The sequence below is a fragment of the Sorangium sp. So ce145 genome (genome assembly GCF_051525985.1).
In the GTDB taxonomy this organism is placed as follows: domain Bacteria; phylum Myxococcota_A; class Polyangia; order Polyangiales; family Polyangiaceae; genus Sorangium; species Sorangium cellulosum_B.
On sequence record NZ_CP150315.1, the window covers coordinates 11,035,179 to 11,092,849 of the forward strand.

The window sequence follows — 57,671 nt, forward strand, 5'->3', positions numbered from 1 at the left end:
GGCCGGCCGTCCCTGCCGAGCAGCGGCGACAGCGTGCGCTCGACGACATGCGACGTGATCTCCCGCGGCGTGTAGTACGAGCCCGCGCGCCGCCGGAGCTGCCCGGGCTGGAGGTAGAGCACGCCCCGCGCGATCCGGTCTGGCTGCCGCGGGGACGCGCGGCGCGCGAGCGCCTGCGACAGCTCGTCCACGCTGCCGGCCGCGGCGACGCGCGCGGCAGGCCGCGCGCCGAGCTTCAGGTCCGCCACCTCCTCGAGCCGCGCGAGCCGGTCACGGCCGGGGAGGGCGAGGAGCGCCTCCAGATTCACGACGACGTGCGACGGCAAGAGCGCCATCGACTCGCCCTCGGCGACCTCGAGGTCGAACGCGAGGAGGCCCTCGTAAAGCGTGCCGAGGTGCTCGACCTCGAGTTCGCCGTAGCGCAACGGCACGCCGTCGTGCACGAGGAGCGCCGAGAGCACCCGGTGGAGCGCGCCGTCGCTGAGCCACGGTCTCCCCTCGAGGAAGGGATGGGCGTCCGGATCGCAGAGGCCGCCGCGCGCGCCCCCGGGGCCGCGATCGCGGAGCGCGCAGAAGAGCGCCGCGATCCTCGCCCACGCGCCGTGGCGGCGCTCGAGGTCGCCTCCATGCCGTCGCCGTTCTTCCTGGAGATCCTCGAAGAGCCGTGCGAGCGGCGCGCCGCCGCCTTCCATGCCGGCGAGCAGGCCGCGCGCCTCGGCGTAGAGGAGGAAGATGAGCCGCATCAACGCGGACACGAGGCCGGCGCGGAGGCGCCGCCGCCCTTCGACGGAGCCGGCGCACGCGACGTCGCCGCCCTGCGGATCCGCCGCCTGGAAGCCGCGGAGGACCTCGCCGAGCGCGCCCTGCGCCTGATCGCGGAGCTGCCGCGCCACGCCGTCGGCGGACGGCGCGGATCCATCGAGGGGCGCGCCCGCTCGCTTCGCGGCGCCGCGCGGGGCGAAGGCGCCGCCCCGTTCACGGTCACGGCCCAGGGCGGCGCTGAGCTGAGGGCATTCCGAGGGCACGCAGGTTCCGCAACAGCATTGCGGATGGGACCGGGTGCAGGCAAGCGCCCTGGCGCGGCGTCGCGCCCGGCCCGCGCCGACCCGCGGCCGGGCGCGCCGCCGCGCGGACCGCCGCGCCGGGAAGAACGCCGAGAGAAGACCTCCATGTCCCGACCCCTTCCGGCGGTCTCGGCGCTTGCCGGTGTCGCTCCACGGCGCCGCGCGGCGCCGTGGAGAGGAGTCCTTCCTCGCCTGGAGGTCCTCCCCCAGCACGGTTTACCGAGATCCTCGTGAAAGCATCTCTCCCACGCGGCCCCATCGAGGTACGGTTCGTGCCGCACGCTCGAGAATGAATCCTGAGCTGTTCGAACGATACGCACTCGCTCATTCACGCAATTCACGCTCTGGCTCGGTCGCGCGGCGCGGCGCCCTGCTCGCCGCGCTCCTGCTCGGGATCTCGGCGTGCCACGACGCCGGCGAGACGCCGGTGCAGGAGCCCACCGGCGCGCTCACCGGCGGGATTGACCTCTATTCCGGCATTCCCCAGGACGGCATCGTCCTCGGGGACCCGAGCGCGCCGATAACGCTTGTCGAGTTCTCGGATCTGCGCTGCTCGCACTGCCGGGATTACGGGCTCGAGATCTTGCCGGTGATCCTCGAACGCCATGTGAGGACGAAGCAGGTGAAGCTCGTATTCCGGAATCTCGCGTTCCTCGGTCCGAGCTCCGTGCAGGCCGCGCGCATGGCGGCCGCGGTCGGGATGCAGGATCGGCTCTTTGATTTCGTCGACCGCTTCTTCCGGCTCCAGGCGCGCGAGCGCCCGGCGATCACGGACGAGCTCCTGTTGCGCGTCGCCTCCGAGGTGCCGGGCGTGGACGCGGACCAGGCGATGGCGCAGCGCGACAGCCCGGAGGTCCTGCAGCAGCTCGAGGCCGCGCGGGCCGAGGCGGCGGCTCTCCAGGTCCGTGGCGTGCCGGCGCTGTTCCTGATCCGGGAGGGCCAGGAGCCCCTCCGGCTCCGCCTCACCTCGATGTCGCCGGAGCCGATCTCCCGCGCGATAGAGCAGCTCATGCTCGAGCCGCGGCCGCCCGGGTGAACCGCCGCGACCGCCGCGATGCCGCAGGTGCACCGCCGCGACCGCCGCGACCGCCGCGCCGAGCGCCTCGCGCGCTTTTTGGTACGCTCGCGCGGGGATGACCGCATCGCCGCTCGTGTTCCCTCCCCGCCCCCCCTCGCTGCGCGGCCGTCGCCGCGAGCTCGCGACGCTCTTGGCGACGGTCCGCGCGTCGCGCCCGACCCGCGTCGCGCTCGTCGGCACCGGCGGCAGCGGCAAGTCGACGCTCGCGTGCGCGCTCGGGCATAAGCTCGCGCGCGAGCTCCCCGGCGGGATTCACTGGTTCCGGGTCGGCGCGTGGGACGCGCGCACGCTGCGCGGCATGCTGTCGCTCCGCTTCGGGGCAGGGCCGTCGCCGTCGTTGCCCGCGCTGCGGAGCCGCCTGCGGGCGCTCGGCGAGATGCTGATCGTGCTCGACAACCACGAGCACGACCGCGCCGTCGCCGAGCTGCTCGACGACCTCCGCGACGAGGCGGTGACCTGGGTCATCACGGCGCGGCGCTGCCTCGTCGCCGGCGTCTCCATCTTTCCGGTCATCGCGCCGCTCGTGACCTCGGGGCGGAGCCCCTTCCCTGCGGTCGCCTCGCTGACCCGCCTGCTCCGCTGGAACCCGGTCTCCCTGGAGCTCGCCGACGCGATCGTCGGGAGCGGCGCGGCCGACGTCGCCGAGCTCCACCGGTGGCTCGTGGCGGGCGGCGTCGACCGCGTGCGGGTCATCGATCACGAGGACGACCTCCCCGAGGTCGGCCTGCTCGTCGCGTGGGCTTTCCGCGGGCTCTCGCCGCCGGCGCGGCGGATGCTCGCGGTGCTGGCGCACTCGAATGGCGACCACATCGACGAGGGCTCCCTCGCCGAGCTCGCGCGGGCCGGGCGGCGCGCCGGCGACGCGCTGGCCTCGCTGCGGCGCTTCCGGCTGGTGCAGGAGCCGTTCGCAGGCCGCTTCGCGCTGCACGCGACGGTGCGCCACGCCGTGCTGAAGCGCACGCAGATGGATCAGCGCCGCTTCTTCGAGCACTACATGGCGCTCCTCGAGCGCTCTCCGGAGCGGCTCGACCTCGAGCAGACCCACCTGTTCGCGGCCATGGACTTCGCGCACGACGCCGGGAGCGTCGCGGCCGCGCTCCGCGTGAACGATCTGCTGTCGCGGCTCTCGCTCTGACACGCGCGCCGGCTCCGGGAGCCCGGCGCGAGCGCGAGCGTGGATGGGCGATGGGCGATGGGCGATGGGCGATGGGCGATGGGCGATGGGCGATGGGCGATGGGCGATGGGCGATGGGCGATGGGCGATGGGCGATGGGCGCGCGCTCGCCGCTCCTCCCTGCTCGCCCCCGCACGACGTCAGGTCACCGCGGCGCTCCCGGGCCCCCCACGTGCTGGCGGCAGAGCTCGACGAGGCGCTTCAGCATCCACTGCCCCGCGGGCCCCTGCACGAGGCCCGGCCTGTGGACCACGGCGAGCGGCAGGACGTGCTCGTCGTCCCCCCACGCCGCCGGCCAGATCCGCACCAGGCGCCCGGCGTTGAGGTCGTCGCGGATCATGTGCTCTGGCAGGTTCCCCCAGCCGAGCCCCGCGCACAGGAGCTCTCGCTTGGTCTCCAGATCCACGACGCGCCAGGTGCGGGGGGACAGGACGGCCTGCTCCGGCGAGCGCGCTCCGCCGCGCTCGCTCAGCACGATCTGCACGTGCTCCCGCAGCTGCTCGGTCGCGACGCGCGCGCCGCGCGCGCCGCGCGGCGCCGCGGCGGCGAGCGGGTGAGCCTCGCCGACGACAGCGACCATGCGCACCGAGGTGAGGTGCTGGCGTTCGAGCCCCTGGGCCGTCGCCGCCGGCCCCACGACCCCGAGCTGGCATGTCCCGTCGAGGACGCGATCGGCGACGGCGGCCATGGTCTCGGTGTGGACGACGAGCTCCACGGTGGGGTAGGCGCGCGCGAACTCGACGCAGAGATCGACGAGCGCGGACAGCGGAAAGATGGCGTCGACGCACAGCGAGACGAGCGGGTCGAGGCCGCCGGCGAGCCGCTGCGCCGCGCTGCTGAGGGCGTCCGCGTCGGCGCACACCCGCCGCGCGGCGCCGAGCAGGACGCGGCCGTGCTCCGTGAGCGCCGGGATCCTCGTCGACCGGTCCCAGAGAGCGATCCCGAGCTGGCTCTCCAGGTTGGCCATCGCGTGGCTCACGGCCGACTGGACGCGCCGAAGCTTCCTGGCCGCGGCCGAGAAGCTGCCCTCGTCGGCGACCGTGATGAACGTGCGCAGCTGTTCGAGCGTGATGGAGTCGTGCACCGCGCTTCACCATGCCACGGCGCGGCGCGGCGCGGTCCGGTCGTAGGGGTGCGTGCGCGCGCGTGTGCACGCGCCACAGATCGCGGGTCCTCTGCGCTGCTGATGTCCCTGAAAGCGGCGCGGCGGCCAGGACAGGCGAGGAGCGTTTTCCCAAGGGGTCTACCTTCCAGCGGGCCCGCGTCGTCCGCGGGAAGGTAGACCCCTTTTTCTCACGCTCCTCGCCTGCCCCGGCCGCCGGCCGCGCGCTCAGCCGAGCGCGCTCGTCACAGCTTGAAGCAGACCGACCCGCCCGTCAAAGCGCCGGGTTGGCGTTCTTCACGCACTCCACGAAGTACTCGTGGAACCACTGCCCCGCCTGCGGCGCGCGCGTGTCCGCGTTCTCCTTGCCGCAGAACAGGTCGTAGCGCGGCTGACCCTCCTGGCCCACGCCGTCGGAGTCACCCGGCGGCTTGACCCACACGAAGGCGTCGAGGTTCGTCGCGCCGCCCGGGTTGGCCTTCGGCCGCTGGCCCATGCCCGCGCCCTTGTTGTTGCACCAGTAGCCCCAGTCCTCCCGGATGTTGCCGACGCCGTTGCGGCTCGTGTCGATGATGAAGTGCTTGTCGCCGAGGCCCTCGGCCGAGAGCGCCGAGGCCATGGCATCGACGTAGTCGAACTCGCCGAAGCAGGGATTGTCCTGCTGATCGTAGCTCTCCGAGCTGTAGCTGAGCTGCGTGTAGTTCGCGACGTTGGTCGCGAAGCCGCGGACGTTGGCCGGGCTGCCGGCGGCCTTGATGACCTCGGCGAAGATCTTGGCGCCCTTCTTCTGGTTGTCGGGCCACCCGAGCCAGCCCGAGTGCGCCGCGTCGATGTACTGGTACACGTGCGGCATGTTGAGCTCCTTGAGCGTGTGCGCGACGTTGTCCCGGTAGGACTGCGCCGTCGTCTCGTCGCATCGCTTCCCGCCCAGGTTCGTCGCGATGTTGGGGAGCGAGTCGGGCTCGATGACCGCGGCGATGCGCTGACCCGAGTGAGCGGCGAGGATCTGCTTGATCGGGGCGATGTACTCTTCCCGGTACCGCTGGGTGCCGTTTTGATCGAGGTGGAGCTCGCCGTTCGACGCCTCGGCGAAGCAATCGCGGTTCGGAAGGTCGTAGACGACGATGAGCGCAGTGACCGGCTCGCAGAGCTCGTTCTGGAGCTTGAGCGCCGCGTCGAGGTAGGCCGGGAGCTCCTTGATCGCCTCGATCCGGTCGAGCCAGAACGCCGTCTGGATCTGCTTGACCTTCTCCATCTTCGCCTTCAGGGCCGTATCGGTCACCTGCGCGATCGACGAGTCGACCTTCTTGACGTAACCGGGGTCCACGAACAGGTGCGCGTCCGCGAACGGGTTGCCGCTCGGCGCCGTGATGTCGACCGCGGGGGAGCAGTTGCCGCCGCCCGAAGCCGCGCTGGTCGTCGGGTCGACGTTGCCGCTGCTCGTCGTCGTCGGGTCGACGTTGCCGCTGCTCGTCGTCGTCGGGTCGACGTTGCCGCTGCTCGTCGTCGTCGGGTCGACGTTGCCGCTGCTCGTCGGGGTGCCCGCGCCCACGCCGCTGCTCGTCGGGTTGCCCGCGCCCACGCCGCTGCTGCCCCCGCCCGTCCCGCTGGTGTCACCGCCCCCGCCGTCCCCGCACGCCGCGAGCGCGAGGATGACCGCAACCGACGTTGCCAACCCCAGCTGATGCGCATTCCTTCTCAGCATATTAAGCCTTTCATTACTTCAATGAAGAAACCAGGCCAATTCAACGCGTCAAATAGCGGGCCGAATTTAGACCGAAGGCCTCTCTGGAGCAAGGACAAACGACGGCTATCCCACGCCAGAGCCGCTACATCGTAGTACGTTGTACAGGTATTTTTTCACGTGAGCTAGAACGCCACACACCTCTCGACGCGCGTCACGCGTGCGTTTGGCTACCCTTCCCCTGCCGTTCCCGCAACCGCGCGCGATCGCGATCGCGCGCGGTTGTGGCGGTTCTGCAAGGGGAGAACGCACCGGCCACGGGTTACGGGGCGTACGCCGTCCATCCAACGCAACGCGCAATCACCACGACTCCACAGCTCGGGTTGGGAGAACGGCTGGGTCCGGATGTGACACGGCAGACGAATAGAAGGGTTTCAGTTCTATTTCCAAGCTTGTCAGTGGCGACAAACTCCGCCTCTCCGAGCGATGACACACACCAGGGCTTCTGCTCGGAGCGCTGCGCCTGGCGTCATGCGAGGTGGCGACGCGCAGCGCCATGGCGCGCCCGATGTCGAGGTGCGGAGTGCGCCGCTCGCCGGCGTCTCGCGCCCGGACCTTCCCCCGGCCGAGACGCACGACGTGACAGCGGGTGAGATCGCAAGCCGCGTCCGGCGCGTGTCGCGGGGCGCCGTCGCGGCGCGTTGCCGCCATCGGGCCGTCACGGAGGGCTTTCTGGCCGACCGTCGCCGATCGGTTAGGCTTCCGTCCCCCTTCGTGCAGAGCTGCCCATGCGCTTCGCGGTCTTCTCGCTGATCCTCTCCATCGTCCTCGGCGTCCTGGGCCTGTACGTTCACCGGCGCGCCTCCAGGCTGCTCGGCCTGGGTGTGCGCGCCCGGCGCGCGCTGGCGTGCCTGCTGGCCGCCGGCATCATCGCCATGATCTCCGCGCGGTTCGGGCGCGGCGCGCTGCCCGACGGCGTGCTCCGCGGGATGGGGCTCGGCGGGAGCACGCTCTCGCTGGGCGTCTTGATCTCCGCGGTCCTGCTCGCCGTCGTGGACCTCGGCCGGCTGATCGCGCGGCTCGGGCGCGCCGCGCTCGGGCGCGCGACGGCGACCGCGCTCGCGGACGGCGGGACCGCCCGCGCCGCCGGCTCGGCGCCCAGCCCCGCGGAGCGAGGGGCGCAGGAGGACGGCGGCCCCGCGGCCCTGCGGCTCCCGCCGCCGGTCGAGCGGCCGACGCTCGCCCGCCGCGACTTCCTCGCGACCGGGGCCGCTGGCTCCGCCTTCCTCATCGGCGGCGGCAGCGCGGTGTATGGCGCGCTGCTCGGGCGACACGACTACACCATCGAAGAGGTCGCCATCCCGATACCGGGCCTGCCGCGGAGCCTGGACGGGTTCGCCATCGTGCAGCTGTCCGACATCCACCTCGGGCTGTTCGTCGGCGAGCCGGAGATGCGCGCCGCCGAGGATCTCGTGCGCGAGGCCCGCGGCGATCTCGTCGTGATGACGGGTGATCTCGTCGATTTCGATCCGAGGTACGCCGAGCACCTCGGGCGCCTCACGCGGAGGCTCGGCCCGCTCGCCCGGCATGGCGTCGCGGCGATCCCGGGCAACCACGACCACTTCGCCGGCATCGACGCGGCGCTGGGCGCGCTGGAGCGCGGCGGCGCCCGGGTGCTGAGCAACCGCGGGTGCGTCGTGGGTGGGCCCGGCGGCGCCTTCGCGCTGCTCGGCGTCGACGATGTGTGGGCGCGAGGGCGGGTCCCCGGCGGCGGTCCGGACCTCGGCCGGGCGATCGCGGACGTGCCGCGCGATCTGCCGCGCGTGCTGCTCTGCCACAACCCCGTGTTCTTCCCGGACGCGGCCGGCGAGGTGGCCCTGCAGCTCAGCGGCCACACCCACGGAGGCCAGATCAACCTCGTCGTGCGGCCCGCCGATCTGGTGCTCCCCCACGGCTACGTCGCCGGGCTCTACCAGCGTGGCGGTTCGCATCTCTACATCAACCGCGGCTTCGGCACCGCCGGGCCGCCCGCCCGCGTCGGCGCGCCGCCCGAGGTGAGCCGCATCGTCCTCGTCGCCGCCTGACGTCACGCCCGACGCCGTCCCCGTCGAGCTCGCATGGCGCTGGCGAGCGGACGGCCGAGCCCGGCGTCGATCCGCGGAGAGCCGCCGCGATCTGCCAGGCGCTCGAGGGTCTCCGGGAGTGGCGTGTTCTCCGGTTCTTGATTCCCGTGCTGAGGGTGTTCACCCTCCGATGTGCGATGAGCGCAACACGTGCGGCCCGTACGACACGCGCGAACCGTGAGGCACGCGCGCCACGCGCGGCACGTGCGGCACGTGCGGCACGTGCGGCACGTCGACACGCGCTGACCGCCCCGCGCCCCCGGCGGGCGCTCCTCCTCGGGATCGCGCTCGCGATCGGCGCCGAGGGGTGCGCGCGAGCGCCGCTCGCCGCGCCTCTCGGCCGCGTCGGCCGCAGCGATCCGCCCGCCGCCGAGCAGGAGCGCGGGCGCGGGTTGGAGAGCGCGCCTCCGCCTGCGCCGGAGCCTCCGCCGGCCACGGACGAGCCCGAGCTCATCGCGCTCGAGGTCCCGGACTTCGGCCCCGCGGTGGTCGTGACGCCCCGAGGCAACGGGCCGCGGCCCCTGCTCGTCGTCGCGCACGGCGCGGGAGATCGGCCCGAATGGCACTGCGACATCTGGCGCGGGATCGTGAGGGGGGCCGGCTTCGTGCTCTGCCCGCGCGGCAAGCCGATCGACGTCCGGGCGCCGGACGCCGGGCGGATCTTCTACTACCCGGACCATCACGCGCTGAGCCGCGAGGTCGCCGCGGCGGTCTCGGCGCTGTCGGCGCGCTTCGGGGATCGGGTGGATCTCCGCGACCCGATCTATGCGGGGTACTCGCAGGGGGCGATCATGGGCGCGCTGCTCCTGCCCGGGCATCCCGCCCGCTTCGCGCGGGCGGCGCTGATCGAGGGTGGATACGGCAGCTTCGACGAGTGGACGCCCGGCGCCGCCCGGCGCTTTCGCGGCGGCGGCGGGGCGCGGGTGCTGCTCGCGTGCGGGCGGGCCGACTGCGCGGCGCAGGCGCGCAAGACGCGGGAGGTGCTCGAGCGCGGCGGCGTCACCGCACGCGTCGTCCACGCCGTGGGCGCCGGCCACAGCTACGGCGGCCTGATGGAGCGCGCGCTCCACGAGGCGTACCCGTGGGTCGTCGAGGGCGATCCCCGCTGGCTCGACGGCAGCGCCGCGCCGACCGGCGAGGCCCCGCCGCCCGCGGACGCTGCCGCGCCGCCCGCGGACGCTGCCGCGCCGCCCGCGGACGCTGCCGCGCCGACCGGCGGGGCCGGCGCCCGCTCATCAGGACGCGGCGGCGATGCTGCGCGCGCGCTCGGCCAGCCCCTGGACGACGGAGTGGAAGCTCCGCAGCTGCCTCACCTTGCCCTCGCCGAAGCGCCGCTCGATGCCGCGCCGGAGCGCCGGCACCCTCGCGGTCCCGCCCGTGCAGCACACGACGTCGATGCCGTCGAACGACAGGCCCGCGTCCGCCACCGTCCGGTCGAGCGCGCCGAGGACGGCGTCGATCTGCCGCTCGCTCCCGGCCTCGAACTCCTCCCGGGCGATGCGCTCGCGGATGTGCATCGACGGGTAATCGAAGCGGAACTCCGTGGCCGCCTCGCCGGACAGCGCGCACTTGGCGCGCTCGATCTCCTCGAAGAGCCGGAACGCCAGCGAGTCCTCCACGAGGCAGAGCAGGTGGTCCATGCGCTGCCGATCCTCGGGCCCGAGGGACCACGCCTTCACGTCGCGGAGGAAGGCGAGGACGTCGCGGTGCTGGAGCACCGTCATGTCGGCCGGTGAGCAGAGCTTCTCGGCGATGGATCGCGGCATGGTCAGCTGGTTCGAGCCGAGCGGGACGCGGTAGGTGACCTCCGCGCCGAAGTGGCGGGCGATCTTGTGGCGCATGAGGCTGCCGTCGAGCGCGTCCCCCGCGACCGAGACGCCGCCGAGCGACAGCACGTCGGACGGGGAGAACCCCTCCGGCCGCATCCGGACGATCGTGTAATCGGACGTCCCGCCGCCGAAATCGGCGACGAGGACGACGGCCCCGCGGTCGAGCTCCAGGTGGAAGTCGTGCGCGGCGGCGACCGGCTCGGGGCAGAACGAGACCTCGCGGAAGCCCGCGATGCGCGCCGCCCGCTCGAGGCGCTCCTCGGCGAGGCGATCGTCGGCCGGTTCGGTCGAGAACTTCGCCGGCCTGCCCAGCACGACGCGCGCGACGTCGGCGTCGAAGTGGCGGTTCGCCTGCTCGCGCATCTCCCGGAGGAAGCGGCCGATCAGGTCCTCGATGGTCACGACCCGGTGCCCGATCTGCGTGCCGGAGAAGCTGCGATCGGGGAGGTATTTCTTGATCGAGCGGATGAAGCGGCCCTGCATGCCGTTCGCGACGAAGTCGCTGATCGCCGCCGCGCCGCAGGAGAACCGCTCCTGCCCGAAGAACAAGAGGCTCCGGAGGACGGTCGGATCGGCCGCCGCGGCGTCGAGCGGGATGGGCGGGCAGGTCGCCTCCGCGCTGGCCGCCGCGAGCAGCGAGTTGGAGGTACCGAAATCGACGGCATACACCTCGGGCCTGAATCGTGCGGACATGATCTCGCCTCCTCGTGGGGTGCTTTGCGAGCGCGCGGATCTCGCCGACATGGCCACTATTTACAAGCTATCGAATGCATGAGAGAATGGTGACGGGCTCGCGGGATGATCAGAATTTGAGAGCCCCGCCCGCGCCGCTACGACACGCGGGTCACGCGCCGCAGCGCCACGGTGAGCGCGACGAGCGCGATCAGGGTCGGCACGGCGATCACGCCGACGTCGATCCAGCCGAGCCACTCGGCCGGGTCGAGGCCCAGGGTGGGGATCGGCAGCGCGAACGCGTTGTAGGCGGCGGCGCCGAGCGCGAGGACGCCGCACGAGACGAACAGCCACACGAGCGCGCCCAGGAGGCCGTGGCCGAGGCGCTCCATGGCCGGCGCGCTCCGCCAGCGGCCGACGAGGACGCGGAGGGTGGCGACGAAGGCGATGATGGCCAGCGCTCCCGCGGCGCCCGCGGCGAGGAGGACCTCGCTCTCGCTGAGCGCCCGCCGCTCGGTGATGCCGTAGACCCTGCGGAGGACCATCGCGGCGCTGGTGAAGACGGCCGCGCCCGCGGCGAGGCTCACGGCGATGGCCAGCAGCGACGCGACGGGGCGAGCGCGCCGCGCCTTGCGCGTCACGTCGTCCGCGCTCTGGCCCTGGGCGTTCGGGATGACGACCGTGGCCCGCTCGTCGTTCGGTGCGCCGTCGGTCGCCGCCACGCCCACGCCGAGCGCGCGGGAAGGCGCGAGCGGATCCTGCAGATCGAAGTCCGCGAGCAGGCGATCGAGCTCCTGGGCGGACGGCGGCCGGTCCTCGCGCGCCCGGGCCATGGCGCGCTGGATCAGCGCCTCGAGCCCCTCGGGGATGGTCTTGTCGATGTCGCGCGGGCGCCGGGGATCCTCGGTGAGCAGGCGGAGCATGGTCCGCGTCGGCTCCTCCTCGGGGAAGGGGCGCTCGCCGGTCAGCATGCGGTACAGCACGGCACCGACCGCGTAGATGTCGGCGCGCGAGTCGACGTCGGCCGAGCCGCGCGCCTGCTCCGGCGCCATGTACTGGGGCGTGCCGACCACCGAGCCGGTCCGCGTGAGGTCGGCGCCGTCGAGCACCTTGGCGACCCCGAAATCGAGGATCTTCACGTGGACGTTGCCCGCTTCGCGCCGGATGAGGAACAGGTTCGACGGCTTGAGGTCGCGGTGGACGACGCCGGTCGCGTGGGCCGCGGCCAGGCCGCGGCAGACCTGGCGCGAGATCGTGATCGCGGTGGGGAGCGGCAGCTTGCCGACCTGGTCGAGGAAGGCGCCGAGGTCCTCGCCCTTGAGCAGCTCGGTCACCATGCACGGGCGCCCGTCCTTGAGGCGGACGACGTCGACGACGTCGATCACGTGCTCGTTGCCGACGCGCGCGATCGTCTGCGCCTCGCGCTCGAAGCGCGCCATCGCCTCCCGGTGGCTGGCGAAGTGCTCGTGCGGCACCTTGACGGCGAAGCGCTTCGGCAGGCGGATGTGCTCGGCGACGTAGACGCGGCCCATGCCGCCCGCGCCGATCACGCCGGTGATGCAGAAGCTCCCCGCGAGCAGCTCGCCGACCATCGGGTCGGTCGCGGTCACGCCCTGGAGCTCCAGGGCCGTCGCGTCGATGGGGCAGACGAGGAAGTCGAGCGGGTACCGGACGCCGCACACGGGACAGCGTCGGGTGGGCCTCTCCGGGGGTACCTGCTGCCGTGCCTGGTCCGGGGCGGCTTGCCTGGCTAGGTCGGCCATCGACGGCGAGTCTAGACGAGAAGCGGGTTCCGGGCGCGACGGATCGGCCCCGCCGGGGCAGAAGCAGGGCGACGCCGGAGAGGCCCGCCGGCTGCCGCGCGGCGGCCCGGCGGCGTCCGCAGCGCATCCCGGTGTCACGCGGCTTCGCCGTGAGAGCGGAAGTCTTCAATAACCTCCCTTCTGTCCTCCGGGGCATCCTGGATCGCGGACACCGGTGGACACGCAACCTCACGACGTCCGTTCGAGCCGGCAAGGAGGGGAATCGCGACACGAAGGATGGGTATCGAGGAGGACGGACGCGACGAGGCTTGAGGCGCGCGTTGTGCTGATGGGCCCGCTGGGGTATAGCGAGCTTCGATGGCATCTTATCACGGCGCCCCGACCGACGTCGCATCGGTCCTTCGCCAGGTTCGCAGGCCCAGGCGAGCGGTCGTCACCGCAGGCATGCCCTACGCCAACGGGATGTTGCACCTTGGGCACCTCGCGGGGGCACACGTCCCTGCGGACATCCACGCGCGGTGGCTGGGCCTGGTCATCGGCCGCGAGAACGTCCTCTTCGTCTGCGGCACCGACGATCACGGCTCCGCCAGCCAGATCGCGGCGCGGCAGGCCGGGGTGTCGATACGCGAGTTCATCGACGGCATCCACGAGAAGCAGCACGCGAGCCTCCGGCGGTATGACATCGATCTCGACGTCTACTCGGGGACCTCGCGGCCGGAGTGCCTCCCGATTCAGCAGGAGCTCGCGCACCGCTTCCTCCGGCGCCTGCACGACAACGGCCTGCTCGAGAAGCGCACGAGCAGCCAGTGGTTCGATCCGGAGCTCCAGTGCTTCCTCCCCGACCGCTTCGTGCGCGGGCGCTGCCCCAACCCGAAGTGCGACAACGGAGACGCGTACAGCGACGAGTGTGATCGCTGCGGTCACCAGCACTCGCCCTCACAGCTCGGCAGCCCGCGCAGCGCGCTCAGCGACGCCACGCCGGTGATGCGCGACACAGCGCACTGGTGGCTCGACATGTGGGCCGTGTCCGAGACGCTCCGGGGCTGGATCCAGGGCAAGCAGGGCGCGTGGCGCCCGGCGGTGCTCGCGGACGTGCTGAACACCGTGATGCCTTCGCTCCGCTTCGAGGCCGACCTCGCCCCCACGTACAAGGAGATCAAGGCGTCGCTGCCGAAGCACAAGGCGAAGTTCACGCAGGATCGCAAGGTCCTGCTGCAGCTCGGCAGCAAGCCGGAGATGGAGGAGGCGCGCGCCGCCCTTTCGCGCCATGGCGTCCCCAGCGAGCCCGTCGAGGACTGGGCTCACCGCGCCATCACCCGCGACGTCGCCTGGGGGCTCTCCTTGCCGGTGGATCTCGATCCGGAGCTCTGCGGCAAGACGCTCTATGTCTGGCCCGACTCGCTGATCGCGCCCATCGCCTTCTCGCAGGTCGCGCTCGCCCGGAGGGGCGTCGATCCGGCCCGGTACGTGGACTTCTGGTGCGATCCGGAGGCCAGGATCTACCAGTTCCTCGGCCAGGACAACGTCTTCTTCTACGTGCTCATGCAGGGCGCCATGTGGCTCGGCGCGCAGCCCGATCCGCGCCGGCTGCCGGCGCCCGGCGAGCTGCAGCTCACCGACGTCCTCGGGTGCTTCCACCTGCTCGTCGGGGGCGACAAGATGAGCAAGTCGCGCGGAAACTTCTTCACCGCCGATCAGCTGCTCGACGAGAAGGGGTATTCAGCGGACCAGATCCGTTATTACCTGGCGCTGCTCGGCCTCGCGGAGAAGCCGTCGAACTTCGATTTCGCCAAGCTCGACGAGCGCAACCGGTTCCTCGCCGGGCCGCTCAACGCGGCGTTCGAGCGGCCGATCTCCGCGGCGCACTCGAAGTTCGATGGGCGCGTGCCCCACGGCGCGCTGCTCGACAAGGTCGCCGCGGACACCCTCCGCATCGTCCAGCGCTACGTGCGCGCGATGGATCGCGCCGACTACCCGACGCTGCTCTTCGAGATCGAGAACTACGCGCGCGTCATCAACAGCCTCTTCGCGCAGTTCAAGCCGCACGACGATCGGCACCCGGAGGAGGGCCGCCGCGACGCCCTCTTCTCCTCGTTCTACGTGCTCAAGAACCTGATGATCATGCTCTACCCGTTCGTCCCGACCACGATGGATCGGCTGCGGGAGTCGCTCCGTCTCCCGCCGGAGGTCTTCCGCCTCGACGAGCTCGGCACCCCCATCCCCGCCGGGCACGCCATCGGTCCCAAGCAGGTCTACTTCCCGCCGGTGCCGGAGGAGTAGCGGCGCGCGGGGTCAGGGAGCCGTCGCCACGCCTACCTGCACGATCCGGTCTCGATCGAGCGCGGGCGCACCGAGGTGTTCTGGATGCTGTTCGGGTCGGTCACCGCGACCTCGCGACCCCAGCCGGTGAGCCCCGCGAAGGTCCCGTTGGTCGTCATGTCGAACGGCCCGTCGCTCTGACAGTCGCTGTTCTTGACGGCGCCCCACGACCAGGCGAGCCACCCCACCTCGAGCTCGACGCTCCTGGCCAGGAGCGCCTTGTAATCGAACGGGTGCTTGCCACACTCGTACACGGCGTGCTGCGCGAACTCGCCGACCATCAAAGGCAGGTTCAGCGCCACGGACTCCTGCAGCTCTCTCGTGATCGTGGCCGCGCTGCCGTCCGTCCACCACATGTGGACGCTGAGCAGGATGTTCGGGTCGTGCTTGACGAGCGCGGGGCCGACGGCCTGGAGCTGGTCGATGTTCTGCCCCCACTTGGAGGCGTCGATCACGAGCGGGACCGTGATGCCGGCGCCGCGCATCCGGGTGATGGCCTGCTTGTAGCCCGCCTCCCACGCCGCGTTGTCCACCTGGTCCCCGACCTCGTTGCCGATGTTGACGAGCAAACTCTGCTCGTGCTTCTTGATCACGGCGACGACATCCGCTCTCGTCCAGTAGTCGACGAGGCTCGGCAGGAGATCCCATTTCCCCGTGGCGTCGTGGAGCTCGACGATCGGAATGAGCTTCTGCGCGAGCGCGTTCGTGATGGCCTGATCAAGGCCCGCCGCGGACTCCGTGGCGAGCCAGACGATCCGCACCGCGTTGGCGCCGGTCTTCGCGATCTCCGCGAACTCCGGCAGGCCGTCGGGCCCCGACGACAGCCACACGACCATCTCGTTGACGCCCCGGAGCAGCACCTTCTCTCCGCAGCGGTCGTAAAGGAAGCGGCCGCGCACCGAGAACCCCGTCGACTCCTGGTCACCCCCGCCGGCCCCCGCGCCCGAGGTGGCGCCGCCAGCGCCAGACGTGGCGCCGCTGCTCGAGGCGGCGCCGCCGGCGCCGGACGTGGCCCCGCTGCTCGAGCTGGCACCGCTGCCCGAGGCGGCGCCGCCGGCGCCGGACGTGGCGCCGCCGCTCGACGTGGTGCCATCGGCGCCGGACGTGGCTCCGGCGGCCCCCCCGCCCGCGCCCGATGCGCCGCCGCCCGCTCCGGTCGTCTCCTGCCCCGAACCCTGCGGGTCGTCCGAGTCGTCTCCGCATCCCGCGGAGAGGCCCAGCGCCATGAGGGCTGCTCCGGTCCAACCAGCCACCGACCCGTGAAGAACGCGCATCGTGATCTCCTTCTGCCTCTCCCCCGATTGCACCTGGCGACGTCCGGCTTCGACCCTGCGTGACCGCACGGTGAACCCTTCTCGTTCTGCAGGTCGAACAGGTCCTGCACGCCGCGCAGCGGCGCCGGCAGCGCGCCAAGGACGCCCTGCATGGCCAGGCCTGGGAGGAACCCGCGGCGAGGAGAGGACCTATTCCGTCCGCGGGCCCACGAGAATGAAGAAACCAAGAAACCGCGGACCGGGGCTCACAAACGACGCCTGCGACATGGCCCGAGGCACGCGGGAAGCGCGGACAGGAAACCACTTAATCGGTTCATTGTCCAGCGCTTCGATGGGCGCCACGGGGCCGCGATGTCCGAGCGGGGCGAGCGCGCCTCGAAGCTCGCGGGGGCGGCCATATGCGTGCGCCGGCCCCCGCTTGGATTAACCGGTAAATGTTTCACTGCAGCGTCGAGCGCGGCGTGGGACACCTCATGGCGCGATGCGCTGTCACGAGACCACGCGCCGGGGGCGCTGCGCGCGCTCAGGCGGCGCGCGGGCGCACGCCGTAGCCGGCCCCGCGCACGGCCTCGACGAGGGCGGCAACGGGCGCGCTCTCCGGATCGTGCTGCACCACGACGGTGCCCTCGCGCAGGCGCACGTCGACCCTGGCCACGCCGCCGAGCTCGCGAAGCGCGCTGTCGATGTGGCGGACGCAGGACGGGCAGCTCATCCCGTCCACCTGGAGCATGGTCTCTTTCATGGCGTCTTCCTTTCGGCGACCCGCGGGCCGCTCACCTTCGGAGACGCAGCCGTCCGGGTCCATTACACCCCGAGCAGCGGCGGGTCTGCGATGGAGGACCGCGAGGCGCTCGCGCCGCGCACCCATGGTAAAAGGGGCCCCTGGAGGACAATCCGCGGACCGCCGTCGCTCTGGCCGAGGCTCCGCCGCTGCCCGGTGAATCGGATGACTCGCCCGACCCGAACGCTTCGCGCGCTCCGCTCCGCGGCCTCGGCCGACGCGCGGCGACCGCTCGCCGGAGAGCGGATCCAGGGTGCGCCGGGCCCCGAAGCGAGGAGCGGCGCGGCTATCTCCAGGACCGGGAAGGGCTGGCCACCTGGGCAGGAACACGAGAACAGGCGCCGCCGCCACGCCGGAGCGGCCAGCCGCCACGGCAGCTGGTCGAGAGGCGCTCGACATCCCGGCCGAGACCGTTCACAATGCCAGTAGATTTGAAATTGATTTTCAAAATCTGACGGGGCCCATGGTTTCCAGCGTTCCTCCCCAACTTGACGTGAGCTTCGCCAATGTGGACTCGGCCGGCAGCGTGGCCGGCACGGAGGCGCGAGCGCACGACGCCAGCGCCGCAGCTCCTGCAGGTCCGCTCTCGGAGGTGCGCGCCGGTGAGCGCGTGATCGTGGTCGAGGTCGGCCTCGACGCCGAGCTCGCCGGGTGGCTCGGGGCGATGGGGCTCGGCCCCGGCCAGACGCTCACGTCGATCCGGCGCGCGGCGTTCGGCGGGCCGCTCCACGTGCGCACCGGGTCGGGCGGGGAGCTCGCGATCAACGCGACGCTCGCGCGCTCGATCCTGGTGGCGCCCCTGCCCTCGCAGAGGCGGGTCGGATGACCGCCTGCCATGCAGGCACGGAGCGCCTCCCGACGTCGACAGAGCGGCCGCTCATCGCGCTGCTCGGGCGACCGAACTCCGGCAAATCGTCGCTGTTCAACCGGCTGACCGGCGGCAGCGCGCACGTCGGCAACTTCCCAGGGATCACGGTCGACATCCTCACGGCCGACGTCCGCCTCGCGGGCGGGGCCGTCGCGACGATCGCGGATCTCCCCGGGCTCTACTCGATCGAGGCCGTCGTCGATCCGGCGACGGACGAGGGCGTCGCGCGCCGCTTCCTCGACCGCACCGGCGAGGGCGAGCGGCCGCGCCTCGTCGTCCAGGTGGTGGACGCCACGCAGCTCGCGCTCGGCCTGCGGCTCACGCGTGAGCTCGTGCGGCGCGGGCTCGCCCCGCTCGTCGTCGCCACGCAGCGCGACGTGCTCGAGGGCGAGGGGCGCGGGCTCGACCTCGGCGCCCTCGAGCGCGCCATCGGCCTGCCCGTGCTGCTCGTGAGCGCGAGGGACCCGGCCGCGCGGGGCGTGGTGCTCGACGCGGCGGCCGCGCGGCTCGACGCGATCGCGTCCGGCGCCGTGGAGCCCCCCGGCGCCGCGGCGTGGGATCCGGATGAGGTGGCGCGCGCCGCGTACGTCGAGCCGCCGCGCCGCGACGCCGCCGCGGAGCGGCGGAGGACGTTCACCGCGCGCGCCGACGCCGTGCTGCTCCACCCGGCGGCCGGCCCGGTGCTGTTCCTCGGGCTCATGGCGCTCCTGTTCGCCGCCGTGTTCCTCGTGGCCACCCCGGTCACCGAGGCGCTCGACGCGGCGATCGGCGAGCTCGGCAGCCTCGCGTCCCGCGCCCTCGGCGGGGGGCTCGCCGCCTCGTTCGTCGTCGACGGCCTGCTCGGCGGGGCGGGGACGGTGCTCGCCTTCATGCCGCAGATCGTGATCCTCACGATCGCCATGGAGCTGCTTGAGGCGAGCGGGTATCTCGCGCGCGGCGCCTTCCTCGTCGACCGCCTTCTCCAGCTGATGGGGCTCAGCGGCCGGGCGTTCCTCCCGCTGCTGATGGGGCACGCGTGCGCGGTGCCCGCCGTGCACGCCACGCGCATCCTGCGCGACCCGCGCGAGCGGCTCACGGCGATCCTCGTCCTGCCGCTCATGGCCTGCTCGGCGCGGATCCCGACCTACGCGCTCCTCCTGACGACCTTCTTCGCGGCCCACGGCGCCTGGGTGCAGGCGCTGCTCTTCGTCGCGCTCTACGTCGCCGGCATCTTCTCCGGGCTCGTCGCCTCGCTCGTGCTGCGGCGCACGGCGACGCGCGGGCGCTCGCTCCCGATGGTGCTCGAGATGCCGGCGTACCGCAGCCCCGAGCCGCGGCTCGTGGTCCGCAAGGCGGGCCAGGCGGCGTGGCGGTTCACGCGCGACGTCGGGACCGTGATCCTGGCCGTCTCGGCCGTGCTGTGGGTGCTCTTGAAGGTCCCCATGCCGGGCGCCGCGCCCCACGAGCCGCCGGCCGCCGCGGCCGAGAGCGCGGCGGCGTCGCTCGAGGCGACGTCGCTCGAGTCGAGCATCGCCGGCAGCGTGGGGCGCGCGCTCGAGCCGGTGACCGCGCCGCTCGGGTTCGACTGGCGCATCAACGTCGGCCTCATCGGCTCGTTCGGCGCGCGCGAGGTCATGGTCGGGACGATGGGGGTCATCTTCGGCGTCGAGGACGCCGACGACGAGCCCGCGCCGCTCGCCGAGCAGATCCGCGAGGCGAGACGCCCGGACGGGTCGCTCGCGTACTCGTCGCGCACCGGGCTCGCGCTGCTCGCGTTCTTCGTCCTGGCGTGCCAGTGCATGAGCACCGTGGCGGCGATCCGGCGCGAGACGAAGTCGTGGCGCTGGCCCGCGTTCGTCCTCGCCTACACCTACGCGGCGGCGTACGTCGCGGCGCTCGTCGTCTACCAGGGGAGCGGGCTGCTCGGGATGCCGTGAGGCGGCGCCGCTCAGGGAGCGCGCGCGCCGGCGCTCCTGACCCTGGCGAGCAGGAACAGATCGGCATCCGAGGAAGCCATGCCGAGGGACCTGACCGCGTCGCCCCTTCAGGCAGCGCCGCTCTCGTGCAACAATCGGTCGATTCCGGTGGGGGCCACGTTATCGGCAGAAGAGATCGAGGCGTCGATCGGCCGCGATGAGGAGGTCGCCTGCGCGGCCTCTCTCAGCCCATGCGCTGGCCGCGAGGTTTACCCGTCGCCGGGCGAGCTCATGGCGCGCGCGGCGCCCCGCATCGCGCGCGTGGCCGATCTCGACGAGCTCGCTGCGCTCCTGCTGGACCAGGCGATGGAGCTCGGCGCTCGCGCTGCCTACCTGCTTCTGACCTCCGAGGACACCGGCGAGCTCGGGCTCCATTCCCACCGCCACGTGCCCGCCGACATCCGCCTCTGCCTCGCGCGGGTGGCGCGGGGCGCGCCGCTGCTCGATGAATGGGCGGCGAGCTCGGGTCGGGTTCATGTGATGAGCGATGCGCGCTCGCTCGATCCGGATCCGTCCATGACGCGAGAGCTCTGCGCGCGGACCGGCGCGCAGAGCGCGGTCTCGATGCCCCTCCGCGTCCGCGATCGCTGCCTTGGCGTCCTCTCGTTTTGCCTGCCCCGCCCTTACCCCCGCGCCTGCGTCGATCTCGGCGCGCTCGCCGCGCTCTTCGCGATCGGCCTGGACAGCGCCCTCGCGCGCGGGGGGAGCGCACGGACCTCGGACCGCGTGGCCCAGGAGCTCCGACGCGCGAGTCACCTGGAGAGGGCGCTCCTGGAGAGAGAGGAGCGCTTTCGGGCGATCTTCGACGGGGCCCTCCAGTTCATCGGCCTGCTCTCGCCGGAGGGCATCGTCCTGGAGAACAACCGCGCCGCTCTCGAGTTCTGCAGGGCCACGGAGGCAGAGACGCTCGGCCGTCCGTTCTGGGAGCTGACGGGGTGGAGCCCGGAGCACAGGGAGCGCGTCCGCGCCGCCGTCGCCGAGGCCGCGGCGGGCCGGCTCGTGCGAGACGAGATCTGCGTGAACGGAGCGACCGGGCGGCGCTTCATCGATTTCTCCATCAAGCCCATCACCGACGACCGTGGCAGGGTCGTGATGCTCCTCCCCGAGGGGCACGACATCACCGAGCGCAGGCAGATGGAGCAGTCGCTCCGCGAGAGCGAGGAGGACTTCCGGCTCACCTTCGAGAACGCGCCCATCGGCATGGCCATCGTCGGGCTCGGCGGGGGGTTCATCCGCGTCAACCACGTCTACTGCGAGATCGTGGGCTACGCGGCCGACGAGCTCTCGCGGCTCCGCTTCCAGGACATCACCCACCCCGACGACGTGGACACCGACGTGGGCCTGGTCGAGCGGCTGCGCAGCGGTGAGATCCCGCGCTATCAGCTCGCCAAGCGATACATCCACAAGAACGGCACGACCATCCACGTCGTCCTCCATACGTCCGTGGTGCGCGACGAGAAGGGCGAGCCCCTCCACTACATCGCCCAGGTGGAGGACGTGACGGCGCGCAAGCAGGCCGAGGAGGAGCGGGAGCGCCTGCTCGCGCAGCTGGACGCCGAGCGGAGGACGCTGCGAACCGTCTTCGACAGCGCGCCCGTCCCGCTCCTGCTCGTCGATCGGAGCGGCGCAGAGCGGCTGATCGCCAACCCGCACGCGCGAGATCTCACCGGGGGCGCGGAGGAGCGGGAGCAGTGCGTCGGTCGCGTGCGGCGCCCGGACGGCACCGCCCTCCTGCTGGACGAGCTGCCGTCGAGCCGGGCGATGCGCGGCGAGACGATCCTCGGCGAAGAGCTCCTCGTGGCCAAGGCGGACGGCTCGTCCGGAACCTTCCTCATCGCCGCCGCGCCGATCCACGACAGCGCGGGGGAGATCACGGGCGCCATCGTCGCCGGCGAGGACATCAGCGCGTTGAAGGAGCTCGCGCGCATGCGCGAGGAGTGGACCAGCATCATCGCTCATGATCTGCGTCAGCCGATCACCACGATCCTCCTCAAGGCCTCTCGGCTCGCGACGGAGCCGCAGTGGAGCGACAGGGCGCAGCACATCCGGGCCAGCGCGATGCAGCTCAACCGGATGATCGACGATCTGCTCGACGTCTCCCGCCTCGAGTCGCATCGGCTGGATCTCAGGCATGCCGAGGTCGATCTGCCAGCGCTCATCCGCGCGACGGTGGAGCGGACGGCCGACGCGACGAGGGGACACCGGGTCGACGTCGAGGTGCAGGACGGGGTCCCGCCGCTCCTGGCCGATCCCGGGCGCCTGGAGCAGGTGCTCACCAACCTGCTGTCCAACGCGGCCAAGTACGGCGCGCCCGGGACGCCGATCAGGATCGCGGTGGAACGGCGGAGCGGCGAGGTGTCCGTGGCGGTCGAGAACGAGGGGAAGGGCATCGCGCCGGACGATGTGTCGAGGCTCTTCACCCGCTATTACCGGACGCGCGAGGCGAAGGCAGGAGGCGCCGCCGGACTCGGCCTCGGGCTCTACATCGTGCGGGGGCTCGTCGAGGCCCACGGGGGGCGGATCTGGGCGGAGAACGCGCCCGGGAAGACGACCTTCCAGTTCACGCTGCCGCTGCCCTAGCGACGAAGCGCGGACCTGACGCTCCGCCGTGCCGCTCGAGACAGCCGTCAGGAGAGATCGCGACTCGAGACAGCCGCGCCTCGCTGACACACGTCTCCTCTCGCCGGGCGGGCGCACATCACATCTCCTCGAGCTCCTTGCCCTTCGTCTCGGGGATGAAGGCGACGACGAACACCAGCGAGGCCGCCGCGGCGGCGGTGTAGAGCCCGTAGGCGATGCCCAGGCCGGCCGCCTTGAGCGCGGGGAAGGTCGCGCTCACGAGGAAGTTCGCCACCCATTGCGCGGCGGCCGCGATCGAGAGGGCGAGGGCGCGGATGCGGTTCTCGAACATCTCGCCGAGCAGCACCCAGGTCACCGGCCCCCAGGACGCCCCGAAGCAGAAGACATACAGGTTGGCGGCGAGCAGCGCGGCGGGGCCGGCGGCGCCCGTCAGGACGGGGTTGCCCGCGGCGTCCTCGCCCGCGGCGCCGAACACGGCCGCCATGGCGCCGAGCGTGAGCGTCATGCCGATGGATCCCGCGATGAGCAGCGGCCTGCGCCCGACGCGGTCGACGGTCGCGATGGCGACGAGCGTGGTCACGATGTTCGTGACGCCGGTGATGACCGTGATGGCGAGCGAGCTTCGCTCCGAGAACCCGACCGCCTGCCAGAGGACGCTCGAGTAATAGAAGATGACGTTGATGCCCACGAGCTGCTGGAACGCCGAGAGGCCGATGCCGATCCAGACGATGCGGAGCAGCCCAGCGCGCCCCCGCAGATCCGCGAGCCTGGGCCGGCGCTCGGACGAGAGCGTCCTCTGGATCTCGACGAGCTTCGCCTTCGCGGACGCGCCGAGGAGGCCACGGAGCACGGCGAGCGCCTCGTCCACACGCCCCCTCGCCACGAGGTGGCGCGGGGACTCCGGGATCAGCAGCGCGCCGAGCCCGTAGAGGAGCGCGGGTGGGATGGCGCTCCAGAACATCCATCGCCAGGCCTGCGCCCCGAGCCAGAACGGGCTCGTCGCCGAGCCCGCGGACGTCGCGATGGCGTAATCGCCGATCAGGGCGGCGAAGATGCCGAGCACGATCGCGAGCTGCTGGAGCGATCCGAGGCGGCCGCGCAGGTGGGCCGGCGCGATCTCCGCGATGTAGGCGGGAGCGACGACGCTGGCCGCGCCGATGGCGATGCCGCCGAGCACCCTCCACGCGCTGAAGTCCCAGGGCGAGATCGCCGCCCCCGAGCCCGCCGCGCTGACGACGAACAGCAGGGAGGTCGCGATCATCGTCCGCGTCCGGCCGTAACGGTCGGCCAGCCTGCCCGCGAGCACCGCGCCGGCAGCCGCGCCGAGCAGCGCCGAGGACACGGACAGGCCGACGGTCCCCGGGTGCGCTGTGAATACCCTCTCCAGCGCGCCGACGGCGCCGTTGATCACGGCGGTGTCGAACCCGAACAGGAAGCCGCCCAGCGCGGCGACGGACGCGATCAGGGCGATCCGTACCGTCGAGAGGGGCTCTTCACCGCGTTCATCCCCCTGCCGCGCCGCGGGCTCTGCCATGCCCCCCGGTGAACCACGAACCGTGCCGCCGGCCGCCCCGGCGCGTCGATGAGCACGGGCATGACCAGCTACGGCGCCGCCGCCGGCGCCGCCACCATCGCTTCGAGGCGGCCGAGCACCACCTCGAGCCGCTCGATCGTGGCCTTCAGGTCCGCCCGGTACGCTCGATCGTCGGTGTGGACCAGCTCGTCCCGCATCCCCACGAGCCGGGTCGAGAGGGCCGTCCTTGTGTCATCCGCTTCGCGCTCGCTGAGCTCGAGATGCAGCATGCTCCTATCTCCTCCTGACGCTGGGCATGTCCCTCGGACGAGCGTCCGTTCACGGGCGCTCCACGCGGCTGTTCGGGCCGCCGGCCGGCGCCGCTCGCCTGCTCGCTCGCCTGGCGTTCGCTGCTGCTCCTTTCGACAGCGCATGAGGTCTGCGCTGGCCGAGGACCGCGAGGGAACATGGTGACGCGACGCCTCGCTGTCATCGGCCGCGGCGACGAGCAGCGCTCCGGCCCGTTCGACACGCGGCGAGAGACCGATGAGCCCGTGGACCCGGATCGCCGCGACGACCTGCAGCGGGGCGCAGAACATGCAAGCCAGAGGTGTGTAGCCGCGGCGAGGCCACGCCTCACGATGGGGGAATCATGCAGACGCTAGGACCCGAGGAACGTGAACGGTTTACACAGCAGGAGAGCCCGATCGCGCCGATATCGGGCGCGCGGCGCAGGCCGGAGGAGGAGAGGGAGGCGCCGCGGATCGTGCTCGGCGGCTCGCTCGCCGAGGTGGTGTGCGGCGCGGGGGCGATCGTCCTCGCCATCCTTGGACTGACCGGGGTCATGCCGCGAGAGCTCACCTCGATCGCCACGATCGTCTTCGGCGCCGCGCTGATCGCGCACGGCGGCGCGATCGCGTCGCGCTTCGGCGCCTTGACACGGACCACGGCCCCGGTCGAGTGGGACACGCGCGCCGAGCTCGGCGGCGGCATGGGCGCGGAGCTCGTCGGCGGCGCGGCGGGCATCGTGCTCGGCATCCTGGCGCTCCTCGGGCTCGCCCCCGGGACGCTGACGTCGGTCGCGGTGATCGTTTTTGGCGGCACGCTGCTGCTCAGCGGCGGTGCGACGGCGGACCTCGGCGCGCTCGACGCGCGCGGCGCGCACATGCACCTCGCCCACGTCGCTCGTCAGGCGGCGATGGCCGCCGCCGGCTTGCAGTCGCTCGTCGGCGCCGGAACGGTCGTGCTCGGCATCCTGGCGCTGGTCGGCATCTATCCCATGGTGCTCACGCTCGTCGCCCTGCTCGCGCTGGGGGCGGCGATCGTCACGAGCGGATCGGCCGTCTCCGGCCGCGCGGCCGCGGCGCTTCGGCGCTGAGCCGGGGCGACGCTCGCCGCACGAGGCGGCTCACCCCACCACGCGCTGGGCGACGTCCTCGAGGTCCGATGCGATGCGCGCGGCGGATGGCTGTTCATGGGAACCCCCGATGAAGCATGTCGTGGGCTGGGTCAGCTCCCTGTTGCTCCTCGTGACCTTCGGGTCACAGACCTACAGGGAGTGGAAGGGCGAGAAGGATAAATCGGAGAAGTATACCCTGGTCTTCTTCATCGCCGCGATCGCCGGGACGGCCGGAAACCTCGTCTACAGCCTGCTCGTGAAAAACTGGGTGTTCACCGCCCTGAACGCCGCGCTGGTGGTCAACAACGCCGCTGGGCTCTCGATCTCCCTCCGACACCGGAAGCAGGCGCGGCAGGCGGGGGCGACCTAGCGCTGCTGTGCGACGCGCCGGCGAGGAACGGTGGTTGCAGCGCGGGAGACATGGAACCACCCACTGCAATCCGATTCGATGAGGAGAGGGTCACCCGTCCCCTCAGCGAGCGAGGTCACGTCGGCGCCGGCGCAGGTTCCGCGGCGCCCGCGGGCTTGGCCGAGCAGATCGAGCACAGCAAGCAGCGGCTCGCGAACGACCTGGTCGCGGCGAGGGCGAGGCTCCGCGGCGCCAAGCGCGAGGCAGAGCACACGGCCTGGCGCGTCGCCGTCGTCGCGGCGGCCGTGCTCGCCCTGGGCGGTGTCGCGGCGGTGGCGGTGAGCTCACGCCGCAAACGCCGGCGCGTGTGGTGGTGACGCCGTGCCTCGCAGAGGAGGCTGCGAGCGGCCCCTCCACGGGCGCGTCATGGCCCTGCGCGCCTTGGGAATGACCTGGCCTCGACATAGATGTGCTTCACATCGGGTCGCTGGCTCCGTATCCGCGCCTCGATCCGCTCGATCGCCTCCGCCACCCCGGAGGCCGTCAGCGCGGGGTCGAACTCGATGCACAGCACGACCAGGACGTCGTGCGGACCGAAGTGCATCGTCATCGGTCGCCCCACCTCCGCCACGCCAGGATCCGCCTTGGCGAGCGCGCGGATCGCGGCAAGGAGATCCTTGTCCGCGCTCTCCCCCACGAGGAGCCCGCGGCTTTGCTGCGCGAGGAAGATCGCGACCGCCGCGAGCACGAGGCCGATGCCGATCGACGCCGCACCGTCGAAGTAGGGGTTTCCCAGGCGGTGCCCGAGCCAGACGCCGAGGAAGGCGATGGCGAGCCCGGCGAGCGCCGCGGAGTCCTCCAGGACGATGGTGAACGTCGTCGGGTCCTTGCTGGATCGCATCGCCGCGAGGTAGCCCTGCCCGTCCTTCTTCTTGAACTCATGGACCGAGATGGCGAGCGACGTTCCCTCGAACATGGCCGCTGCGCCGAGGACAACGTAGTTCCACGTCGGATCCTCGATCGGGCGCGGGCGCGAGAGGTGCAAGATCCCTTCGTAGATCGAGACGCCGCCGCCCGCGGCGAAGATCATGAGGGCGACGATCAGCGTCCAGAAGTAAAGCTCCTTGCCGTGGCCGAACGGATGATCGGCGTCGGCCGGGCGGGCGCTCCGGCGCTTGCCGAGCAGGAGGAGGAGCCCGTCCGCGGTGTCGACGAGAGAGTGCACCCCCTCGGAGAGCATCGCCGAGCTGCCGGTCACCGCGGCGGCGATGAACTTGACCGCTGCGATTGCCACGTTGGCGCCGATGGCGCCATAGATGGCGATGGCGAGCCTCGGCTCTCCCCTCATGCGGCGCCGATCCTTCCAGCGGTGTGCAGGTCGCGCCAGGCGCCCTCCTATCGTGACGTCGTGAAGGTAGAGCGCTGCCGGCGCGGCGGCCGCACGGGCGCGACCGTCGCTGGAGGAGCGTGCAGGCTTGATGTAGAAGGCCGTCGGGGCAGGGGGCTGCGGCCGCTGGCTACCCGACCGATGCCGGCCCGATGACGACGGCAGACGATGGGGATCGGGGGCTGCTCTGCTTCTCGACGGTGATGAGCAGCTCGAAGTCGGCATGCGGTACGCTCATCTGGGCCAGCTTGCCTCTTCGGCTGTTAGCATTGTAGTCGAGCACTCCGACCCGTTTCCACGGGGACTCGGGGCTCGGGCGCTGCCAGACGACGAAGTGGCTGCTGCCGGCCTCGATCCGCTCGGGCGGCGGGAGGTGAACGACGTCCACCAGCAGCCGTGTGGTCGCGGCGTCGGAGTCGATGTCGGCGGTGATGTGCGCATCGGCGCCGGGCGCGAGCCGCGTGCCCTGAATGGTCTGCTCGCTCGGGCCGCCACAGCCCGCGAGCGCCATGCTCGCGAGAAGACCGAGCGTGAGCCCTGGCCGGCCGCCGATCCGCCGTCCCATGTCAACGTGCTTCATATCGCCACCTCGATCGCCTCTCTGCTTCCCGGCGGCCCCGCTGTCCTCGTCGGGCGTCGCGTCCGGGCTGGCCGGTGTCACAGCCTCTCGGCCGCATCGTGATAATTCGAGCAAGCGTCGTGCCGAGGTGGGATGTGCATCGGCGGGTGGCGGAGAGACGAGCACATCCACGGCCGCGCGATCGCGCTGCTCCAGGAGGATGTCCGGCGGCCCGGACGCGCGGCACGAGGGCGCCGGAGGTCGCTCGGCGCGCGCACAGCTGATATAGCTCCGCCCAGGACATCGCAATGAGTGCCACCATGACGGCTCAGCCTCCCATCGTCTTCATCACCGGCGCCTCCTCCGGCTTCGGCGCCGCCATCGCCCGACGCTTCGCCGGCCTGGGCGCGCGCCTGGTCCTCGCCGCCCGCCGCTACGAGCGCCTGGAGGCGCTCGCCGCGGAGCTCTCGGACAGCCGCATCGCCGGCCCGGCTGGCGCGCGCGCGCCGGCGATCCACCTGATCCGGCTGGACGTCCGCGACCGCGGCGCGGTCGACAAGGCCATCGCCGAGCTCCCGCCCGAGTTCTCCGAGGTGACCGTGCTGGTCAACAACGCAGGCGGCGCGCTCGGGCTGTCGCCGGCGCACGAGGCCGATCTGAACGACTGGGAGGAGATGATCGACACCAACGTCAAAGGCTTGCTTTACTGCACCCGGGCGCTGCTGCCCGGCATGGTGGCGCGCGACCGCGGGCACATCATCAACATCGGCTCGGTCGCCGCGGAGACGCCGTACCCCGGGAGCAACGTCTACGGCGCGTGCAAGGCGTTCGTCGCGCAGTTCTCGCTGAACCTGCGCTCCGACATCCTCGGCAGTCGGGTGCGCGTCACAGACATCGAGCCCGGCATGGCGGAGACGGAGTTCTCGGTGGTGCGCTTCAAGGGAGACCAGGAGAAGGCCGCCGCCGTGTACCGCGGCGTGAAGCCGCTCTCGGCCGAGGACATCGCCGAGTCCGTCGTGTGGTGCGCGATGCTCCCGGAGCACGTCAACGTGAACCGGCTGGAGCTGATGCCCGTGATGCAGGCGTTCGCCGGCTTCGCCGTCAAGAGGAGCTGAGGCGCGCGGCGCACAGGCTCACGCCGGCTCGATCCACGCACGCGCCTGGCCAGGCTCGCCGCTGTCGCCACCCGGTAGCCACTCGCCGTAACCCTGTTTGCGAGCTGAGCGGGGCTGACCCTGCGCAAGCGCGAGGCAGCGCCGCGGCAAGGGCGGCCCGGCTGCTGGGCGCGCCGGAGCTCGCGACCTGACCTTCATCGGGCCACGAGCCCCGGGCACTGCGTCTGCGTCCGGCGCGTCGAGCGGGCCTTGCTCGCGATCCCGGGCGTCAGCGACGCGAAGGTCAACCTTGTGACCCGCACGACCACAGTCACGTTCGACCCGTCGGCCGCATCCACGGCGGGTCATCGTTCTGCCCGAGCTGAAGGCAGGGGAGCTCAAATTCGAGTGCGGCATGGGGATGATCAAGGGCACCATCGCCGTCGCGCCGAGGAAGTGACCATCGGACGGAAGCGGCCCCTGGCTCACGGCGAGCGAGCCCTCCAGCGGGCGCGGGCCGCGTGCTCGCACCAGCGCACCGGCTGCGAACGGCGACTGCCTGGTCGCTCGGATAGATGAATGTGACCATGCAGGGCACACCGATCCCATCGCCCCCTCTCGAATCCCATCCGCCCAAACCTGTTCCAAGCAGCGCTCTGTGAGCAGCCTAGACGCATGGGCGCGCAGGATGGCACGAACACATCCGCGATATCAGATGCTTGTTCAGCCTTCTTCCGAGCCGCGTATGCGGAGCGCTCTGACATGACGAACCCGGTCGCTTCAGCAAGTCTGTCGCCTCGCCGGCCGGCCGCATGTCAGGCGAGCGCGCACGAGACGAGCCCACGAGGCACCGAGAAGCATCGTTGAATGAGGGGGGGACACATGGCACACCAGGGATTCACTCTGAGCACCGCTTTCGTGAACACGGCCAGCGAGACCCAGAGCTGCGAGTCGATCTGCGTCCAGACGATCCAGCACTGCCTCCAGATGGGAGGCTCGCACGCGGAGGCTTCCCACATCCAGCTCCTGCAGGATTGCGCCAAGATCTGCGAGACGACCGCGACGTTCCTGATGCGCGGCTCGCCGCAACACAACCAGGTCACGGCCGCGTGCGCGAGCATCTGCGAGCTCTGCGCCCAGAGCTGTGACAAGTTCACGGGTGACGCGCAGATGAAGGCCTGCGCCGACGAGTGCCGCCGCTGCGCCGCCGCGTGCAAGCAGGTCGCGCAGCTGCGGCCGGGCGGGGCAGCCGGCGCGGGACACCACAGCGTTCCCTGAGACCGACCAGGGCGCCGCGCGGGGCGGCGCTGAACGGAGCGACCTTGCGCAGCGCTGTCAACCCTGCGCGGCTTCCTCCGCCGCGGCCAGCGCTGGAGCCACAGCAGGCGGCGCCGCGGGCGTGGCCCGGCGGAGCTCGAGGCTCCTCCACACCACGTACATCGCGGGGATCACCAAGAGCGTCAGCAGCGTGAGCGAGACCAGGCCTCCCCACATGGGCGCGGCGATGCGCTTGGCCACGTCGGACCCGACGCCATCGTCGAGCAGCACGGGGAGCAGACCGAACACGTTGGTGAGCACCGTCATCAGGAGCGGGCGGACGCGCTTCGCGCCCGCCTCCAGCGAGACCTGGATGAGGTCGTCGACGCTTGCCAGCGTGCCGGCTTCACGCCCCCTGGTCCAGGCCTCGTCGAGGTAGACGATCATGACGCTCGCGGTCTCGGCGGCGACGCCGAGGAGCGCGATCATCCCGACCCACACGGCGATCGACGTGTTGAAGCCAGCGGCGTAGAGCGTCCAGATCGCGCCCACCGCGGCGAACGGCACGCCGGTCATCACGAGGAGCGTCTGCGCTGCGCCGTTGAAGTTCAGATAAAGGATCACGAAGACGATGCCGATCGTGAGCGGCAGGATGTACGCGAGGCGCTCTCGCACGCGCTCGAGCAGCTCGTACTGGCCGGTCCACTTGAGATAGTACCCCGCGGGGAGCTCGACATCTCGCGCGACGGCTACCTTTGCCGACTCCACGTAACCGCCGATGTCGCTCGTGGAGGTGTCGATGTAGATCCAGCCTGTGAGCGAGCCCATCTCGCTCTTGATCATCGGCGGCCCCATGACCGTATCGATCCTGGCGAGCTGCCCGAGCGGGACGAACGCCGCGCGCGCCGGCCCCTCTGCCTGGCCCCTCGCCACGGCGGCGCCCCCGCCCATCGCGCTCCCGCCCATCGAGCCGCCCCCGCCGGCAGCGAGGCCCGCAATCTCGGCCGGCGAGGGTGCGCCTCTCATCGCGTCGCCGCCCATGGAGCTCGCAGCCATCCCTCCTCCGGAGCTCATGGCCGCCGCGCCCCCCATCGGCGCCGGGGCGCTCCCGACCGGCAGTGGGCGCGGCGACAGCGGGGTGACCGGGACCGGCACATCGCGCAGCGCCTCGATGTTGTCCCGGAGCTCCCTCGGATAACGCACGCTCACCCGGTAGCGCTCGCGCCCTTCGAACGTGGTGTCGACATCCATCCCGCCGATCGTGCTCTCCACCACGTCGAGCACGTCGCGCACGCTGAGGCCGTACCGGGCGATGGCTTGTCGGTCGGGCGTGATGTCGAGAAAGAAGCCGCCGAGCTCGCGTTCCGCGTAGACGCTCCGCGTTCCGGGCACGTCCCTGAGCACGCGCTCCAGGTCGTCGTCGATCCTGCTGATGACCTCGAGGTCCGGCCCGAAGACCTTGACCCCGATCGGCGTCCGGATCCCCGTCGCGAGCATGTCGATCCGCGCCTTGATGGGCATCGTCCACGCGCCCTGCACGCCCGGGGTCGCCGTCTTCTGCTCGAGCTCGGCCACGAGCTTCTCCTGGGTCAAACCCGGCCGCCACGCGTTCTTGGGCTTGAGCCGCACGACGGTCTCGAACATCGAGAGCGGGGCCGGATCGAGCGCGGTCTCGGCGCGGCCCGCCTTGCCGAACACGCGCTCGACCTCGGGCACAGTCCGGATCTGCGCGTCCTGCCAGGCCAGGAGACGCCGGGCCTCGGCGATCGGGATGCCCGGCACCGTGACCGGCATGAAGAGCAGGTCGCCCTCCTCGAGCGGCGGCATGAACTCCGATCCCAGGCGCGACATCGGGTAGACCGTGGCGCCCATGAGCCCGACCGCGACCGCGATGACCATCCCACGGCGACGCAGGCACGCCCGCAGCACGGGTCGATAGGCCGCGATGCAGAGGCGGTTGATCGGGTTCCTCTGCTCCGGCGTGATCCGGCCCCGGAGGAACGTCACCATCAACGCAGGTACCAGCGTGACCGCGAAGAGCGACGCGAACGCCATCGAGAAGGTCTTGGCCAGGGCGAGCGGCCGGAAGAGCCGGCCTTCCTCGCCCTCGAGGGTGAAGACCGGCAAAAAGGCGATGGTGAGCACGAGCAGCGCCCCGAACATCGAGGGCCCGAGCTCGCGCGCGGCGCCGATGACGATCTCCGCGCGCGGGATCTTGCGCCCTTCCCGCTCCGCCGCCTCGATCTTCCGGTGCGCGTTCTCGACCAGCACGCAGGCGGAGTCGACCATGTCGCCCAGCGCCAGGATGATCCCGGCGAGCGACATGATGTTGATCGATAGATCCAGCACATAAAAAGCGATGAACGTCGCGGCCGTCGCGACCGGGAGCGCGATGGCGGCCACCAGGGCGGAGCGCAGATGGAAGAGGAAGACGAAGATGACCAGGATGACCACACCCAGGATCTGGACCAGGTTGGTCGAGAGCGTCTTCACCGAGCCGACGATGAGCTCGCTCCGGTCGTAGACGGGCACGATCTTCACGCCGGCCGGCAGCGAGCCCCTCACCTCCTCGAGCTTGCTCTTGACCCGATCGATGACGTGGAGCGCGTTCTCCCCGTGGCGCATCACCACGATGCCGCCCACGACCTCACCGCGCCCGTCGAGCTCGGCCACGCCGCGGCGGAGGTTGCCGCCCACGGTCACGTCGGCCACGTCGCGGACGCGGATCGGCGTGCCGCGCGTGTCGGTCGCGACCACCGCGTCATCGAGATCCTCCCTGGCGCGCACGTAGCCCCGGCCGCGGAGCACATACTCGTGCTGCGCCATCTCGATGACGCGCCCGCCCACCTCGGTGTTGGCCCCGCGGACGGCCGCGGCGACCTGCCCCACGGACACGCCCCTCGCCTTCATCCGCGCCGGGTCGACCTGGATCTGGTACTCCTTCTCGAAGCCGCCCACGCTCGCGACCTCGGCGACCCCTTCCAGGCCCTGGAGCCAGTAGCGAAGGTGCCAGTCCTGGAACGAGCGCAGCTCCTGCAGGTTGTGCGTCCCGCTCTCGTCGACGAGGGCATACTGGTAGACCCATCCCACGCTGGTCGCGTCCGGGCCGATCTGAGGCGTAACGCCCTCGGGCAGGCTGTCCTTCACCTTGGCGAGCTGCTCGACGACGCGGGATCGTGCCCAGTAGATGTCCGTCCCGTCCTTGAAGACGACATAGACGAAGCTCATCCCGAACATCGTGAAGCCGCGGACGGTCTTGACGCTGGGCGCGCCCAGGAAGGACGTGACGACGGGATAGGTGACCTGATCCTCGATGAGGGTCGGGCTGCGGCCCATCCACTCGGTCGCCACGATGACCTGGGTGTCAGAGAGATCCGGCAGCGCGTCAAGCTGGGTGCGCCGTGCGCTGAACAGCCCGAACAGGGTGAGCGCCGCGGCGACGAGGAAGATGAAAAATCGCTTCCGCGCGGAGAAGTCGATGAGGCGCGCGATGGCGCCGGTCGGCGCCGCCTCCGCGTCCTCCGGGCGCGGCTGCTCAGTGGACATGGCCGCCCTTCGGAGCGCTCGAGGCCTGGAGCCGGCTCTCGGAGTCGAGGAGGAACTGCGCCCCTGTCGCCACCCGCTCTCCCGCGGAGAGGCCTGCGTCGACCCGGTAGCGATCGCCGATCAGCGGGCCGAGCTTCACCTCGCGCGGTTCCGCCCGATCCCCCTGAACGACGAAGGCGATGGCGCGCGTGCCGGTCCGGATCACCGCGCTCTCTGGGACAGAGAGTCCCTCGCCGAGCGCCAGATCCATGTTCACGGAGACGAACGCGCCTGGCCGGAGCGAGCCGTCGCTGTTGTCGAGCTCGAACCGGATCTTCATCGTGCGCGTCGCCTCGTCCACCGTCGGCGGGACGAACGCGACCGGCGCATGGAGCGCCCCTTCGCGCCCCTCCACGCTGAGGTGCGCGTGATCCCCGGCGCGAACATACGGCACATCGCGCTCGTACACGTCGGCCAGCACCCAGACGCGGGACAGGTCCGAGATGGTGTAGAGCTCCAGCGAGGGCTCCACGAACATGCCGTCCACGGCCTGCTTCGCAACGACGACCCCGGCGCGGGGCGCGGTGAGGGCGAAGGTGCGCTGAGGCTGCCGGGTCGCCTCGAGCCGCGCGATCTCCGCCTTCGGCACGTCCCAGAGCGAGAGGCGCCGACGCGCGGCGCCGAGGAGCTGCTCCTGCGCGCGCCGCTCCGCGGCCCCGAACTCTCCCGCAGGCGTGGGACCTCCCGCGGCGCGCTCGAGCAGCGCGACGAACTCCAGCTCCGCCGCGAAGACCTCCTGGCTGTAGAGCGAGCAGAGCACCTGCCCGGCCGAGACCTTGCGGCCGACGAAGTCGACGGCGACGCGCTCGATGAAGCCCCGGACCTTCGCGTGCACGTGCGCCGAGCGCGTCTCGTCCAGCGCGACGACGCCCACCGTGCGCAGAGGCCTCTTGAGCTCCCGCGCCTCGACCGAGGCCGTGCTGAGCGAGAGGCCGCCGAGGCGCGCCGGATCCAGCGCGACCGGGGCGTAGCCCGCCGGAGTCATCGGCGTGCCCGGCCCCTCCTTGGCGCGGCCTTCGGCGGGCTCGGCCCCCTGCTGCGCCCCATGACCAGCGTGGGCGTCGCCTCCGGCGGGCTCGGCCCCCTGTGCCCTGTGACCAGCGTGGGGATCGATCGGCGCCGGTGCCGGCGCGGGGGTCGAGGCCGCGTGCGCGGCGTGGCCGTCATCGGTTGCGGGCGACGGAGCCTTGCAGCCGAGTAGCGCCACCGAGGCAGCGAGCAAGAGGGAATGAGTCCGCTTCATTGTCCATCTCCACCGAGCGGCTCGCCCACGGCCCGCTCGAGCTCTGCAAGGGCGATCTCGCGGCGCACCATCGCCTCGGCGACGGCGAGCTCCGCGCTCTGGAGGGCGCGCCGCGCGTCGAGCACAGCGACGAGATCCGCCGCCGCCGTGCCGTAGCCCGCGATCGCGGCCTCGAAGCTCTCGCGCGCCTTCGGCAGCGCCACCGCGCGCAGGAGATCCATCTGCCGGGTCGCGGCCTGCGCCCGGTGCCAGGCGCCGGCGACCTCGGACGCGATCATCGCGCGCATCTCCGCCTGGTCCTCCGCGGCGCCCTCCGCGCGCGCGTCGAAGGCGCGGGCGAGGTGTCCCTGCTTGGCGACGCCGAAGAGCGGGATCGTGGCCCCGATCATCGCGCCGAACGACGGCGCAGCGCCGATGTTCTGGTTGAGCCACACGCCGGTCATGAGGTCCGGATACGGCTCCTTGCGCGCCACCGCCGCCATCGCCTGCGCCTCGGCGCGCATCGCCGCCATCCCCTTGAGCTCGGGCCGCGCCGCACCGGCCCGTCCGGCGAGCGCCGCGAGCCCGCCCGAGGGCATCGGGGAGTGCGCTTCGCTCGGATCGGCGATCGCCGTGTCGACAGGCCGGTTCCTGAGCGCGTTCAGCATGGCCACCATGGCGGCGCGCTCGCCCTCCAGGTTGACGAGCTCCACGTCGATCGCCGCGACCTCCACCTGCGCGCGCGCCACGTCGTGGTGGCCGGTCTGGCCCGCGGCGTAACGCCCGAGCGCCGCGCCCGCGATCTGGACCGCGAGGCCGCGCCCGGCGCGGGTCACCTCACGGCGCTTCGCGTTGAGGAGAAGCATGAAATAGGCGCGCTTCGCCTCGAGACGCAGGTCGAGCCGGCGGACCGCGAGCTCCGCCGCGGCGCTCTTCTCCTGCTGCTCCACCGGCCGGCGCATCAGCTCGAGCTTCCCGGGCCAGGGGACCATCTGCGAGAGCTCGTACCGGATCATGGGCATCTCCGCGCCCATCGGGACGCGATCGACCATCACGCTGGCCGCGGGATCGGGCCACGCGCCCGCCGCCGCGGCCTCGTCCTGGAACGCGCGCCGGCGCAGCGTGCCCGCGCGCAGCGAGGGGCTGCGGGCGAGGACGTCGGCGACGATCGCGGCGAGCCCGGCATCCTCGGCCTGCGCGGCCTGCGCGGCCTGCGCGTCGCCAAGCGACGCCAGCGCGAGCACGGCGGCGAACAGTCGCGACTTCATGCCGGAGGCGACAGCACAGGGTGTGCCGCATGGCCTTCGCCGGTCCTCGCCGGTGCCCCTCGTGGGGGAGGCGCAGGGCTTGCGCGATGCGCGCGAGGTGCGCGCCTTATCCGGCGGTGACCCTCGGGCTCCGTGGGCGGCTGTGACCATCTCGGTCACGTTGCCCACCCTGATGTGGCCGTATCTGCTTCCCCTCGTCGAGGCTCGCCTCGGCCCGGCGTTACCGCTGCTCTGTCGAGAGCGCCGCCGGCGCGGCTGCTACTCTTCCGGGTACCACGCCGCGCGCCACGCCTTCATCTGGTCGATCTCCCGCTGCTGCGCCTCGATGATGCCGGAGGCGAGCGTCTTGATCTCGGCGTGCTCGGCCTTCTGCAGGGCCACCTCGGCGGCGTCGATCGCCATCTCGTGGTGCGGGATCATTGCGTCGATGAACGCCCTGTCGAACGGCTCCGCCGTCTTCAACTCCTCGTTGGCCTGCACCATGTCCATCATCGCGTCGTGCTCCATGCCAGGGAGCATGGGCATCTCGTCCACGGGCGGCGTCTCTGCGCTCCCGTACCACTGCTCGCGCCAGCTCTTCAGCTGACTGACTTCCTGGTTCTGGGCCGAGATGATGTCGTCGGCCATCGCCTTCAGCTCCGGGTGCTCGGCGCGCTCCTGAGCGGTCTCGGCCATCATCACGGCGCCCTCGTGGTGAGGCGTCATCATGTCGACGAACTGCCGATCGAACGGCGCCGCGGCCATCTCGCCGCCGCCCGCTGCCTGGTGCTCGCCGTGGCCGTCCGACGAGGACTTGCTGCACGCGCTCACGAGGACAGAGCTTCCAGCGATGAGGAGGACGGCGAGACCGGGGATCGCGCGTTGCCTCCGCCGCTCCGGCGCGCGTTGGCGCAAGGGAGAACCGGCGCGGCGTTCACGGGGAGCGGCGCGCGTCACATCGGACTGGACAGGTCGTTCGTAGGGACTCTGAGCCATGGGATCCTCCGTGGTTGGGGACGCCACCGCTGATCCACCTCTGATGCGAAAGCGGTGCCGCTCGCCCTGCCCTGGAACCAAGGTCTCCGCGAGCGTTCAGCCGCTCGCGGAGCGCGTCGTCACCGGGTCAAGGTGGCCTCACGTGTGGCGTAGATGCTCGTCGAAACAACGGTGTGGCCGCCCGGGTCACATGCGTTCACCCCGGATGGCACCGCCCGCCAGGGCTTTGACGCCCGCGCAGCTGGGCTGCTCGCCATGGGCTGTGCCAGGCCTCTCATGGACGTGGTGGTCCGAGCAGCGCGGACGCGAAGTCCAGGAAGACCCGCACCCTCGGGATGACGTGCCGCGGGCTCTGGTAGAGCGCGTGGATGGGACGCTCGTCCACGGCGAACTCATCGAGCACGGTGACCAGCGCCCCCGACGCGAGCTCGGGCGCGATCATGAAGTCGCCGAGGCGGTGATATGCAGCGACCGCGCCGCGCGGGTGATGCTCCCGAGCTCGGCGACCCGCACGAATGCCTCGATGTTCGCCAGGGAGTCCACGGCGCCGACGCTACCATGCCGCGAGGCGCCCTCGATTCGTGCGCGTCACGCACGAGTCCTGTTCACGGGATGCGATCGACCCGCCCCCGCGCGCCGGGTAATCCCTGCTCATGCCGCGGGCGCCCTTCGACCAGGTGAGGAAAGGCGCCCGCGCGACCTCAAGGCCTCAAGGCGCGGAGTCCTCAGGGCTCGACGTGGATCTCGCCCATCATGCCTCGCTCGGTGTGCTCGAGGATGTGGCAGTGATACATCCACATGCCCGGCTCATCGAAGCGCGTCACGATGCGCACGGTGGACCGCTGCGGCAGGATCACGGTATCCTTGTTGGCGAGCTCCTCGTCGGCCACCGGCACGTCGTCCCTGGCCAGGACCTGGAAGAAGAAGCCGTGCAGGTGGAACGGGTGGTCCATCTCCGCGTCGTTCTTCAGGTCATAGACATGGACCGATCCCTCCTGGACGTCGATCGGCGGCACGTCCGGGAACGCCTTGCCATCGATCGTGAACGTCAGCTTGCCGTCGACATACCCCTCGTCGAACGTGATCGTCGCTTCCGCCGGCCCGCCCGGTAGCCGCTCGATGGCGGGGCCCGTCTCGGGGAGCGTGCGCCCGGACAGCCCGGGCCCCTCGCCGATCCGCACCCTGGCGAGCGGCATCGGCTCGGCCAGTCCGGTGTGGTGCCCGCGCTCGTAGGCTTCGTTCATCAGGGTGAGCTCCGTTCCCGGCTCGCCGTCGGCGATCAACAGCACGTCGTAGCGCTCGCCGGGAGAGACCAGGAGCCTCTCGGTGTCGTACGGCTGCGGGATCAGCCCGCCGTCGGTGCCGATGACGCGGAACGTGTGGCCCGGGAGCGCCAGGTTGAAGAAGCGCCCGTTCGCCACGTTGACGATCCGGAGACGCGTGAGCCCGCCCGGCTGCACGTCGAGCGCTGGCATCACCTCGCCGTTGACGAGCACGACGTTGCCCTCGCGGCCCATCATGATCGTGTCGTCGTCGAGCTCTTCATTGAAGGTCCCATCCTTGTTCAGGAACACGTCCCCGAGCACGGCGATCTTCTCGACATCGGCCTCCGGCTCGTTCGGTCCGCGCACGCGGATCAGGCCGAAGAGACCCTTCTGGATCTGCTCCGGCTCCATCACGTGCGGGTGGAACCAGTAAAACCCCGCGTCCCGCAGCGTGAACTGGTACGTAAACGTCTCGCCTGGCGCGATCGGCTCCTGCACGGCCATCACGCCGTCCATCTCGTTGGGCACCCGGACGCCGTGCCAGTGGATGGTCGTCTCTTCCGGCAGGCTGTTCTTGAAGTGGACGATCAGCGTGTCGCCCACGTTCGCCTCGATCAGCGGCCCGGGGACCGTACCGTTGTAGGCCCAGACCGTGGTGGTCGTGCCCTCCAGGTAGGCCTTCTCTGCCTCCCTGGCCTCGAGATCGACCTCGACGATCCTGGGATCGGGGTTCCTGTCGGGCACGACGGCGGGCTCGCCCCAGGCATCGGGCACGGGCGGCTCCTCTGCCTGCTCGGCGGCGCACCCGGCCGCGAGCAGCGATAGCAATGCGACGCCCGCAAGAGCACGCGAAAGCCGTATCATGGCGCGCTCTCCTCGTCGGTGGGGTTGCCGGACATCTCGTTCGAGTACTCGGAGTAGACCTCGCCCACCTTACAGCGGAGACGGTACGTGTACTCCGTGTCCTCCGTCGCCGCTGAGTCCATGTAGGCCTTCTTCGACCCTGCGACGGTGAAGGCGACGGCGTACTCGTTCGCCGGGTCCTTGCGCTCGGCCTCGATCTGATCGCACTCCGGCTGTGGCACCCACTCGACGTGAAGTACGTCGAGCATCGGCATCACGAACGACAGGACCGGCGCGTCGGGCGCCGTCACCGCAGGCCCGCCGCCGCTCCCGCCGCCTTCTCCAGTGCCGCCGTGTCCCCCCGTGCCGTCCGCCGCTCCCGCGCCGCCACCCCCGCCCGTACCGTGGGCATGAGGGCTTTCCGTCTCCGAGCCTCCGCACGCGGCAAGGGCGATGCTGACGGCGGCGAGGCCGATGAGGCGAGAGTAAGCCATGACTGAGTCTCCTTGTGGGTTCCTGGTGTCCTCTGAATGTAACCCATTTGGTCACAGCGGCGAGGTGCCGCAGGATGCCGCCGCTTGTTCTAGGCACCAGCGGGCCAACCGTGACGCGCGGACACATTTTTTGTCGCCCGCTGCCCCGGCGGCGATGCCCGCTCCGTTCTTCGATCCGTCCGCTCACCGGCGCGGCGCATGGCCGGGCTGGCCACCGAGCCTGTCGCGGTGGTCGTGGTGATCGCGCCCGAGGCAGACGAGCTGAGCCACCGCGCTCGCCTGTAATGCGGCGGAGGCACGCGCGTCGTCCACGCAGGACTGAAAGAAGAACCCTTCATGTGCTACGCGACCGACCGCTGGAACGCCCCCCGGGGTCGGCTTCCACGAGCACCATGGAACGTGAACGAAAGGACACGAGACGATGGCGACGGCATTGCGGCGGTATCCGCTGATCATCGGCGCCACGCTCGCCGCCGGGATCGCGGCGGCGTTGCTTCTCCGGCCCCATCCTCCCTGGCGCGCACCGGAGCGCGGCGCCGCGTCGGCCAGCGCCGTGCCCGCCGGCGGCAGCCCCCTGAGCGCGCAGGTGCGCGAGTTCGAGGGATCTTACCCGGAGGCGGCGTCGCCGACCGGCGTTGTCCGCGACGTCGCGCTCGAGGCCGCCCCGGCTACCCTGCCGCTGCTCGACGGGCAGCCCCTGGACGTCTGGGCCTACAACGTCCAGGTCCCCGGGCCGACAATCCGCGTCCGCCTCGGCGAGCGGCTCCGCGTGACGTTCACGAACCGGCTCGCGCGGCCGACCACCGTGCACTGGCACGGCGTGCGCCTCCCGAACGCGATGGACGGCGTGCCCGGCGTCACGCAGCCGGCCGTGCCGCCGGGAGGGACCTTCGTCTACGAGTTCGTCCCCAAGGACGCCGGAACGTTCTGGTTCCACCCGCATCTGAGGAGCAGCGAGCAGGTCGAACGCGGCCTGTACGGCGTCCTGGTGGTCGAGGACCCGGTGCCCCCGCCCTACTCGCGCGACATCGTCTGGGTGCTCGACGACTGGCGCATCCGAGAGGGCGCGATCGATCCGCAGTTCAACACGCCGCACGACCTCATGCACGACGGTCGCTGGGGCAACGTCATCACCGTCAACGGAAGCATCGACGAGCGCCTCACCGTCCGGCCCGGCGAGCGGATCCGCCTCCGGCTCCTCAACGCGGCGAACGGGCGGGTCTTCGCGCCGGACTTCTCCGGCCTCGACGCGCGGGTCATCTCGGTCGACGGGCTGTACACCGCCAAGCCGCTCGACCCCGCGGGGTTCGAGCTCGCGCCTGGCAACCGGATCGACCTCGACATCACCATCCCGGCGTCCGCGGCGGGCCGTCAGTTCAGCGTCGTCGACCGCTTCACCCGGCGCCCGAACGCGCTCGCCTCGATCGACGTGAGCCAGGGAGCAGCGGTGCGGACCCCCGCCTTCCCCTCGCCGGCAGCAGCCCACGTGGCCCCGTGGCGCGATACAGAGGCGATCGCGCCGCGACTGGAATACCGGCTGGCCGCGAGGAGAGGCGGTGAGTTCGGGATCGAATGGACGCTCAACGGTGCAGCGGCTCGCCATGCTCACGACACGGAGGCGTCGACCGCGGAAGGTGATGGGCACGAAGTCTCGGTGCTGCCGCGCCGGGAGTGGAGCAAGCTCCGGTTCGTCAACGACTCTGGCCGGCTCCACCCGATCCACCTTCACGGGATGTTCTTCAAGGTCCTGAGCCGCAACGGCCGACCCGCGGACGAGCCGTTCTTCCGCGACACCGTGCTGGTCCACGGGCGTGAGACCGTCGACGTCGGCGTGGTCCCTCTCGACGAGGGGCGCTGGATGCTCCATTGCCACATCCTGGAGCACGCCGAGGCCGGCATGATGTCGCTGCTCGACGTGAAGTCGATGTGAACGCGTCGCCAGCCTGAAAATCGACGCGCCGGTTGTCACGCTTCGCGCCGTCGCCGCTAGTACTACAGCCGTACTTGCGGTCCATTTGCGGCTGTAGACGGGCGGACGGGCACGGATTTCTCGACGATTTTGATGTCTACAGCCGCACCTCGGACCAAGTACGGCTGTAGTACTAGAAGGGGCAGGAGGTTCGACGATGATGGACCGGCTTCGGAGATCGTGGACGAGGCAAGCGGGTCTCGCGCGCCTATGCGCGTCTTCGACTCCTGCTAGGAGGGTCCGATGGGGAGTGACTTTGACGCAGCGCGCCGCGCGGCAAGGCGCGCGTACGAGCTCGGGCGATTGCGCAGCTCCGCCCTGCGAGCGGCGATGGTCGCCGCGGTATCTGCCGCGGCCGCAGTGGTCGCCGTCGGCCCCGACGCGCTCGCATGGGTGCCCGTCACCCTGCTCGTCTGGATCTTCATCGAGTGGCGCGGGACATGGCTCCTTCGCGGCGCACGGGGTGGGCTCCTCGCGGGGCTCACGACGCTCGCTCTTCCGCTCTCCATCCTGCGCCCGTGCTGCCGCCTGGACGCGGACATGAGCTCGGGGACGTGCTGCACGATGCCGGGGGCGTGCGTCGTCGTGGGCGCGATGCTCGGTCTGTCGCTGGCCTTGGTTGTGCCGCGCGTGCCAAGCGAGCGCCGCGCCACGACAGCCATCGGTATGGTGCTCGGCGTGGGCTCGGTCGCCGCGCTTCGATGCGGTGCGCTGCTGTTCGGTGAGGCGGCCGGGCTGATCGGCGGGCTCGTGGCAGGTGTCGTTGCGGCTAACCTGGCGCGTGCATGGATGGATCGGGGTGAGCTCGGGGCCCACAGCTAGTTCCACGCGTCAGGAATCCCGCCAGAAACACCGGTCGATAACGAACGATCGCCAGAAACACTATTGGCTACCATAGCTTCCGCCTGTTTCGCGGCGAAGGGTGGCTCCGGTGTGGCCCAACGGGGCGCCCTGCGCCGCCGCGTCGCCCGCGGTGAAGGGCCCGCGGCATCACCGGTCCTACCGTACAGGCACGCTGCATGCGCTGGTTGACATAAAACACCTACGCGATCCACTCCCCTCCCGTGGTGCCTGGACGTGCTCCTCGGCGCGGTTGCGCCTCACTCCTTCCGCGTCCGTCCGCTCGCCACGGCCTGCTCGTGCGCGAGGACCCGCTGCAGCAGCGCCGTGCTCTCCTCCGCCATCCGCTCCGGTGAGCACGGCATTCCCTTGTGGATCCAGCTCGTCATCAGCCGTACCAGCGCCGCCGCCGCCGCCTCGGAGCGGAGCACGAACAGGGCCCCCTCCTCCAGCGCCAGCCGCGGAGCGTACAGGCGGCAGATGCTGCCCTGAAGGATGTCCTCCAGGGAGCGCGTCAGCACCCGCTCGCTCTTCTCCGCGGACAGGAGCTCGTGCACCAGCTCGTGCATCTCGGCGAGGTGGCGGTAAAACGGCAGGAAGTCGAGCGGACGTCCCGCATCCCGCAGGAACAGCGCTCGCAGGTGCTCGTGTCCGAACAGCAGCAGCTGCTCCTTGTTCTCGTAGTGCGAGTAGAACGTGGACCGCCCGACGTTGGCTCGATCGATGATGTCCTGGATGGACACCTCGTCATAGCCCTTCTCCAGGATCAGCGAGACCAGGGCGTCCGAGAGCAGCTTCCGGGTCTTCTGCACGCGCCGATCCGCGATCTTGCCGGCGGCCGGTGTCCTGTCGCGGCCCCTGCCCCTGTCCTCGTTTCCGGACTTTTTCGCGCTCTTGTTCATTAACGTTCAATCCGCGGCCCGTGTCGCTGGGTGGAAGAGGCGCCCGACCCCAGCATCCATCGCATGCGAGGAACGCTGATCTGGATGATGAGCCGCCTGCTTTACCCGCTGCTGCTTGCGGTGACCTTGTACATCATCTACGCCGCCGTGACGCAGGGCTGGGACCTGAGGCGCGCCCTGTGGGGCTACCTCTTCGGCCTGATCGTCTTGCTCATCACCGTCGAGCGCCTGCTGCCGCTGTCGCCAGACTGGGGCATGACCCGCCAGAGCTTCTGGCGCGACCTCAAGTACCTGCTGGCTTCCGGCGTCACCATCGCGGTGGTGCGGACCGGCTTCGGCACCCTGGCCCTGTGGCTGAGCGAGCGGCATCAGGGCCCGCTCGCCGGTGCCTCCGTGCTCCCCAGCGTGGGAATCTTCCTCGTGGTCTTCGAGCTGCTGCAGTACTGGTTCCATCGCCTCAGCCACGACGGCAACGGAGCCCTGGGGCGCTTCCTGTGGAAGGTCCACCTGGCGCATCACCTTCCGGATCGCGTGTACGTGGTGATGCACGGCGTGTTTCACCCTCTCAACGCGCTCATCTCGGCGGTGCTGATCCAGTCGACCCTGCTGATCTTGGGACTGTCGCCGCAGGCCGTCTTCGCGGCGATGTTGCTCATCGATCTCCAGACGATGGTATCGCACTTCAATGTCGACATCCGCGCCGGATTCCTGAATTACGTGTTCATCGGCACCGAGCTGCACCGCTATCATCACAGCGCCGACGTCGACGAGGCCCGGAACTTCGGGACCGTACTTCCGCTGTGGGATCTGGTCTTCGGGACGTTCCTGTACCGGCCGGACGCGGCCCCGCGCCGCCTGGGCGTCGACCGCTCCGCGGGCTATCCGCCGTCGCAGCAGTTCTGGCAGGTGCTGTCCCTGCCGTTCCGACGCTGACCTATTCGCGCCACCGGCGCCTCGATCAGAGCTCGGTCCGACGCAGCCGGAGGGCGTTGCCGATGACAGACACCGAGCTCAGGCTCATCGCGGCGCTGGCGATCATGGGGCTAAGGAGCAGCCCGAGGACGGGATAGAGAACGCCCGCCGCGACCGGCACGCCGAGCGCGTTGTAGACGAACGCAAAGAACAGGTTCTGTCGGATGTTGCGCATCGTCGCCCGGCTGAGCTTCCGCGCGCGCAGCAGCCCGCGGAGGTCGCCGCGCACGAGCGTGATCCCGGCGCTCTCGATGGCGACGTCGGTCCCGGTGCCCATGGCGACGCCGACGTGCGCCTGGGCGAGCGCGGGCGCATCGTTGATACCGTCGCCCGTCATCGCCACGATGCGGCCCTCGGCCTGGAGGCGCTTCACGACCGCGGCCTTCTGATCGGGCAACACCTCGGCCTCGACGTGCTCGATGCCGAGCTTCCGGGCGACCGCCTCCGCCGTCGTGCGGCTATCGCCGGTGAGCATGATCAGGTGGATGCCCTCCTCGCGGAGGAGACGGACGGCCTCGCCGGTCGAGGCGCGCACCGGGTCGGCCACGCCGACGATGCCGGCCGCCTTGCCATCCACCGCCACGAGCATCGCGGTCTGGCCTTCTTGTCGGCGCTCCTCGGCTCGGCGCGGGAGATCGTCCGGCGGGATACCGAGCTCCTCGAAGAGCTTGAGGTTGCCGAGCGCGACCGAGCGCCCGGCCACCGTGCCCACCACGCCCTTGCCCGTGATCGACCGGAACCCTTCTGCCGGCAGGAGATCGAGCTCCTGCTCGAGGGCCCCGGCGACGATGGCGGTCGCGAGCGGGTGCTCGCTGCCGCGCTCCAGGCTCGCCGCGAGCCTGAGGATCTCGTTCGGCGGGAGGTCGCCCAGCGTCGCCATGGAGGCGAGCTTCGGCTTGCCCTCGGTGAGCGTGCCGGTCTTGTCGACGACAAGGGTGTCGACCTTCTCGAAGGTCTCGAGCGCCTCGGCGTTCTTGATCAGGATACCGGCCGTCGCGCCGCGCCCCGTCCCGACCATGATCGAGATGGGCGTGGCGAGGCCGAGCGCGCACGGGCACGCGATGATGAGCACCGCCACCGCGTTGACGAGCGCGTGGGAGAGCCTGGGCTCCGGCCCGACGAGCAGCCAGACCACGAAGGCCAGCGCCGCAATCGCGATCACGGCGGGCACGAAGTACGCGGCGACGGCGTCCGCGAGGCGCTGGATGGGGGCGCGGCTGCGCTGGGCCTCGCCCACCATCTGGACGATCCGGGCGAGCAGGGTGTCGCGCCCGACGCGATCGGCCCGCATCACGAAGCCGCCCGTACCATTGACGGTGCCGCCGACCACGCGGGCGCCGGGCGGCTTCTCGACCGGGATGGGCTCGCCCGTGACCATCGACTCGTCGACCGCGCTGCTCCCCTCGAGGACCTCTCCGTCGACGGGCACCTTCTCGCCGGGCCGCACGCGCAGCCGGTCGCCGGGCTGCACGTGCTCGAGAGGGACGTCCTCCTCCTGCCCGTCCGGCGCGAGACGCCTGGCGGTCTTCGGGGCGAGGCCGAGGAGCGCCTTGAGCGCGCTGCTCGTCCGGCTGCGGGCGCGGAGCTCGAGGACCTGCCCGAGCAACACCAGCGAGATGATGACGCTGGCGGCCTCGAAGTAGACCGGGACCGCGCCGCCATGCCGGACGGAGTGGGGGAAGACGCCGGGCGCCAGCGTGGCCAGGACGCTGTACGCGTAGGCGGCGCCCGTGCCGATGGCGATCAGGGTGAACATGTTGAGGTGCCGAGTCCTGATCGAGGCCCAGCCGCGCTCGAAGAACGGAGCGCCGCACCAGAGCACCACGGGCGTGGTGAGGGCGAGCTCGATCCACACGAGCCAGTGGCCAAGGAGACGCTGCACCGGCTGGCCCGGGATCATCTCGGACATCCCCAGCACGAGGACAACGAGGCTCGGCGGGACGCTCACCCAGAAGCGCCGGGACATGTCCACGAGCTCCGGGCTCGGCGCGTCCTCGAGCGTCACCGTGCGCGGCTCGAGGGCCATCCCGCAGATCGGGCAGGAGCCCGGCTCCGTGCGGACGACCTCGGGGTGCATCGGGCAGACGTACTCGACGCGCGTCGCCGGCTGGACCGGCTGGACCGGCTCGAGGGCCATTCCGCACGAGGGGCACGTTCCCGGCCCGGTCTGTCGGACCTCGGGGTGCATCGGGCACGTGGTGATGCCCTGGTCCAGCGTGGGCTCTCCTTCGGTCCTCGCCTGGACTGGCGCGTACTTCTCGGGCTCCGCACGGAACTTGGCGAGGCAGCGCTCGCTGCAGAAGAAGTACGTCCGACCGCCGTGCTCATGCCGCCCAGCGGCCGTCTCGGGCGAGACGGTCATCCCGCAGACCGGATCCTTCGCCCGCTCTCGGTCTCGGTCCGCGGGAGCAGGGTGGCCGTGCCCGTGAGCGTGGCCGTGCTCGTGGTGATGCGCGTGGTTCATGTCGTCTCCCTCCTCGCTGACGCTCATGGTTGCGCCGCCTTACATCCCAAGCACCGCGCGAGCGCCGCTCATCGCTCTGAGCGGCTGCCCGGCGCTCCCCGCAGGAGGCGGTGCCGCATGACGCCGGCGATCGCTGGCGAGCTGGTCAATGGTTTCCGTCGTTCGAGACGCCAGCTCGCCAATGCTTCGCGGTGAATGCCCGCTCAGTTCTTCGAGCCGTCCGTGCCCCGGCGCTCCTCGCGGAAGTCGTCGGCCGAGAGACCGCAGCGGCGGAGGAGCCGGTAGAAGCTCTCCCGCTCGACGCCCGCGTGGGCGGCGGCCTTCAGCACGTCGCCGCGGAAGCGGCGCATCACGGCCTCCAGGTAGCGCCGGTTCATCTCCTCGCGCGAGGCGTCGACCGCCTCGCGGTACGAGAGCTGAGCGAGGTCCACATCGCTCGAGCTCGTGAGCCGGAGCGGGCTCGCCCCCTGCACCTCGGGCGGCAGCGACTCGAGGCGTATCTCGCTCGTCGTCTCGATGACCAGCGCCCGCTCCACGGCGCTCTTGAGCTCGCGCACGTTGCCTGGCCACCGGTACATCTGGAGCGCGCTCATCGCCGCCGCCGAGAACCCGCTCGCGGACGAGCGTGACTGCGGCGCCCGCTCGGCGAGGAACCGCTGCGCCAGGGGCGGGATGTCCTCCGCGCGCTCGCGCAGCGGGGGCAGCTCGACGACGCAGACGTTGAGCCGGAACCACAGGTCCTCGCGGAAAGCGCCGGTCTTGACCATGGCCCGGAGGTCGCGGTGCGTCGCGCTGATGAGCCGCACGTCGACCTTGCGCTCACGCGACTCGCCGATGCGCCGCACCGCCCGCTCCTCGAGCACGCGCGTGAGCTTCGCCTGGACCGTGGGCCTCAGCTCGCCGATCTCGTCGAGGAACAGCGTGCTGGCGTGCGCCTCCTCGAAGAGGCCCGCGCGATCCGTGGCGGCGCCCGTGAACGAGCCGCGCGCGTGGCCGAAGAGCTCGCTCTCGATGAGCGAGCGGGGGATGGCGGCGCAGTTGACGGCAATGGGGCGGTGCAACGCGCGGGACGAATGCTCATGAATGGCGCGCGCCACGAGCTCCTTCCCGGTGCCCGTCTCGCCAAGGATGAGCACGGTCGCGTCCGTCGGCGCCACGCGCTCGATAAGCTGGTAGAGCGCCCGCATTGCGGGTGAGCGCCCCGTCATGCCCGCAAAGCCCTGCGCTTCCGGCGCGTCGTGCTCGCCCTTCAGCACCGCGGCCTGCGCCATGGCCCGCTCGACCAGCGCGCGCAGCTCGTCCGGGTCGAACGGCTTTGTCACGTAGTCGTAGGCGCCCTCGCGCATGGCCTGGACCGCGGTCGGGACCGACGCGTACGCGGTCATCAGGATGAAAGGCACTCCGGGCCAGCGCGCGCGCACTGCCCGGAGCACCTCGAGCCCGTCCCCGTCGTTCATGCGCAGATCGCAGACGACCGTTGTGACCGGCTCGGTCTCAAGCAGCTGGAGCGCCGTTCGTACGCCCCGCGCCGTCAGGACCTTGGCGCTCTTGCCGAGCACCTTCGAGAGCAGCGCCAGCATGTTCGCCTTGTCGTCGACGACGAGCACTGTCGGCTTCATGCGCGCTCCTGGCTCTCCCTGGCTTCTTCGGTGAGGACGCCCGGCAAGTCGATCACGAACAGGGACCCGCCCCCCGGCCTCGGCTCCGCCCGGATCGTCCCGCCGTGCGCGGTCACGAGACCATAGCAGACCGCGAGGCCGAGGCCGGTGCCGTCGCGTCGGGTGGTGAAGAACGGCTCGAAGAGGCGCTCGCGCGCCTCCGCGGGAATGCCGGCTCCCCGGTCCAGGACCTCGATGCGGTAACCATCGTCCTGCCGCCGTCCGCGCACGATGACCTCTTCACGTTCCGAGGTTCCAGAGGTCGCGTCGCGCGCATTGGCCACGAGGTTGACGATGACCTGCCGGATCCGGAGCGGATCCACGTTGATGAAGGACGGCTCGGCGTCCACGAGCGGGGCCTGGTCGCGCCGCCCCGGCCCGCCGTCGCAGTGCGAGGCCGCGTCCATGAGGAGCTCCTCCGCCTGCACGGGGCGCGGCGAGAGGATCGGAGAGCGCGCGTACATGAGCAGCTCCTCCGCGATCCGCTGGCAGGCCGCCGCTTCCTCATCGAGGATCGAGAGCTCCTCGCGGAGCTCGGGCTTCTCCGCCTCCTTCGCCATCGTCTTCACGTAGCCGCGGATCACGGCGATGGGGTTGTTGATCTCGTGCGCGACGCCCGCGGCGACGCGGCCGATCGCCGCCAGCCGCTCCGAGGCGACCAGGTCGGCTTCGGTGCGCGACAGTGCGTCCAGCATGCGGTTGAACGCGTCGGCCACCGCCGCGAGCTCCACGGCTGCGACCGGCTCGACACGGGCGCTGCGATCGCCCGCGGTGACGCGCTCGGCGACGCGCTCGAGCGACGAGAGCGGCGTGGAGAAGGAGCTCCAGAGCTTGCGCCCGGCGATCAAGGCGAGCGCCGCGGCGAGCGCACAGACGGCCGTCGCGAGGATCAAGGCGAACCGGATGAACTGCTCAGCCTGGCGCTCCGCGGCCATGGCGCGCTCGTCGAAATGACGCGCCAGGCTGTCCGCGTGCTCCGTCATCCGGTCGACGAGCGCGTTCGCGCGGTCATGCGCGTGGTGAACCTCGTGCCAGTCCTGCCGATCGATGGCGGGGAGGATGGCCGTGGAGAAGAGCTGGCTGAGCTCGCGGCTCGTCTTCCCGATGTCGTCGAGCATCGTGGCCGTCTCGGCGTCGAGGCCGGGCCGTAGCTCGGCGAGCTTCGCGCCGAGCTCGTTCACCCAGGCATCGTGGTGCTCGACGTGCGAGCGGTCGCGCAGGATGATCGTGTGCGCCTCGTGGATGTACTGCTCGCGCGCGGTGACGCTGAGCAGCGCAGCCCGGCGCGAGGCCACCTCGAGGTCGTGGGCCTCCAGGATCGCGCGACGGGACGCGAGGCCGGTGAGCACGGTGGCGATGCCGCTCACGACGACCAGGGCGACGAGGAGGCTGATGACCAGGCGCAGCCGGCGGCGGAGTCGATAGAGGCGCTGCGGAACGGGGGGCGGAGCCATGGACGGGAGCATCCTCGCAAGCCGCGTACCGGGGCCGCAATCGGAGCGCTGACTGCACGCGGAGCCACCGATCAGGCCCGACCGGCGTGGTTTCCGGCCCGGTGGAGGGACGGCCTGTGACCGAGCCGGTCACAAATTCGTGACCGTCAAGGTCACCGCGAGGACCGGACGCCGCGCAGAAGCCCGGGATTCCTGCGCGCGGCGGCTTGGCGCGCTCATTGCTCAGGGTCCTGCTCTCCAGGGCAAGAACCTCGGTTCCAGGAAAGCACGATGCGCCAAATCCTTCTCTCTTTGCTCGTCTCGATCCCGCTTGTGGCCTGCTCCACGAAGGAGACACCTGGCCATGACCGCGAAAAAGCCGCCTCGACACAGGCTCCGGCCGCGGCGCCGCCCCCCACGAAGGCGCCCCACGACCATGCCGCGAGCACGCGCCCCCACGCGGATCACAACCCCCGTCACGGCGGCCTGGTCACGATGGAGGGCGACAACCACGTCGAGGTCGTGATCGGGGCCGACGGCGCCATCGACCTGTACGCCAGCGACGCAGTGAGGACGCCGATCCCGCCGAAGGACGTCACTGGCACCATCACGATCGAGCCCAAGGGCAAGGGCGAGAAGCAGACCCTGACGCTCGCGCCGAACGAGGCGAAGGGCTCGCTCTCGGCCAAGGGCCCGGCGCCGGACAATGCGGATTACACCTGGGACCTGAAGGTCCGCAGCGCGCCGATGAAGATGACGCTCACGGTGCCGGCCGGGGGGACGGCGGCCTTCGCGGACGCGCCCGCCGACCACCCGGCGGGCGATCACGCCCACGGCTCGCCCCACGGCGGGGTCGTCCAGTCGCTCGCAGGCGGCCATGTCGAGGTGAAGCTCGAGAAGACCGGCGACATCACGGTCTGGATGCTGGACAAGGCCGAGAAGCCTCGCACCGCGAAGGGCGTCACGGCGAGCCTCCGCCCCGTCGTCGCAGGGGCGAAGGAGGTAGAGCTCGCCTATGACGAGAAGGCCGATGTCCTGCGGGGCAAGATCGACCCGTTCAAGCAGGACCACGTGGACGGGGTGCTCAGCATCACGCCGGCCGGAGGAACCGCGACCTCGCTCCGGTTCGCGTTCCACCTCGAGGGTCATCAGGGGGCGGGACATGACGCCCACACGGGACACGAGGGGCACTGAGATGGCGAGCGGGCGCCTGCACCGGAGCCGACGCGCGATGTTCGCGGCCCTGGCTGCCGCGCTGACGCTCGTGCCCGCGCCTTACGCCCGCAGCGAGACGCTGACGTGGGCCCAGGTGAAGGCGCGCGCCGCCGCGCGGTCGCCCGCGGCCGTGGAGGCGAAGCAGGGGACGCGCGCGGCACGCGCGGAGGCGGCCGGCGCAGGGCGCTGGCCCCGCACGAACCCCGTGCTCACGGGGGGCGTCGACCTCGGCGCCCCGTTCGGACACCCGGAGCAGCGGACGTTCTCGGTCGGCATCGAACAAGAGCTCGACGTCTTCGGGGTCGCGGCCACGGCGGCGGATGCCGGCCAGCAGAAGGTCGCCGTCGCTGCGCTTGAGGGGGCGGTGCTGAAGCTCGACGGGCTCGCCGAGACGGCCGAAGCGTTCATCGAGCTCGAGCGAGCGCAGCGCGAGCTCGCCGTCTGGACCGAGCTCGACCGGGTCTTCGAGCGCATCGCCGCTGGCACCGCGGCGGCCTCCCGCGCCGGTGAGCGGTCGGATCTGGAGGCGATCCTGGCCAGCGCCGAGAGCGCCGGTGCAATGACCGAGCTCGCCGGCGCGCAGGCCGAGCTCGCGCGGGCGCAGGCGCGGGTCGGGGTGATCATCGCCGCCGCGGATCCCTCGTCCCTCCGGGTCGCGGAGGAGCCCGTGCGGCCGCCAGACGGCCGTGGCCGCGACGCGCTCGTGGCCGCCGCGCTCCGCCGCCGGCCCGAGGTCGGGCTCTGGCGGGCTCGGCTGGGAGAGGCCGAGGCACGGCGCGCGTTCGCCGCACGCGCTGCCCTCCCAGAGCCCACCGTGGGCCTCGGGGTCGAGACGGAGCGGGAGGAGCGCGAGGCCTCGCCGGTCAGCCCGGACGGGGCGAGCGGCGCCCGGCACGAGCGCACGCAGCTTCAGATCACGCTGTCCGTGCCGCTGCCGTTCTTCGACCGGAACCAGGCCGAGCGAGCCCGCGCGCTCGCCGACGCGAGCTCCGCCAGCGAGCAGGGCGCGATCACTGCCCGACAGATCAGCGCAGCGGTCACACGCGCGAAGTCCGCGGCCGACGCGAGCTGGGCGGCCCTCGCGCGGTGGCAGGCCATCGCTCCCCGGCTCGACGAGGCGCAGGCGATGGTCGAGAAGGGCTATGCAGCAGGGCAGGTCGATCTGTTCGACACCCTCGCCAGCGCCGAGCGCGTCGCCCGGGCGCGCGTCCAGATCCTCGAGGCGCGCGCCGCCTACCTGAAAGCCCGCGCGGAGCTGTCCCGCGCGCTCGGAGAAGAACCATGATGCACAAGAAGCACCTCGCCTGTGCCGTGGCGCTCGCGATCGTTGCGTCGGTCCCGCGCGTCTCCGCGCACGGCGGCGAGGATCATGCGGCACCGGCCGCGCCGAGCGCCGCGAGCACCGGGACAGAGCACGTCGTGTCAGGGGAAACGGCGGTGTTCTCGGTCGTCATCAAATACCCGGCCAAGGAGGCGGAGGGACCGTTGCCCGCGCGCGTCTACGTCGCCCGGGCCGACTCCAGCGCGCCGGTCGAGGGCGCGCGTGTCCGCCTCGAGCTGAAGGGGGGGCTGACGTTCGCCGCGGACGCGGGGAAGACGGCGGCCGCCGGTGTTTATGAGGTCGCGCTCCCCACGGCCCCGGAGGGAGCAACCGCCAACGGGGTCGTGTCGGTCGAGGCCGGGGACGCCTTCGACCTCGTGCTCGTCGGGGACCTGCGCTTCGGTGCCATCGAACCCGCCGCCGCGCCGACCGGGATGACGCCGGGCCGGGAGGTGCCCCTCGGCGGTCTGGCGGCGGCCGCGGGAGCGCTCGCCGCGCTCAGCGGCGGGATCGGGTATGCGCTCGGGCGGCGCTCGCGGCGGAAACCGCCTGCCCCCACCCTTCGCCCCGAGGATCGTTCCGCGCTCCCGCAGGTGGCCTCGTGAGCCGCGCCCGTCCGCCCACCGTCAGCGCCATCACCGCCGCGCTCGCCATCGCCTCGGCCCTCGCGGTCACGGGCCTCGGGGAGCGCGCCGACGCGCACGGCGGCGAGGACCACAGCGCGCCCGCGAAGCCCGCAGCCAGCGCCGCGGCGGACCCGAACGTGGCCCGCGTGCCGATCGAGACCCAGTTCCTGCTCGGGCTGCGCACGGAGCGCGCCAAGCGCGGCGCGCTGGCCACGAGCCTCGGGCAGATCGGCACGGTGATCGCGCGCCCCGCCGGCGAGCTGGCCGTCGTGACCCCGACGTCCGGCCGCCTCTTCCCGCCCGAGGGCGGGTTCCTGCGGCTCGGCGACGAGGTGAAGAAAGGCCAGCTCCTCGGGACCTTCAGGCCGAGCCTGGGCGGCGCGGAGAGCGCGCAGCTCGGGCTGTCGCGCAGCGACGCCGCGTCCCGGGTGGCCGCAGCCGAGGCGCGGCTCGGGCTGGCAGAGCGCGAGGTCGCGCGACGCCGCGAGCTCAAGGGCATCGTCGCCGACAAGGACATCCAGGCCGCCGAGGCCGAGGTGGAGATCGCCCGGGCCGAGGTCGCGCGCGCCCGGGCGGACGTCGGGGTGCTCGCGGGCGGGGCGGGAGCACAGAAGCTCAGCGCGACGATCGACGGGACGGTGGTCTCCGGCCGGGTGAGCCCGGGCGCCCAGGTCGCGGAGGGGACCGAGCTTTGGCGCATCGTCGACCTCGCGACGCTCTGGGTCGACGCGCGCATCCCGGAGGCGGACGCGGCACGCCTCGCGGGCGATCGCGCCGAGGTGACGCTCGTCACCGATCCCGCAACGCGCTTCGAGGCCAGGCGCCTCGCGGTCGCGTCGCTCGTCGACCCGGCGACCCGCACCGTGCAGGCGCTCTTCGAGTTCGCCAACAAGGACCGGCGCGCGCGGGTCGGCGCGCTCGCCAACATCAGCATGTCGGGGAGCGCGTCCATCGAGAGCGTCGTGGTCCCGGTGCCGGCGCTGCTCGATCGCAGCGGCACGCCCACGGTCGTCGTGAAGACCGGCCCCGAGACGTTCGAGCTGCGCGCGGTCGCGATCGGGCCGAAATCCGCCGGCGCCGTGGGGATCACGGCGGGCGTGACGGCGGGAGAGCGCGTGGTCGTCGAGGGCGCCATGGCCGTCCTCCTCGCCGCGGGGGGCTAGCAGGGACCATGTTCGACACCCTGATCCGCTTCTCCCTCAGGAACCGCCTCTTCGTCATCGCCGCGGCGGCGCTGGTGCTCGTCTACGGGACGTACTCGCTCCTGAAGCTCCCGATCGACGTCTTTCCTGACCTGAATCGGCCGACGGTCACCCTCATGACCGAGGCCCCGGGGCTGGCGCCCGAGGAGGTGGAGACGCTGGTCACGGTGCCCCTCGAGCGGGTGATGAACGGCGCCCCCGGCGTCGAGCGCGTGCGCTCCACGTCGGGCGTCGGGCTGAGCGTCGTGTACGTCGAGTTCGACTGGTCCACAGACATCTACCGCGACCGACAGCTCGTCGCCGAGCGCCTCGCCACGGTGACGGAGCAGCTCCCGGAAGGCGTCACGCCGCAGATGGGGCCCGTCGCCTCGATCATGGGGGAGATCCTACTGATCGGGGTGCAGGGCGAGGGGGTCTCGCCCATGACCCTCCGGACCCAGGCCGACTGGGTGATCCGGCCGCGGCTGCTCACGATCCCGGGGGTCGCGCAGGTGATCCCCATCGGCGGCGAGGTGCGCCAGATCCAGGTCACGGTCGATCCGGCCAAGCTCGCGGCCGCGGCGGTGTCGCTCGACGAGATCTCGCGCGCCCTCACCGGCGCGAACGCCAACGCCACCGGCGGGTACGTCGACCGGCGGGGGCTGGAGTTCCTCGTCCGCACGCTCGGCCGCGCCCGGACCGAAGCGGACATCGCCGCGACCGTCATCGCCCTGCGGAACGGGACGCCGGTCACCCTCGCGCAGGTCGCCACGGTGCAAGAGGCCGCGCGCATCAAGCGCGGCGACGGGTCGATCGACGGCAAGCCCGCCGTGATCCTCTCGGTGCAGAAGCAGCCGGGCGCCGATACCGTCGCGCTCACCGGCAGCATCGACAGGGCCGTTGCCGAGCTGCAGAGGTCGATGCCCGCGGGCGTCACCATCAACCCGCGCCTCTTCCGGCAGGCGACCTTCATCCAGAGCGCGGTCCACAACGTGGTCGAGGCGCTGCGCGACGGCGCGATCCTGGTCACGATCGTCCTGTTCCTGTTCCTGCTCAACTTCCGGACGACCGCGATCACGCTGACCGCCATCCCGCTCTCGTTCATCGTGAGCGCGCTCGTGTTCCGGGCCTTCGACCTGTCGGTCAACACGATGACGCTGGGCGGGCTCGCCGTGGCGATCGGCGAGCTCGTCGACGACGCCATCGTCGACGTGGAGAACGTGTTCCGGCGCCTGCGCGAGAACAGGGCGCTCGCCTCGCCGCGGCCGGCGATGGACGTCATCCGCGACGCGTCGAGCGAGGTCCGGAGCTCCATCGTCTTCGCGACGATCGTGGTGGTCCTGGTCTTCGTCCCCCTGTTCGCCATGAGCGGCATCGAGGGGCGGCTCTTCGCGCCGCTCGGGATCGCCTACATCGTGTCGATCCTGGCGTCGCTGGTTGTATCCCTGACGGTCACACCTGCGCTCTGCTCGTATCTCCTGCCGTCCATGAGGCGGATGAGCCACGAGGACGGCTGGCTGGTGCGCAAGCTCAAGGCCGCGGACCGGCGCGTGCTCGGTGTGTCGCTGCGGCACCCCGGGGCTGTCATGGCAGCGGCGGGCGCGCTGGTCCTCGCCGCCGCGGCGACGGTGCCGTTCCTCGGGGGCGAGTTCCTGCCGCCGTTCAACGAAGGGACGCTCACGATCAACGTGATCACCAGGCCGGGCACCTCGCTCGCGGAGTCGAGCCGACTCGGCACCCTCGCCGAGCAGCTGATCCACGAGGTCCCCGAGGTCGTCTCGACGGGGCGGCGGACCGGCCGGGCAGAGCTCGACGAGCACGCGGAGGGGGTCCACTACTCGGAGATCGACGTCGATCTCCGGGCGTCCGAGCGGGAGCGGGAGGTGATCCTCGGCGACATCCGCGACCGGCTCGACAAGATCCCCGGCGTGGCGGTCAACGTGGGACAGCCGATCTCGCACCGGCTCGATCACCTGCTCTCGGGCGTCCGCGCGCAGGTCGCGGTGAAGATCTTCGGCGAGGACCTCGGCGAGCTGCGGCGGCTCGGGAAGGCGGCGCGCGACGCCATGCAGGGGGTCGCGGGGGTGAAGGACCTGCAGATCGAGCAGCAGGTGCTCATCCCGCAGATCGCCATCAAGGTGAACCGAGAGCGCGCAGCGCAGCTCGGCGTCAACGCCGGCCAGCTCGCCGAGCTGCTCGAGCTCGCGCTCGCGGGCAGCACCGTCACGCAGATCCTGGAGGGCCAGCGGACCATCGATGTGGTGCTGCGGTACCCGCCGGAGCTCCGCGAGGACATCGACGTCCTGCGGCGCACGCTGGTCGATACGCCCAGCGGCGCAAAGGTGCCGCTGTCCGACCTCGCCGATGTGACGGAGAGCATGGGGCCGAACCAGATCAGCCGCGACGACACGCAGCGGCGGATCGTGGTCTCCGCCAACGTGGCTGGGCGCGATCTGGAGCAGGTCGTGAGCAATATCCAGCGCGCCGTGGACGCCATCCCCAAACCGCCGGGCTACTACGCGACCTACGGCGGGCAATTCGAGAGCCAACGCTCGGCGTCGCGGCTCATCGGGCTGCTCTCGATCGCGAGCCTCGCCGGGATGCTCGTGGTCCTGTACTCGCAGTTCCGCTCGTGGACGGTGGCGCTCCAGATCCTGCTGAACATCCCGCTCGCCTTGGTCGGCTCCGTGCTCGCCGTCGTTCTGACCGGCGGTGTCCTCTCGGTCGCGACCCTGGTCGGGTTCATCACGCTGTGCGGCATCGCGTCGCGCAACGGCATCATGATGATCTCGCACTACATCCACCTGATGAAGGAAGAGGGCGAGTCGTTCGGTGAGGCGATGATCGTCCGCGGCTCGCTCGAACGCCTCGTCCCGGTGCTGATGACCGCGCTCACCGCCGCGCTGGCGCTCGTGCCCATCGCGCTGTCGAAGGGCCAGCCGGGCAAGGAGATCCTCCAGCCCGTGGCGGTCGTGATCCTCGGCGGCCTGCTCTCGTCGACGCTGCTCGATATCGTGGTCACGCCGGCGGTGTTCCTGAAGTTCGGCCGCAGCTCTGCCGAGCGCCTGGCGCGCGCCCGGGACAGCGCGGCCGGCGAAGAGGTCAACCTCGCCGGCGTGGCGCCGCGTGAATGCGGAGGTGTCGCGGGAGAACGCGGAGTCTGCGCCGGAGCGCCTTGAGGCGCCCGCGTCGCGTGGCGTCGGTAGAAGATTCTCTGGAACCCGGCGCAGTCGGCGGATCGAGCCGGCGGTGGAATGCCGCCGGCTCCCCCGCGTCCGCGAGGTGCAGCCCGGAACAGAGCGCTCACGCCGTCCGCCTGGAACCAGGCGCGCGTTGGTATGTGCCCGCGTCCGCGCAGTACCCGGAGACCACCGTCCTGGTTCCAGTCGGCAGCACGCGGGTCATCGAGCTCGTCCCGGAGGAGCCTGGCGACTGGGCCGTGCACTGCCACATGACCCACCACGTGATGATGCAGATGGGTCACGGGCTGCCGAACATGGTCGGCGCGGGGGCGGCCCGCTCAAGCTCAAGAGCCGGGCCGGCCACACGTCGTTCACGACGACGGAGGGCTACCCCGGCAAGGCCGAGCAGGTACGCGACGGCTTCGGCCAGGT

The 57,671-nt window shown here is 71.4% G+C and carries 44 protein-coding genes and 1 pseudogene (1 of these 45 only partly in view); 22 read left to right on the forward strand and 23 right to left on the reverse strand.

Going from position 1 to position 57,671, the window contains the following annotated elements:
* Positions 1-1,025 carry the beginning of an Eco57I restriction-modification methylase domain-containing protein gene (locus WMF34_RS41030; RefSeq protein WP_437991195.1) on the reverse strand. Its footprint begins 1,894 nt before the window's first position, so 1,025 of the gene's 2,919 nt are visible here — the first part of the coding sequence; it begins with the start codon at positions 1,023-1,025; its stop codon lies beyond the left edge, outside the window.
* Positions 1,026-1,353: 328 nt separating this feature from the next.
* On the opposite strand from WMF34_RS41030, the gene WMF34_RS41035 reads away from it, so the two are divergent.
* Complete coding sequence (locus WMF34_RS41035) at positions 1,354-2,100, forward strand: DsbA family protein (RefSeq protein WP_012240682.1); 747 nt, start codon at positions 1,354-1,356, stop codon at positions 2,098-2,100.
* A 97-nt stretch (positions 2,101-2,197) separates the two neighbouring features.
* Positions 2,198-3,277, forward strand: a complete 1,080-nt coding sequence (locus WMF34_RS41040) for a hypothetical protein (protein ID WP_437295898.1) — start codon at positions 2,198-2,200, stop codon at positions 3,275-3,277.
* Between the two features lie 184 nt (positions 3,278-3,461).
* Here WMF34_RS41040 and WMF34_RS41045 read toward each other — a convergent pair whose 3' ends face one another.
* The gene (locus WMF34_RS41045) at positions 3,462-4,400 is read right to left on the reverse strand and encodes a LysR family transcriptional regulator (RefSeq protein WP_437991196.1); all 939 of its coding nucleotides are present in this window, start codon (positions 4,398-4,400) and stop codon (positions 3,462-3,464) included.
* Between the two features lie 292 nt (positions 4,401-4,692).
* Positions 4,693-6,093: a glycoside hydrolase family 6 protein gene (locus WMF34_RS41050; protein WP_437991197.1), complete on the reverse strand. Its 1,401-nt coding sequence runs from the start codon at positions 6,091-6,093 to the stop codon at positions 4,693-4,695.
* 797 nt (positions 6,094-6,890) lie between these two features.
* On the opposite strand from WMF34_RS41050, the gene WMF34_RS41055 reads away from it, so the two are divergent.
* A complete protein-coding gene (locus WMF34_RS41055; protein ID WP_437991198.1) occupies positions 6,891-8,186 on the forward strand; it encodes a metallophosphoesterase in 1,296 nt (431 codons plus the stop codon).
* 1,274 nt (positions 8,187-9,460) lie between these two features.
* On the opposite strand, the gene WMF34_RS41060 is transcribed toward WMF34_RS41055, so the two are convergent.
* Positions 9,461-10,747, reverse strand: a complete 1,287-nt coding sequence (locus WMF34_RS41060; protein WP_012240688.1) for an Hsp70 family protein — start codon at positions 10,745-10,747, stop codon at positions 9,461-9,463.
* A 137-nt stretch (positions 10,748-10,884) separates the two neighbouring features.
* The gene (locus WMF34_RS41065; protein WP_049876529.1) at positions 10,885-12,408 is read right to left on the reverse strand and encodes a serine/threonine-protein kinase; all 1,524 of its coding nucleotides are present in this window, start codon (positions 12,406-12,408) and stop codon (positions 10,885-10,887) included.
* Between the two features lie 438 nt (positions 12,409-12,846).
* On the opposite strand from WMF34_RS41065, the gene WMF34_RS41070 reads away from it, so the two are divergent.
* Entirely contained in the window at positions 12,847-14,769 is a 1,923-nt protein-coding gene (locus WMF34_RS41070) for a methionine--tRNA ligase (protein ID WP_437991199.1), read from the forward strand.
* A 32-nt stretch (positions 14,770-14,801) separates the two neighbouring features.
* Here WMF34_RS41070 and WMF34_RS41075 read toward each other — a convergent pair whose 3' ends face one another.
* Positions 14,802-16,082, reverse strand: a complete 1,281-nt coding sequence (locus WMF34_RS41075) for a cellulase family glycosylhydrolase (RefSeq protein WP_012240691.1) — start codon at positions 16,080-16,082, stop codon at positions 14,802-14,804.
* A 523-nt stretch (positions 16,083-16,605) separates the two neighbouring features.
* A complete protein-coding gene (locus tag WMF34_RS41080; protein WP_044967047.1) occupies positions 16,606-16,824 on the reverse strand; it encodes a heavy-metal-associated domain-containing protein in 219 nt (72 codons plus the stop codon).
* 532 nt (positions 16,825-17,356) lie between these two features.
* Here WMF34_RS41080 and WMF34_RS41085 point away from each other — a divergent pair.
* The 3 genes from WMF34_RS41085 (at position 17,357) to WMF34_RS41095 (ending at position 22,266) form a co-directional block, all read left to right on the forward strand.
* On the forward strand, positions 17,357-17,689 hold the full coding sequence (locus tag WMF34_RS41085) for a FeoA family protein (protein ID WP_437991200.1): 333 nt from the start codon (positions 17,357-17,359) through the stop codon (positions 17,687-17,689).
* Entirely contained in the window at positions 17,686-19,647 is a 1,962-nt protein-coding gene (feoB, locus tag WMF34_RS41090; RefSeq protein WP_437991201.1) for a ferrous iron transporter B, read from the forward strand. Before WMF34_RS41085 ends, feoB begins: the two co-directional genes overlap by 4 nt.
* Before the next feature lie 78 nt (positions 19,648-19,725).
* Positions 19,726-22,266 (forward strand): PAS domain S-box protein, encoded by a 2,541-nt coding sequence (locus WMF34_RS41095; protein WP_437991202.1) that lies wholly within the window; start codon positions 19,726-19,728, stop codon positions 22,264-22,266.
* Between the two features lie 118 nt (positions 22,267-22,384).
* On the opposite strand, the gene WMF34_RS41100 is transcribed toward WMF34_RS41095, so the two are convergent.
* Positions 22,385-23,800 carry a sugar porter family MFS transporter gene (locus tag WMF34_RS41100; protein WP_437991203.1) on the reverse strand — a complete coding sequence of 472 codons (1,416 nt, stop codon included), beginning with the start codon at positions 23,798-23,800 and terminating at the stop codon, positions 22,385-22,387.
* A gap of 68 nt (positions 23,801-23,868) precedes the next feature.
* Positions 23,869-24,069, reverse strand: a complete 201-nt coding sequence (locus tag WMF34_RS41105) for a hypothetical protein (RefSeq protein ID WP_044967050.1) — start codon at positions 24,067-24,069, stop codon at positions 23,869-23,871.
* Positions 24,070-24,431: 362 nt separating this feature from the next.
* Here WMF34_RS41105 and WMF34_RS41110 point away from each other — a divergent pair, with 362 nt between their 5' ends.
* The 3 genes from WMF34_RS41110 (at position 24,432) to WMF34_RS41120 (ending at position 25,904) form a co-directional block, all read left to right on the forward strand.
* Positions 24,432-25,157 carry a hypothetical protein gene (locus WMF34_RS41110; protein WP_012240698.1) on the forward strand — a complete coding sequence of 242 codons (726 nt, stop codon included), beginning with the start codon at positions 24,432-24,434 and terminating at the stop codon, positions 25,155-25,157.
* Positions 25,158-25,266: 109 nt separating this feature from the next.
* Positions 25,267-25,548, forward strand: a complete 282-nt coding sequence (locus WMF34_RS41115) for a hypothetical protein (RefSeq protein ID WP_437991204.1) — start codon at positions 25,267-25,269, stop codon at positions 25,546-25,548.
* A 155-nt stretch (positions 25,549-25,703) separates the two neighbouring features.
* Entirely contained in the window at positions 25,704-25,904 is a 201-nt protein-coding gene (locus WMF34_RS41120; RefSeq protein ID WP_044967054.1) for a hypothetical protein, read from the forward strand.
* A gap of 47 nt (positions 25,905-25,951) precedes the next feature.
* On the opposite strand, the gene WMF34_RS41125 is transcribed toward WMF34_RS41120, so the two are convergent.
* Together WMF34_RS41125 and WMF34_RS41130 are read right to left on the reverse strand one after the other, a co-directional pair.
* Positions 25,952-26,875 carry a cation diffusion facilitator family transporter gene (locus WMF34_RS41125; RefSeq protein ID WP_437991205.1) on the reverse strand — a complete coding sequence of 308 codons (924 nt, stop codon included), beginning with the start codon at positions 26,873-26,875 and terminating at the stop codon, positions 25,952-25,954.
* 169 nt (positions 26,876-27,044) lie between these two features.
* Positions 27,045-27,479, reverse strand: a complete 435-nt coding sequence (locus tag WMF34_RS41130; protein WP_437991206.1) for a hypothetical protein — start codon at positions 27,477-27,479, stop codon at positions 27,045-27,047.
* 302 nt (positions 27,480-27,781) lie between these two features.
* Here WMF34_RS41130 and WMF34_RS41135 point away from each other — a divergent pair, with 302 nt between their 5' ends.
* The 3 genes from WMF34_RS41135 to WMF34_RS41145 all read left to right on the forward strand — a co-directional run bounded on the left by WMF34_RS41135 (position 27,782) and on the right by WMF34_RS41145 (position 29,845).
* Positions 27,782-28,588 carry an SDR family oxidoreductase gene (locus WMF34_RS41135; protein ID WP_012240702.1) on the forward strand — a complete coding sequence of 269 codons (807 nt, stop codon included), beginning with the start codon at positions 27,782-27,784 and terminating at the stop codon, positions 28,586-28,588.
* Between the two features lie 120 nt (positions 28,589-28,708).
* Positions 28,709-29,146: a heavy-metal-associated domain-containing protein gene (locus WMF34_RS41140; protein ID WP_437994701.1), complete on the forward strand. Its 438-nt coding sequence runs from the start codon at positions 28,709-28,711 to the stop codon at positions 29,144-29,146.
* A gap of 339 nt (positions 29,147-29,485) precedes the next feature.
* Positions 29,486-29,845, forward strand: a complete 360-nt coding sequence (locus tag WMF34_RS41145; RefSeq protein ID WP_231864519.1) for a four-helix bundle copper-binding protein — start codon at positions 29,486-29,488, stop codon at positions 29,843-29,845.
* Between the two features lie 57 nt (positions 29,846-29,902).
* On the opposite strand, the gene WMF34_RS41150 is transcribed toward WMF34_RS41145, so the two are convergent.
* From WMF34_RS41150 to WMF34_RS41185, 8 genes are all read right to left on the reverse strand, one after another.
* Entirely contained in the window at positions 29,903-33,370 is a 3,468-nt protein-coding gene (locus WMF34_RS41150; RefSeq protein WP_012240704.1) for an efflux RND transporter permease subunit, read from the reverse strand.
* Positions 33,360-34,652, reverse strand: a complete 1,293-nt coding sequence (locus WMF34_RS41155) for an efflux RND transporter periplasmic adaptor subunit (RefSeq protein WP_012240705.1) — start codon at positions 34,650-34,652, stop codon at positions 33,360-33,362. The genes WMF34_RS41150 and WMF34_RS41155 overlap by 11 nt, the downstream gene beginning before the upstream one ends.
* Positions 34,649-35,899: a TolC family protein gene (locus WMF34_RS41160; protein ID WP_044967056.1), complete on the reverse strand. Its 1,251-nt coding sequence runs from the start codon at positions 35,897-35,899 to the stop codon at positions 34,649-34,651. Before WMF34_RS41160 ends, WMF34_RS41155 begins: the two co-directional genes overlap by 4 nt.
* Positions 35,900-36,157: 258 nt before the next feature.
* On the reverse strand, positions 36,158-36,709 hold the full coding sequence (locus WMF34_RS41165) for a DUF305 domain-containing protein (RefSeq protein ID WP_231864520.1): 552 nt from the start codon (positions 36,707-36,709) through the stop codon (positions 36,158-36,160).
* A 439-nt stretch (positions 36,710-37,148) separates the two neighbouring features.
* A complete protein-coding gene (locus WMF34_RS41170) occupies positions 37,149-37,316 on the reverse strand; it encodes a hypothetical protein (protein WP_012240708.1) in 168 nt (55 codons plus the stop codon).
* A complete protein-coding gene (locus WMF34_RS41175; protein ID WP_157907271.1) occupies positions 37,313-37,417 on the reverse strand; it encodes a helix-turn-helix domain-containing protein in 105 nt (34 codons plus the stop codon). The genes WMF34_RS41170 and WMF34_RS41175 overlap by 4 nt, the downstream gene beginning before the upstream one ends.
* A 182-nt stretch (positions 37,418-37,599) precedes the next feature.
* Positions 37,600-39,003 (reverse strand): multicopper oxidase family protein, encoded by a 1,404-nt coding sequence (locus WMF34_RS41180; protein WP_012240709.1) that lies wholly within the window; start codon positions 39,001-39,003, stop codon positions 37,600-37,602.
* On the reverse strand, positions 39,000-39,476 hold the full coding sequence (locus WMF34_RS41185; protein WP_012240710.1) for a hypothetical protein: 477 nt from the start codon (positions 39,474-39,476) through the stop codon (positions 39,000-39,002). Before WMF34_RS41185 ends, WMF34_RS41180 begins: the two co-directional genes overlap by 4 nt.
* Before the next feature lie 421 nt (positions 39,477-39,897).
* On the opposite strand from WMF34_RS41185, the gene WMF34_RS41190 reads away from it, so the two are divergent.
* Both WMF34_RS41190 and WMF34_RS41195 read left to right on the forward strand, forming a co-directional pair.
* A complete protein-coding gene (locus WMF34_RS41190; RefSeq protein WP_012240711.1) occupies positions 39,898-41,406 on the forward strand; it encodes a multicopper oxidase family protein in 1,509 nt (502 codons plus the stop codon).
* Positions 41,407-41,688: 282 nt separating this feature from the next.
* Complete coding sequence (locus tag WMF34_RS41195) at positions 41,689-42,267, forward strand: hypothetical protein (protein WP_012240712.1); 579 nt, start codon at positions 41,689-41,691, stop codon at positions 42,265-42,267.
* Positions 42,268-42,545: 278 nt separating this feature from the next.
* Here the strand turns inward: WMF34_RS41195 and WMF34_RS41200 are convergent, their stop codons facing one another.
* A complete protein-coding gene (locus WMF34_RS41200) occupies positions 42,546-43,187 on the reverse strand; it encodes a TetR/AcrR family transcriptional regulator (protein ID WP_437991207.1) in 642 nt (213 codons plus the stop codon).
* Between the two features lie 63 nt (positions 43,188-43,250).
* On the opposite strand from WMF34_RS41200, the gene WMF34_RS41205 reads away from it, so the two are divergent.
* Positions 43,251-44,120, forward strand: coding sequence for a sterol desaturase family protein (locus WMF34_RS41205; RefSeq protein WP_437991208.1), 870 nt, complete (start codon positions 43,251-43,253; stop codon positions 44,118-44,120).
* A gap of 25 nt (positions 44,121-44,145) precedes the next feature.
* On the opposite strand, the gene WMF34_RS41210 is transcribed toward WMF34_RS41205, so the two are convergent.
* From WMF34_RS41210 to WMF34_RS41220, 3 genes are all read right to left on the reverse strand, one after another.
* Entirely contained in the window at positions 44,146-46,623 is a 2,478-nt protein-coding gene (locus WMF34_RS41210; RefSeq protein ID WP_437994702.1) for a heavy metal translocating P-type ATPase, read from the reverse strand.
* A gap of 203 nt (positions 46,624-46,826) precedes the next feature.
* Positions 46,827-48,242, reverse strand: coding sequence for a sigma-54-dependent transcriptional regulator (locus WMF34_RS41215; RefSeq protein ID WP_437991209.1), 1,416 nt, complete (start codon positions 48,240-48,242; stop codon positions 46,827-46,829).
* Positions 48,239-49,735, reverse strand: a complete 1,497-nt coding sequence (locus WMF34_RS41220; RefSeq protein ID WP_437991210.1) for a sensor histidine kinase — start codon at positions 49,733-49,735, stop codon at positions 48,239-48,241. Before WMF34_RS41220 ends, WMF34_RS41215 begins: the two co-directional genes overlap by 4 nt.
* A gap of 270 nt (positions 49,736-50,005) precedes the next feature.
* Here WMF34_RS41220 and WMF34_RS41225 point away from each other — a divergent pair, with 270 nt between their 5' ends.
* The 6 genes and pseudogenes from WMF34_RS41225 to WMF34_RS41250 form a co-directional block, all read left to right on the forward strand.
* Complete coding sequence (locus WMF34_RS41225) at positions 50,006-50,908, forward strand: hypothetical protein (RefSeq protein WP_437991211.1); 903 nt, start codon at positions 50,006-50,008, stop codon at positions 50,906-50,908.
* A gap of 1 nt (position 50,909) precedes the next feature.
* Positions 50,910-52,214 (forward strand): TolC family protein, encoded by a 1,305-nt coding sequence (locus tag WMF34_RS41230; RefSeq protein WP_437991212.1) that lies wholly within the window; start codon positions 50,910-50,912, stop codon positions 52,212-52,214.
* Positions 52,211-52,855 (forward strand): hypothetical protein, encoded by a 645-nt coding sequence (locus tag WMF34_RS41235; RefSeq protein ID WP_437991213.1) that lies wholly within the window; start codon positions 52,211-52,213, stop codon positions 52,853-52,855. The genes WMF34_RS41230 and WMF34_RS41235 overlap by 4 nt, the downstream gene beginning before the upstream one ends.
* A complete protein-coding gene (locus tag WMF34_RS41240; protein WP_012240721.1) occupies positions 52,852-54,039 on the forward strand; it encodes an efflux RND transporter periplasmic adaptor subunit in 1,188 nt (395 codons plus the stop codon). Before WMF34_RS41235 ends, WMF34_RS41240 begins: the two co-directional genes overlap by 4 nt.
* An 8-nt stretch (positions 54,040-54,047) precedes the next feature.
* On the forward strand, positions 54,048-57,236 hold the full coding sequence (locus WMF34_RS41245; RefSeq protein WP_437991214.1) for an efflux RND transporter permease subunit: 3,189 nt from the start codon (positions 54,048-54,050) through the stop codon (positions 57,234-57,236).
* A gap of 158 nt (positions 57,237-57,394) precedes the next feature.
* Positions 57,395-57,571: pseudogene (locus tag WMF34_RS41250) on the forward strand (multicopper oxidase domain-containing protein); the annotation flags it as partial.
* Positions 57,572-57,671: the final 100 nt, after the last annotated feature.

Bases quoted from the DNA above. Each gene is read 5' to 3' on its own strand.
- WMF34_RS41035 (WP_012240682.1), top strand. From the start codon at position 1,354: ATGAATCCTGAGCTGTTCGAACGATACGCACTCGCTCATTCACGCAAT.
- WMF34_RS41040 (WP_437295898.1), top strand. From the start codon at position 2,198: ATGACCGCATCGCCGCTCGTGTTCCCTCCCCGCCCCCCCTCGCTGCGC.
- WMF34_RS41055 (WP_437991198.1), top strand. From the start codon at position 6,891: ATGCGCTTCGCGGTCTTCTCGCTGATCCTCTCCATCGTCCTCGGCGTC.
- WMF34_RS41060 (WP_012240688.1), bottom strand. From the start codon at position 10,747: ATGTCCGCACGATTCAGGCCCGAGGTGTATGCCGTCGATTTCGGTACC.
- WMF34_RS41070 (WP_437991199.1), top strand. From the start codon at position 12,847: ATGGCATCTTATCACGGCGCCCCGACCGACGTCGCATCGGTCCTTCGC.
- WMF34_RS41075 (WP_012240691.1), bottom strand. From the start codon at position 16,082: ATGCGCGTTCTTCACGGGTCGGTGGCTGGTTGGACCGGAGCAGCCCTC.
- WMF34_RS41080 (WP_044967047.1), bottom strand. From the start codon at position 16,824: ATGAAAGAGACCATGCTCCAGGTGGACGGGATGAGCTGCCCGTCCTGC.
- feoB (WP_437991201.1), top strand. From the start codon at position 17,686: ATGACCGCCTGCCATGCAGGCACGGAGCGCCTCCCGACGTCGACAGAG.
- WMF34_RS41095 (WP_437991202.1), top strand. From the start codon at position 19,726: ATGCCGAGGGACCTGACCGCGTCGCCCCTTCAGGCAGCGCCGCTCTCG.
- WMF34_RS41100 (WP_437991203.1), bottom strand. From the start codon at position 23,800: ATGGCAGAGCCCGCGGCGCGGCAGGGGGATGAACGCGGTGAAGAGCCC.
- WMF34_RS41105 (WP_044967050.1), bottom strand. From the start codon at position 24,069: ATGCTGCATCTCGAGCTCAGCGAGCGCGAAGCGGATGACACAAGGACG.
- WMF34_RS41110 (WP_012240698.1), top strand. From the start codon at position 24,432: ATGCAGACGCTAGGACCCGAGGAACGTGAACGGTTTACACAGCAGGAG.
- WMF34_RS41115 (WP_437991204.1), top strand. From the start codon at position 25,267: ATGAAGCATGTCGTGGGCTGGGTCAGCTCCCTGTTGCTCCTCGTGACC.
- WMF34_RS41125 (WP_437991205.1), bottom strand. From the start codon at position 26,875: ATGAGGGGAGAGCCGAGGCTCGCCATCGCCATCTATGGCGCCATCGGC.
- WMF34_RS41130 (WP_437991206.1), bottom strand. From the start codon at position 27,479: ATGGGACGGCGGATCGGCGGCCGGCCAGGGCTCACGCTCGGTCTTCTC.
- WMF34_RS41135 (WP_012240702.1), top strand. From the start codon at position 27,782: ATGAGTGCCACCATGACGGCTCAGCCTCCCATCGTCTTCATCACCGGC.
- WMF34_RS41150 (WP_012240704.1), bottom strand. From the start codon at position 33,370: ATGTCCACTGAGCAGCCGCGCCCGGAGGACGCGGAGGCGGCGCCGACC.
- WMF34_RS41155 (WP_012240705.1), bottom strand. From the start codon at position 34,652: ATGAAGCGGACTCATTCCCTCTTGCTCGCTGCCTCGGTGGCGCTACTC.
- WMF34_RS41160 (WP_044967056.1), bottom strand. From the start codon at position 35,899: ATGAAGTCGCGACTGTTCGCCGCCGTGCTCGCGCTGGCGTCGCTTGGC.
- WMF34_RS41170 (WP_012240708.1), bottom strand. From the start codon at position 37,316: ATGATCGCGCCCGAGCTCGCGTCGGGGGCGCTGGTCACCGTGCTCGAT.
- WMF34_RS41180 (WP_012240709.1), bottom strand. From the start codon at position 39,003: ATGATACGGCTTTCGCGTGCTCTTGCGGGCGTCGCATTGCTATCGCTG.
- WMF34_RS41185 (WP_012240710.1), bottom strand. From the start codon at position 39,476: ATGGCTTACTCTCGCCTCATCGGCCTCGCCGCCGTCAGCATCGCCCTT.
- WMF34_RS41190 (WP_012240711.1), top strand. From the start codon at position 39,898: ATGGCGACGGCATTGCGGCGGTATCCGCTGATCATCGGCGCCACGCTC.
- WMF34_RS41195 (WP_012240712.1), top strand. From the start codon at position 41,689: ATGGGGAGTGACTTTGACGCAGCGCGCCGCGCGGCAAGGCGCGCGTAC.
- WMF34_RS41200 (WP_437991207.1), bottom strand. From the start codon at position 43,187: ATGAACAAGAGCGCGAAAAAGTCCGGAAACGAGGACAGGGGCAGGGGC.
- WMF34_RS41205 (WP_437991208.1), top strand. From the start codon at position 43,251: ATGCGAGGAACGCTGATCTGGATGATGAGCCGCCTGCTTTACCCGCTG.
- WMF34_RS41210 (WP_437994702.1), bottom strand. From the start codon at position 46,623: ATGAACCACGCGCATCACCACGAGCACGGCCACGCTCACGGGCACGGC.
- WMF34_RS41215 (WP_437991209.1), bottom strand. From the start codon at position 48,242: ATGAAGCCGACAGTGCTCGTCGTCGACGACAAGGCGAACATGCTGGCG.
- WMF34_RS41220 (WP_437991210.1), bottom strand. From the start codon at position 49,735: ATGGCTCCGCCCCCCGTTCCGCAGCGCCTCTATCGACTCCGCCGCCGG.
- WMF34_RS41225 (WP_437991211.1), top strand. From the start codon at position 50,006: ATGCGCCAAATCCTTCTCTCTTTGCTCGTCTCGATCCCGCTTGTGGCC.
- WMF34_RS41230 (WP_437991212.1), top strand. From the start codon at position 50,910: ATGGCGAGCGGGCGCCTGCACCGGAGCCGACGCGCGATGTTCGCGGCC.
- WMF34_RS41235 (WP_437991213.1), top strand. From the start codon at position 52,211: ATGATGCACAAGAAGCACCTCGCCTGTGCCGTGGCGCTCGCGATCGTT.
- WMF34_RS41245 (WP_437991214.1), top strand. From the start codon at position 54,048: ATGTTCGACACCCTGATCCGCTTCTCCCTCAGGAACCGCCTCTTCGTC.